Here is a 57,671-nt window from a genome sequence, read left to right as displayed (position 1 = left end):
AGGGCTACGCCGGCCGCCCCTGGACGGTGCACGAGCTGGCCCTGGTGCGCAGCAACCTGCCCGAGCCGGGGCAGGTGGGGCAGCCGACGCAGCCGGGCGAGCCGGGAGAGTCCGGGGAGCCGCCCCGGTACGAGACGGTCGCCCGCGAGCCGCTCGGGGCCGCCGGTTAGGCTCCCGGGGTGGACCCGAAAACCCGGAACCGGATCATGGCCGGTGCGCTTGTGCTGTTGTTCGTCCTGGTCGCGATGGCGGCGGCAGTCGGAAAGTAGCCGCCCCGCCGCCAACGCGCCCGTCCCGTAAGGGAGTTACCAGGCGAAGGCCTCCGGGGACGGTCCGCTCCCCGGGAAGATTTCCTCCAGGCCGGCCAGTACCTCCTCCGACAGCTCCAGCTCGACGGCCCGCAGCGCGGACGCCAGCTGTTCCCCGGTGCGCGGGCCGACGATGGGCCCGGTCACTCCCGGCCGGGTGAGCAGCCAGGCCAGCGCGGCTTCACCGGGCTCGACGCCGTGCTTCTCCAGCAGGTCCTCGTACGACTGGATCTGCGCGCGTACGGCGGTGTCCTTGAGCGAGTCGGCGGCCCGGCCGGAGGCCCGGCGACCGCCCTCGACCTGCTTCTTGATGACCCCGCCGAGCAGCCCGCCGTGGAGCGGGGACCAGGGGATCACCCCGAGCCCGTACTCCCGCGCGGCCGGGATGACCTCCATCTCGGCGCGGCGCTCGGCGAGGTTGTAGAGGCACTGCTCGCTGACGAGTCCGATGGTGCCACCGCGTCTCGCGGCGGTCTCGTTGGCCTGGGCGATCTTGTAGCCGGGGAAGTTGGAGGACCCGACGTAGAGGATCTTGCCCTGCTGTACGAGGGTGTCGACGGCCTGCCAGATCTCATCGAAGGAGGTGGCGCGGTCGATGTGGTGGAACTGGTAGAGGTCGATGTGGTCGGTCCGCAGGCGCTTGAGGCTGGCGTCCACGGCGCGGCGGATGTTGAGCGCGGAGAGCTTGTCGTGGTTGGGCCACGCGTCGCCCTCGGCGGCCATGTTCGCGTAGACCTTGGTCGCGAGGACGACCTTGTCGCGGCGCTCGCCGCCCTTCGCGAACCAGTTGCCGATGATCTCCTCGGTACGGCCCTTGTTCTCGCCCCAGCCGTACACGTTCGCGGTGTCGAAGAGGTTGATGCCCGCGTCCAGCGCCGCGTCCATGATCGCGTGGCTGTCCGCCTCGTCGGTCTGCGGGCCGAAGTTCATCGTGCCGAGGACGAGTCGGCCTACCTTGAGTCCCGTGCGTCCGAGCTGCGTGTACTTCATGGTCCCCAAGCCAACGGCTTGGAGTGCGCTCGACGCAAGAGGAGGCGGATTCAGTCGCGGGGGAAGGCGGCGGTGGCGAGGGTGAGCCCGAGGGCGGTGGCGGTCAGGTCGACGTCGTTTCCGTAGTCGACGCGCAACTCGCACTGATAGGCACTGTCCTTGGGTTCGGTGTACACCGTGCACCTGGCCAGATAGGGGTCGGCGACGAGATACACGGGAACCTCGGCGGTGGCATAGGCGGTCTTCTTGGGACCGTAGTCGTTGGGCGCGGTCCCTTTCGAGATGACCTCGGCGACGAACTCGATGTCTTCGTACCGCCAGCGCCCCTCCTCGTTCTTGGCCGCGCCGTCGCGGAACTTGGCCACGTCCGGACAGAAGCCGTTCTGATGACCGGGGAAGTCGATTCTGACGTCGGAGAGAACTCGGGCGCGCCTCCCGAAGGTGTCCTCAAGAGCCCACAGGATCTGACGGATGGTCTCCCAGTGAATGTCCCGCTGCGGAGTCATGTAGACGTAGCCCCCGACGATCTCGGCCTTGTATCCCTCGGGGACGGGCATCCGCTCCAGCCGCTCGAACCACTCGTCCAGGCGCTGCGTGTTGGCGTCGGCCATCGCGATCCTGTCTTCAAGGACGGTCATCGTTGGCGCTCCTCCCCGGCTGCCTTCGCACGAGTGCAGCCGCGCGGTACAACGATACGCACGGTGACAACGTCACGCGTTGACTGCTACCGCCCTCACCTGCGTCGGCGTCCGCCCCGCCCGCCGGAGAAGCCGTCCGGGGAGGGGAGGGCGTACACGTCGGTGCCGGTCCCGTCGTCGGCGTCGTACGTCCCGCCCAGCCCCCACGCCTGGTGCATCGCCGCCGCGAACGCCCCCGCGATCTTGTGCTCGCCGGCGCCGTTCGGGTGGGTGCCGTCGTACGTGTCGCGGTGGACGTCGTACGACTCCGGGAGGGAGGCGAGCAGGAGAGGGGAGCGCGGGTCGTCGAGGTCGGCGACCGCCTTGGCGAGGAGTTCGTTGAAGTGGGTGACCTCGGCGCCGAAGGCCGCGTCGGTGAGGGCGCGGACGTTCGGGATCACCGGCAGGATCACCATCCGTACGGAGGGTCCGGCGGCGCGGGCCTCGGCGACGAAGGCGCGGACGTTCTCCGCGGTCTGCCGGGCGTTGGTGTAGAAACCGAGGTCGATCAGGCCGAGCGAGACGAGCAGCACGTCCGCGCGGCAGCCGCGCACCGCCTCGCCGATCAGCGGCGTCATGTGCAGCCAGCCCTCGCCCCAGCCCGCCAGATGGAAATGCGGGAAGCCGGGGTCGGCGTACTCGTACGACGTAGGCGTGTCCGTCGCCTTGTCGTACAGCGTCTCGCGCGGACCGACGACGGCGAACGGCCCGCCGTGGGTCGCGCGCAGGTGCTGCCACATCCGGTAACGCCACGTGTGTTCGCCCGCGCTCCCGATCGTCATGGAGTCACCGACGGGCATGAACCTGAGCATCCGCTCATGATGGACGATCAGCGGGGCGGCCGGGGTGTGAGGCCCGCCACGCCCGGCACGGGCGGGGATGGCAGGCTGGGGCCATGCGTCGCTTCCTCGCGTTCCTCGGGGCCGGCTTTCTCGTCGGCGCCCTCGTCCTGCCCGCCGCCGCCGCCGTCGCCGTCGCCGCCGACGGAGGGGGCACGGGCGACCAGGGGTTCACGATCAAGGACCCCCGGATCACCGAGTCCAGCGGCCTCGCCGCCTCGCGGCTGCACCCCGGCATCTACTGGACGCACAACGACAGCGGCGCCGGCGCGTACCTCTACGCCGTCGACAGCGCCACCGGCAAGACCGTCGCCACGGTCACCTTCACGGGGGTCGGCACCCCGCGGGACGTCGAGGCGGTCTCCATCGGTCCCGGCAACGAGATCTACCTCGGCGACATCGGCGACAACCTCGACGGCACCTGGCCCTACGTGTGGATCTACAAGCTGCCCGAGCCGAAAATCCTCAAGGACCAGACGATCAGGGCGACCCAGTACGTCGTGAAGTACTCCGACGGCGCGCGCAACGCCGAGTCGCTGATGGTCCACCCCAAGACGGGACGCGTCTACATCATCGACAAGAAGGAGGACGGCGGCCACCTCTTCGAGGGCCCGGCCCACCTCTCCACCTCCGGCGCGAACATCTTCCGGCCGATCGCCCCCGTCGACCTCTGGGCCACCGACGCGGCCTTCTCCCCCAACGGCCGACAACTCGCCGTACGCGGCTACTTCGGGGGCATCTACTACGACTGGAACGGCGGGAAGATCAAACGCGGGGGCCGGCTGGACGTGCCCTTGCAGGGGCAGGGGGAGTCGGTCTCGTACTCGGTGGACGGTACGAAGCTGCTGTACGGCAGCGAGGGGGCGGACAGCCCGGTGCAGGCGAAGGGCGCGCCCGCCGGGTCCGGCTCCGCGAAGTCGCCCACTGGGGGCGGGAGTTCGGCCAGCGGTGCGGGCGCCGGTGCCGGCGGCGGGGGCGTCAGCTCGGGGACCCTCAAGGTGGGCGCTCTCGCCGTGCTGATCGTGTGCGGGGCGGTATTCGGAGCACGCAAACTGACCCGAAAGAGCTGACCCCGGGTCCCGGCCCCGGCCTTCGGCTTCGGCCCCGGTCCCGGTCCCGGCCCTCGGTCCTGGCCCTCGGTCCTGGCCCCCGGCCCCGGCCTTCGGCTTCGGCCCCGGCCTTCGGCTTCGGCCCTGGCCCTGGCCCCGGTCCCGGTCCTCGGCCCCGGTCCCCGGCCCTCGGCCCCCGGCGTCGGCCCCGGCCCTCGGCCCCCGGTCCCGGGACCGGTCCCGGGCATCGGGCTGCGGGCTGCGGTCGGTCCGGGCCGCCGAGCCTGCGTCCGGTCCCGGAGTCCTGGTCCGGGCACCGGGCTGCGAGCCCCGGTCGGGCGCCGAGTCCCAGTCCGATCGGGAACTCCTGGTGTGGACACATGGTCGCGGACCCGGCTCCGATCGACCGCCGAGCCTGCATCCGGCTCTGAATCCCCGGTCCCCGCACCGCAGACCCCTGCCTATCCCTTGACGAGGGCATGACCTATCGGTTTGCTGGACGGTGCGTGAGGTGGTGGGAGCGCTCCCATCCGTTCCGGGCCCGCGCCTTTCCGAGAGGAACGAGCCGCATGTTCCGTACGCTCCACTCGATCCGCAGACTGCGAACGGCGATGTGTGTCGCCGTGGCAGCCCTGCTGTTGCCGCTGGCCGGAACCGTTCAGCCGGCCCAGGCCACCGTCGCGCCGAGCGCTGTCCCCGGCGCCGGTTACTGGCACACCAGCGGCCGTCAGATCCTGGACGCGGCCGGCCAGCCGGTCCGTATCGCCGGGATCAACTGGTTCGGCTTCGAAACCGCCAACTACGTGGTCCACGGCCTCTGGTCGCGCGACTACAAGAGCATGATCGACCAGATGAAGTCGCTCGGCTACAACACGATCCGGCTGCCTTACAGCGACGACATCTTCAAGAGCACGGCCGTCCCCAACAGCATCGACTTCTCCGGCGGCAAGAACACCGACCTCCAGGGCCTGAACTCCCTCCAGATCATGGACAAGATCGTGGCCTACGCCGGTCAGGACGGCCTGAAGGTCATCCTCGACCGGCACCGCCCGGACGCCTCCGGGCAGTCGGCGCTCTGGTACACGTCGGCGGTGCCCGAGTCGACGTGGATCGCCGACCTCAAGTCCCTGGCGACCCGTTACGCCGGCCAGTCCACTGTCATCGGCATCGACCTCCACAACGAACCGCACGATCCGGCCTGTTGGGGTTGTGGGGACACCTCGGTCGACTGGCGGCTGGCGGCCCAGCGCGCGGGCGACGCGGTACTGTCCGTCAACCCCGACCTGCTGGTCTTCGTCGAGGGCGTGCAGACGTACAGCGGCGTCTCGGGCTGGTGGGGCGGCAACCTGATGGGCGCCGGCCAGTACCCGGTCCAACTGACCGTGGCCAACCGGGTGGTGTACTCCGCCCACGACTACGCGACGAGCGTGGCCCAGCAGAGCTGGTTCAGCGACCCCACGTTTCCCGCCAACATGCCCGGCGTCTGGGACAAGTACTGGGGCTACCTCTTCAAGCAGAACATCGCGCCGGTGTGGGTCGGCGAGTTCGGGACGACTCTCCAGTCCACGGTCGACCAGAAGTGGCTGGCGGCCCTGGTGACCTACCTCCGTCCGACGGGCACGTACGGCGCCGACAGCTTCTCCTGGACCTTCTGGGCGTGGAATCCCAACTCCGGTGACACGGGCGGCATTCTGAAGGACGACTGGGCGACCGTGGACTCGGTGAAGGACGGTTACCTGGCGAGCATCAAGGCGCCGGGCTTCCCCGCGACGGGCACGGGCGGCGGCGGTGGTGGCGGTGGTGGCGGAAGCACCGTCGCCTGTTCGGCCACCTACACCGTCAGCAGTGACTGGGGCAGCGGCTTCAACGCAGCCGTGACGGTGACCAACACCGGTACGTCGGCCATCAGTTCCTGGAAGGTGGCGTGGACCTGGTCCGGCTCGCAGCGGATCACGAACATGTGGAACGCGACGTACACCCAGAGCGGCCAGAGCGTCACCGCCGTGAACGCGGACCACAACGGCGGCCTCGCTGCCGGGAGTTCGGCGAGCTTCGGCTTCGGGGGCGCTCCTGGCGGCGGGAGCGTCCCGAGTCCGACCTGTACGGCGGGGTGACGACGGACCGGTCGGCTCAACTGCACAGCTCGAAAGGGCAGTTCGGGCCGCGCCCGGTTCAGGTAACAGGTCACCAGGGCCACGGAGAGATGTGAGGGCCGTACGAGACAGCAGCCGAGCGCCGCGTTCCCGTCCGACCGGAGCCGCTCGACGGCGGAACCGGTCGGACCGGCATCGCACCGCGCCCCGCCCGATAACCGCGGCGCGTACACCGTCAGTTGCTCACGCGAAGGCAGGTCGACGGCGGGGGCTCCGCGGAGCCCGAGTACGTTTTCGTCGGTGATGTGGGCGCGGCGCTCATGATGGTCGACTCGCGGCTCAGGAGTGTGCACGGTGGCGAGACCGCGCCCGACTCCGAACAGCAGGAGCTGACGGACCGGTTCACCGCGTCACTGGGGCCGGACGGGCTCGACGGGCTGCTGGACGGCACGTGCCCCTCATCTACATGTTCATGACGTGGCATGATCACTCAGGCGCTGACCAGGTCGGGCGAGGGGTGAGAGCGCGCGGGAGCGTACGCGCTCATGGTTTCCCGTGATGTCGGCGCGGCTGGGTCCCGCCGTCCGGCCGTTCTGATGGCCCGGGGGGTGGACCCTTCCCGCAAAAAAGCGTGACACTTCTCGTGGAAGTGTCACGCTTTTTCAACTACACCCACCTACCCCCCACCCCCGCCGCCGGGCTCGGCCGGCGGGGAAGACGGCTAAAGCTTCTCGATCACGTAGTCGACGCAGCGCGTCAGCGCCTCGACGTCCGCCGGGTCGATCGCCGGGAACATGGCCACGCGGAGCTGGTTGCGGCCGAGCTTGCGGTAGGGCTCGGTGTCGACGATGCCGTTGGCACGGAGGACCTTGGCGACGGCCGCCGCGTCGATCTCGTCGGCGAAGTCGATGGTGCCGATGACCTGGGAGCGCTGCGCGGCGTCCGTGACGAACGGCGTCGCGTGCTTCGACTCCTCCGCCCAGGTGTAGAGACGCGTCGAGGAGTCCTTCGTGCGCGCCGTCGACCAAGCGAGGCCGCCCTGGCCGTTGATCCACTTCAGCTGCTCGTTGAGGAGGAACAGAGTGGCCAGCGCCGGGGTGTTGTACGTCTGGTTCTTGCGGGAGTTGTCGATCGCGGTCGGGAGCGAGAAGAACTCCGGGACATGGCGGCCGGAGGCGTGGATCCGCTCGGCACGCTCGATCGCGGCCGGGGAGAAGAGGCCGATCCACAGGCCGCCGTCGGAGGCGAAGGACTTCTGCGGGGCGAAGTAGTAGACGTCCGTCTCGGAGACGTCCACCGGGAGACCGCCCGCGCCGGACGTGGCGTCCACCAGGACCAGCGCGCCCTCGTCGGCACCCGCGACCCGCTTGATCGGCGCAGCGACGCCCGTGGACGTCTCGTTGTGCGTGAACGCGTACACGTCCACGCCCTGCTCGGCGGCCGGCTCCGGGTGCGTGCCCGGGTCGGAGGAGACGACGGTCGGCTCGGCCAGCCAGGGCGCGAGCTTCGCGGCCTTGGCGAACTTGGAGCTGAACTCGCCGAAGGTCAGGTGCTGCGACTTGTTCTCGATCAGCCCGTGGGTCGCCACGTCCCAGAACGCGGTGGAGCCGCCGTTGCCGAGGACGACCTCGTACCCCTCGGGCAGCGAGAACAGCTCGGCGACGCCCGCGCGGACCTCACCGACCAGGTTCTTGACCGGGGCCTGGCGGTGGGACGTGCCCAGCAGAGACGTACCGGTGGCGGCCAGCGCGTCCAGCGCCTCAGTCCGCACCTTGGAGGGGCCAGCGCCGAATCGTCCGTCGGCGGGCTTGATGTCAGCGGGGATCTGGATATCAGCCACGAGCCGGAGGGTATCTCTTCGGAGAAACCGGACGGAAACGTGTCCGTTCGATGAGACGGGATCTCCGGCCCGTGGGCCTGTGGGATCAGCCGAGCGGGGTGAGCCGCACCGGCAGCTCGAACAGGTCGTTCTGGGTCACCACCGGCTTGTGGCGGAGTTCGCTCGCCGGCACAGCCAGGTCGAGGTCCGGGAAACGGCCGTACAGGGCCGGCAGTGCCACCCCCGCCTCCAGGCGGGAGAGGGCGGCGCCCGGACAGACGTGCGGGCCGTGGCCGAAGGAGATGTGCCGGTTCTCGCTGGTCCGGGTGGCGTCGAAGGCGTCGGCCGTCGGGCCGTGCGCCTGCTCGTCGCGGCCGATCGCCGCGTACGACACGATCAGCGCGTCCCCCGCGGGCAGCACCTTCTCGCCGACCTGGACGTCCTCCGTGGCGAACCGGATCAGCACGTGCGAGGTGGGGGTCGAGTGGCGCAGGGTCTCCTCGATCACCGATGCCCAGTCGGTCTCGCCGGCCAGTACCAGGGCGCGTTGGTCGGGGTGGGCCGACAGGTTGACGACCGCGTTGACGATGAGCGAGATCGTCGTCTCGTGACCGGCCGCCACCATCAGCTGGAGGGTGGAGACGATCTCCTCGTCGGTGAGGTGGTCGCCGTCCTCGGAGGCCAGGATCAGCGCGGACGTCAGATCGTCGCCGGGCTCGGCGCGCTTGGCGGCGACCGTCTCGGCCATGATGCCCGCGAGCTCCGTCAGCGTGGCGATGACCTCCGCCGGCGGGGTCTGCGTCGAGAAGAACTTCTCGAACAGCACCTTGAGGCGCGGGAGTCGGGCTTCCGCCATGCCCATCAGGTCGGCGATGACGTACATGGGGAGCGGATACGCGAACGTCGCCTTCAGATCGACGACTTCACCCTCAAGAGTGTCGAGCAACTCCTCCGTGAGCTTGGTGATCCGCTCCCGCATCTGCTCCACCCGCCGCGGAGTGAGCGCCTGCGCGACGAGCGTGCGCATCCGGCGGTGGTCGGCGCCGTCCACGGTGAGCATCGAGCGGCCCGGGTTGACGAGCCCGATCAGCGGCCAGTCCGGCGGGATCTCGCCGCGCTGCCAGGCGCCCCAGACGTTGATGTCCTTCACCAGCCGTGGGTCGGTGAGGAGTTGCTTGGCCTCCGCGTGGCGCGTGACCGCCCACACGGCCACCCCGCCGGGCAGCTCCACGGCGGCCAGCGGTCCCGCCTCGCGCAGTCGGGCGCTCTCCCCGTCCAGGTCGCCGACTAAGGGATCGAGGACGATACGGGGCTCTTGACGGTCAATGGCGCTGGTCATGCGGAAGTGCCTCCTGGGGCAGGGGGGTGCGTCGGACCGGCGGGGCGGGTGATCAGATCTTGGGAACGGGCGTGAAACGTACGGGCAGTTGGGCCAGTCCGCCCAGCCATGGCGAGGGGCGCCGGACCAGGGTGTCCGCCGGGACGGCCAGGTCGATGTCCGGGAGACGGTCCAGGACGACCTCGATGCCGGTCCGCGCGATCACCTCGGCGACCTCCTGCGCGGGGAACGGGCAGCGGTGCTCGCCATGCCCGAACGAGAAGTGCGCGTTGTTGCCGCCGGTGAGGGCGGAGCCGTCGGTGCGCACCTGGGGATCGGAGTTGGCGCCCTGGAGACCGAGGAGGAGCAGGTCGCCAGCGCGGATACGGCGCCCGCCGAGCTGGGTGTCGCGGGACGCCCAGCGGCCGGCCACGGTCTGGCTCGGGGTGTCCTCCCACAGGACCTCGTTCATCGCCTCGGCGACACTGTTGCGGCCACCGAACAGGGAGGCCGCGAACCGCGAGTCGGTCAGCATCAGCCGCAGCGAGTTGCCGATCCAGTCGGCGGTCGGCTGGTGGCCCGCCGCCATCATCACCATCAGGTCCTGCGCGATCTCCTCGTCGTCGAAGCCGCTCTTGTCGGCGAGCATCCGCGACACCACGTCGTCGGCCGGCTCGGCCTTCCGGTCGGCCAGCAACTGCGCCATGGACGTGCCCAGATGGGTCTGGCCGGCGATCGCCCGTTCCCGACCGTCGATCATGTCGTTGAGCGCGGTCACCAGGCCCGGACCCTGCTCGTCCGGGAAGCCGTAGAGACGGGCCAGGACCCGCACCGGCAGCAGCATCGCGTAGTCGGCGATGAGGTCGGCCGTGCCCTCGGCGCAGACCGCGTCGAGCAGCTCGTCGGCGAACTTCTCGGCGTAGGAGCGGAGTTCGGACGGGTCCACGGCCTCCAGCGCGTCGCTGATCATCCCGGCGCGCTGACGGTGGCGTTCGCCGACGGTGTAGAGGATCGACGGCTGCTTGCGGCCGATCATCGGCAGCAGCGGCCAGTCGTCGGGGATGCGGTCCCACTGGTTCCACAGGTCGGAGTCCCGACTGAACAGCACTGGATCGCCGGTGACTTGGTGCAGTTCGCGGTAGCCGAGCACCAGCCACGCCGGCACTTCGCCGTCCAGCGTCACCGGCGTCACGGCACCGTGCTCGCGCCGCATCTCCCGGTACAGCCGGGCCGGTTCGGTCTGGAACCTGGGTCCGTTGAGCGGTACGGGGGCGGTCACAGCGCCAACTCCTTTGTCTCGGGTTTCTCAAGTACGGCTTGGGAGGCGTGTCGGCGCTGGACATGCTCGACCAGCGTGATCAGGACCTGCTTGGCGGAGGCCCGGGAGCGCGCGTCGCAGTCGACGAGCGGCACGTCCGGGTCGAGGTCGAGCGCCTCGCGGATCTGCTGCGGAGCGTAGGCCGTGCCGCCGAAGTCGTTGCACGCCACGATGAACGGCGTTCCGTGGTGTTCCAGCCGGTCGATCGCGTACCAGGAGTCGTCGATACGGCGGGTGTCGACGAGGACGACCGCGCCGAGCGTCCCGGAGAAGAGCCGGTCCCACAGGAACCAGAACCGTTCCTGCCCGGGTGCGCCGAAGAGGTACAGCACATTGCGCTCGTCGAGCGAGATACGGCCGAAGTCGAAGGCGACGGTGGTCGACGTCTTGCCGCGCACCTCGCTGATGTCGTCGACGGCCTCGCCGGCCCGGGTCATCGTCTCCTCGGTGTTGAGGGGACGTATCTCGCTGACCGAACGGACCAGCGTTGTCTTGCCGACGCCGAAGCCGCCGACGACCACGATCTTGAGGCCGTTGTCGGCGGAGGCACCCAGTGGGGTGCGCGCGTCAGAGGTTGCGGAGTCCAACGAGCACCTGTTCCAGGACGTCGGGATCGGGAAGGCCGGAGGTGATGGCCCTGCGGGGATGGCGGGCGCTGACCCGGCCCGCCGCGAGGAGATCGGACAGCAGGATCTTCGTGATGCTCACCGGCAGCCGCAGCTCGGCGGCCAACTCCACCACAGCGGTGGGGAGTTCGCTGAGCCGCAGGATGGCGGCGTGCTCCGACTGCATGCCGGGCACCGGATCGCACTCGGCGACCACCAGGGTCACCAGGTCGAAGGGGCTGTCGGGCCCGGAACTGGTGCGGCCACCGGTGAGGGTGTACAGGCGGTCGGGTGAGTCGTCCCTGCCGGGGCGGCTCATGACGTACGCGGTTCCGCGCGCAGGTGCTCGCCGAGCTGTTCCACGAGTTCGCTCATGTTGTGGCCGATGAGACCCGCGTCGGCGTCCTCGGCGGTGACGACGGCGAGATGCGCGCCCTCACCCGCCTCGACGATGAAGAGCACCCCGCCGTAGAACTCGGTCATCGCGGACCGTACGCCGCCGCTGCCGTCCCCGAACTCGACGGAGGCGCCGTGCGAGAGCGACTGGATGCCGGCGGCGATCGCGGCGAGCTGGTCCGCCTGGTCGACGGAGAGTTCCGGCGTCCTGCAGAGCTTCAGGCCGTCCCGCGACAGCACGAGCGCGTGCCGCGCCCCCGGGGTGCGCTCCAGGAGACCCTCGATGAGCCAGGTGAGCTTGTCGTCGGCGGTGGTCGTGCCGGTCATGAGGTGGGGTTGCCTTCCGGGTGCGGGTGGGAGGGGGCGGTCGGTTCGGAAGCGGAGGGTACGGAGTGGGCGGCGCTCCCCTGGTCGGATGGCGGGGCCGGGGTCTCCCGGATGTCGGTCTGGTCCGGGGCCGTACCGCGTACCGCCTGGCGGAAGGTGCTGAAGCGGGCGGTACGGGCCATGGTGTCGTCGGCGGAGGGGGCCGGACGCGCCGCGGGAGCGGGCGACTCGGCGCGCGCGCGGGCCCGTTCCCGCTCGGCCTCGGCGAGGGCGCGGCCCCGGCGCCGCTTGGGCAGGCCGTCCGGGAACGCGTCACCGGAGGACTCGTGGGAGGGCGGCTCGGGGGAGGAGGAGTCCCGGGCCGGCGGCTCGTGGGCGGGGGACTCGTGGGTGGGGACCGGGTCCGGGTCCAGCTCGGCGAGGTCGCGGGCGGCGGCGTACGACACCTGCCGTTCCTCGGCGGCGGGCTCCGGCCAGGTGGTGGCGGGCGCCTGCCCGATGGTCTGCGGTCCGGCGGGGGCGGAAGCCGCCGGGTCGACCAGGGTGATGGTCAGCGGGCCCTGCGGCCGGGGCGCGTCCGGGGGGACCAGGATGTCCTGCGGAACGAGCATCAGGACGCCGGTGCCACCGCGCGCGGACGGCCGGTAGGACACCTTCAGGCCGTACTTGACGGCCAGCCGGCCGACGACCGCGAGGCCGAGCCGGGTGCCGGTGAGGCCGCCCAGTTCGGTGCCGTCCCCGGAGACGGCCCGCTCGGCGCGGCGCAGCTGCACGTCGCCCATGACGAGGCCGCTGTCCTCCACGGAGACGATGACACCGGCGGGCACCTCCTCGACGTAGACATGCACCTCGGCGGTGGGCGGCGAGAAGTTGGCCGCGTTGTCGAGGAGTTCGGCGAGCGCGTGCATGACGCCCTCGGCCGCGTGTCCGGCGATGGCGGCATCGCTGGCGGAGTGCACGCGGACCCGCTGGTAGCCGCTGATCCGGCCCATCGCGCCGCGCAGGATCGACTCCATGGCGATGGGGCGGGCCCAACGGCGGCCGGAACGGGCGCCCGAGAGGACGGCCACGGAGTCGGCGAGGCGGCCCGCCTGCGCGGTGCGGTGGTCGAGGTGGAGCAGGTCGGCGAGGACCTCCTCGTCGGCGTGCCGGTCCTCCATGGAGCGCAGGTCGGCGAGCATGCCGGTGGCCAGGGCCTGCATCCGGCCGGCCGCGTTGGCGGTCGCGGAGAGCGCGGCGGCCCGCTCGTGGGAGGCCCGGCGGGCCTGCTCGGTGAGGCGGGCGTTCGCCGCGGTGAGGCGGGCGCGCTCCTCGTCGATCTCCGCGGTGAGGCGGGCGCGTTCCTCGGTGAAGGACGTGGTGAGCCGGGCCCGTTCCTGAGCGAAGTCGGAGGTGAGGCGGGCCCGTTCCTGGGACAGCTCCGTGGTCAGCCGGGCCCGCTCGTGCGTGAGTTCTTCGGTGAGGCGTACGCGCTCGTGGTCGAACCCGGCCGAGAGCCGGGTCCGTTCCTGGAGCAGCCGGGCGGCGTCCAGGGTGATCGTTTCGAGCCGGCGGCGGGTCAGCCGGGCGCTCAGCAGGGCGTGCGCGGCCACGGCGACGGCCAGGCACAGCAGCACGGCGCCCACGGCGGCGCCGCAGGCGAGCGGGGTGCGCGTGGAGGCGGGCGCCGACGCGACGGCGGCTCCGACCGCGAGCGCGGCCAGCACGGCGGTGATCAGCGGGGCGGGCAGCACGGCACGGAGAGTGGGGCGGTCACCGGGAAGGGAGGGGGCGGTCATGAGTGGGGTCCTCGGTCGGGTCCTCGGGCGTCGTTGGTCAGGGTCCTGAAGTCGTCCTCGGTCGTGTCCTCGGGAGGTGCTCATCGGGTTCCTGGTCGAGAAGCGACACCGGGTGCTCAACTGAGGGTCACTATATGAGAGTTCGTGATCGAATTGGGGAGGTTCCGGCAGCGGTCCGGAATGGGCCGGTGCTCCGACGCGGTGCACTCAGACCGACGAGGTGTCACTGTCAGTGGTCGGGTGCATGCTGGGGGCATGAACGATCTGGCGGGGGAACTGCGCGGCGCCGTACGGGGTGAGGTCGCGTTCGACGTCACCTCCAGGGCACTGACCACGATGGACGCGTCGAACTACCGGCGAGTGCCGCTGGGCGTCGTGGCGCCGCGCGACGCCGACGACGTGGCGGCCGTACTGGCGGTCTGCCGTGAGCGGAGAGTGCCGGTCGTGGCGCGCGGCGGGGGCACGTCGATCGCGGGCCAGGCGACGGGCGCCGGGGTGGTGCTGGACTTCACCCGCCACATGAACCGTCTCGTCGCGCTCGACCCGGCGGCCCGTACGGCCGTGGTCCAGCCGGGGCTGGTCCTGGACCGCCTCCAGGAGGCCGCCGCTCCGCACGGACTGCGCTTCGGCCCCGACCCCTCCACCCACAGCCGCTGCACGCTCGGCGGCATGATCGGCAACAACTCCTGCGGTTCCCACTCGGTCGCCTGGGGCACCACGGCCGACAGCGTGGCCGAGCTCTCCGTGCTCACCATGCGCGGCGACCGGCTGCGCCCCGGCCGCGACTGGGCGGGCGCCCCGGAGGGTCTACGTGCGCTGGTGGAAGGCGAGTTGAGCCTCCTCCGCACCCGTTTCACGGATCTCCCCCGGCGGATCTCCGGCTATGCCCTGGACGCCCTCCTCCCCGAGAGGGGCGCCGACGTGGCCCGTTCCTTCTGCGGCAGCGAGGGCACGTTGGGCATCCTCACGGAGGCGGTCGTACGACTCGTCGAGGCACCCCGCGCGCGTGCCCTGGCCGTGCTGGGCTACGCCGACGAGAGCGCGGCGGCAGACGCGGCGGCCGGACTGCTTCCCCTGCGGCCGCTCACCGTCGAGGGGATGGCCGCCGACCTGGTGCGCTCCACGGCCGGACTGCCCCGGGGCGGGGCCTGGCTCTTCGTGGAGACGGGCGGCGACACGGAGGCGGAGGCACGCGCGCGTGCGGAGGCGATCGTCCGCGCGGCCGACGTCGTCGACGCCCTGGTGGTCACCGACCCGGCCGGCCAACGCGCCCTGTGGCGGGTCCGCGAGGACGCGAGCGGTACGGCGACCCGGCTGCCGGACGGCTCCGAGGCCTGGCCCGGCTGGGAGGACTGCGCGGTACCGCCGGCCCGACTCGGCGCTTATCTGCGGGAGTTCAGGGGCCTGCTCGCCGCCCACGGCCTGCGGGGCGCGCCGTACGGGCACTTCGGGGACGGCTGCGTCCACGTCCGCATCGACTTCGACCTGCTGACCGAGGCGGGCATCGGCCGCTTCCGGCACTTCTCGCGCGAACTCGCCGAACTCGTGGTGGCGCACGGCGGCTCCCTCTCCGGGGAGCACGGCGACGGACAGGCCCGCGCGGAACTGCTGCCCACGATGTACGGCCCCGAGGCCGTCGCCCTCTTCGAGCGGACGAAGGGCGTCTGGGACCCCGACGATCTGCTCAACCCGGGGATGCTGGTGCGCCCCGCCCCCCTCGACAGCAACCTCCGCTTCGCCGTCCTGCCCCGCCGCCCGGTCGACGTGACGTTCGGGTATCCGTCCGACGGCGGCGACTTCTCGGCGGCGGTCCGGCGCTGCGTGGGCGTCGCCAAGTGCCGTACGGCGGAGGTGTCCGGGACGGCCGTGATGTGCCCGTCGTTCCGGGCGACCGGCGAGGAGGCGCACTCCACGCGCGGACGGGCCCGGCTGCTGCACGAGATGCTCGCCGGTGAGGTGGTCACCGACGGCTGGCGGTCGACGGAGGTGCGGGACGCGCTGGACCTCTGCCTGTCCTGCAAGGGCTGCCGTTCGGACTGCCCCGTCGAGGTCGACATGGCCACGTACAAGGCGGAGTTCCTGCACCACCACTACGCGGGCCGGCGACGGCCGGCGTCCCACTACACGATGGGCCGGCTGCCGCGCTGGCTGCGGCTGGTGTCCCGCACGCGTACGGCCGGACTCGTCAACCACCTCGCCGCGATCGGCCCGTTGGCGGCGCTGGCCAAGCGGCTCGGCGGCATCGCGCCGGAGCGGCGGATCCCGCGGGTGGCGGGGGAGACGTTCAGCCGGTGGTGGCGGCGCCGGGCGCGGGCGGCGGCCCGGCGGGGCGATGGGGCGGGCGCGGCGTACGGGGAGCGTCCCGCTGGTGGTCCGTCCGCGCGGGTGCTGCTGTGGCCGGACACCTTCACCGAGCACCTCTCGCCCTCCGTCGGAAAGGCGGCCCTACGGGTCCTGGAGACGGCCGGACTGGAAGTGCTCCCGGTCCCGGCCACGGACGGCGGAGCAAGCGTCTGCTGCGGACTCACCTATGTGTCGACCGGCCAACTCGACCGGGCGAAGAGGGAGTTGCGCCGCACACTCGACACCCTGGGTCCGCTCGTGGACCCCGCGCCCGGCGAGGGGACGCCGTCCATCGTCGTCCTCGAACCGAGCTGTGCGGCGGCGCTCCGCACCGACCTGCCCGAGCTGCTCCACGACGACCCGCGGGCCGCCCGTCTCGCCGCCTCGGTCCTCACCTTCGCCGAGGCGCTGGAGCGGCTGGCCCCCGACTGGACGCCGCCCCGCGTCGACCGTCCGGCCGTCGGCCAGACCCACTGCCACCAGCACGCGGTCCTCGGCGACACCGCGGACCGCCGCCTCCGCGCCCGAGCCGGCCTCACCGGCGAACTCAGCGGCGGCTGCTGCGGACTGGCGGGCAACTTCGGCTTCGAGAAGGGCCACTACGAGGTGTCGGCGACCTGCGCGGAGGACCAACTCCTGCCGGCGGTGCGCGAGGCCCCGCCCGGCGCGGAGATCCTCGCCGACGGCTACTCCTGCCGCACCCAGCTGGACCAGCTGGCGGGGACCCGGGCCCGACACCTGGCGGAGGTCCTGGCCGAAGCCCTGGAGAGCGAGAGCGGGAGCGGGAGCGGGAGCGGAAGTGGGACCGAGGCGGCCGGGAGCGGGAGCGGGAGCGAGACGTGAGCGGGAGGGGGAGCGAGGCCTGGAGCGGGAGCCGGCGCGGGGTCTCGCCCGGCCGGGGCCGGCGCGGCCGAGGGTGGCGCGTGGCGCCCGGCCCCAGCCGACGCGGCTCCTAGGCTGACGGGTGATCACCCCGTCCCCCGAAGGAGTCCCCCGTATGCCGAACCTCAGCCTCCGCCCCATCGGACGGGACGAGCACCTCGCGTTCGTCGCGGGCCGTCCCTCCGTCAGCCATATGCAGGTGCCGTCCTGGGGGGACGTGAAGCCCGACTGGCGGGCGGAGAGCCTGGGGTGGTTCGAGGAGGGCGGGCGGCTGGTCGGAGTGGGGCTGGTGCTGTACCGGCCGGTGCCCAGGCTGAGGAAGTACCTCGCGTATCTGCCCGAGGGCCCGGTGATCGACTGGGGTGCCGCGGACCTCGATGACTGGCTCGACCCGATGCTCGCGTACCTCAAGAGCCAGGGCGCCTTCTCGGTCAAGATGGGGCCGCCCGTCGTCGTACGCCGCTGGAGCCCCGACGCCGTGAAGGCGGCGATCGCCGATCCGGCGGTACGACGGCTGCGGGACGCGGAGGCGACGTCGTACGAACCGCGGGCCTTCGACGTCGCCGACCGGCTGCGCCGCGCGGGCTGGCGGCAGACCGAACCCGGCGGGGAGGACGGCTTCGCCGCCGGACAACCCCGCTACGTGTGCCAAGTCCCTTTCGAGGGACGCACGTTGGACGACATCCACCGCGGCCTCAACCAGCAGTGGCGGCGCAACGTCAAGAAGGCCGAGAAGGCCGGGGTGAAGGTGGTCAGGGGCGGCTACGACGATCTGCCGGTCTTCTACGGGCTCTACGCCGAGACAGCCGAGCGCGACCGTTTCATCCCCCGCCCGCTGCCCTACTTCCAGCGTATGTGGACCGCCCTCACCACCGAACACCCCGACCGTATGCGGCTCTACCTCGCCCACCACGACGGTGACGTCCTCGCCGCCGCGACCATGCTGACCGTCGGCACGCACGTCTGGTACTCCTACGGCGCCTCCACCGCCCGCAGCCGCGAGGTGCAGCCCAACAACGCCATGCAGTGGCGCATGATGGCCGACGCCCACCAACTGGGCGCCGCCGTATACGACTTCAGGGGAATCACGGACACCCTGGAGGAGTCCGACCAGCTGCTGGGGCTGCTGCGCTTCAAGGTGGGCGCGGGCGGCGAGGCCGTCGAGTACCTGGGGGAGTGGGACTTCCCGCTCAGCCGGCTGCTGCACAAGGCGCTCGACCTCTACATGACCCACCGCTGAGGACACTTCCGGGGCACTTCCTTGAGGGCGGACGCACAGCCACGTAAAGGCTGCTCTCAGCTTTATCAGAGAACTCTCAGGTTCGCCGCCCTCACTCAGGTTTCACCCAGGTATTCACAGCACCTGCCTGCCCTTCGCTCGCCGACTTTGCCGCTCCGTGGGCTCATGGACGTGTAAGTTCATCCGTGTCGGGAATTCCCCGGGCGGTAAAACGCCCGACTTTCACGTACTGAACACGCACACCAATAGGAGTTCGGAATGAGCCTCAAGAAGCTTGCCCCGCTGCCCCCCAAGCCCAAGTCGAAGCAGCTTCCGCCGCCGCCCCCGAAGCCGAAGAAGAAGCACAAGCCCGCCCCGCCGGCGCCCAAGCCGATCCCCGGCCAGGACCGCTGACCCGCTGGTAGGAGGAGGGCCGACCCGCGCGCAGTCGGCCCTCTCAGCGTTCCTGAGTCCAACGCGGGCAACGCGTTACGGGGACTTCGGCGAATTTCGAGGAACTCCACTGAATTCGAAGAGTTCTGCCGAGTTCCGGCGAGCCCGTCGCATTCCGGCGACAATCCGTCGTGCTCTCGGTCATAGAGGCAGTGGCAGGGGTAGTCGTAAGGCAGGTTGAGGGCAGCCATGAGGCGGCCGAGGGGACCGGTGAAGCGGATATGGACGAGGAAGACCTCGAATACGAGGAAGACGAAACTCCCGCCATTCCCGCCCGAACGGCTTTCCGCCGTTTCTGGCCGCTGACCCGCGGTCTCAGAGGCTGGCTGGTCCTCGTCTGGATCTGCACGGTGCTCGCCGCGCTCGCCGAGACCGAGGCCATCCTCCTCTTCAGCGACCTCACCGACCGCGCCCTGGCGAAGGGTTCGCTGAGCGCGTTCTGGACCCCCGCCGTCCAGTGGCTGGGCGTCGCCGTCGTCGGCGCCGTCGTGGCGTACGCGGGCAACTCGCTGGCCGCCTGGGCCACCGAGCGCTTCGTGATGCGCCTGCGCGAGCATGTCTTCGACCACGTACAGCAGTTGCCCCCGCACTTCTTCCAACAGCACCGCCAGGGCGACCTGTTGTCCCGGCTGACGGGCGATGTCGAGGCGATCGAGACGCTCGTCGTGTCCGGCGTGGTCGGCACCGCCTCCGCCGTCTTCTCCGCGCTCTTCTACGCCGCCGCCGCGTTCTGGCTGCGCTGGGACCTGGCCGCGGCCACCTTCGTCCTGGCCCCCCTCTTCTGGCTGGCGGCCCGCCGTTTCTCCGGTTCCATCAAGGACGTCTCCCGGCAGGGCCGGGTCGCCGACGGCGCGATCACCTCCGTGGTCGAGGAGTCCCTCGGCAACATCGTGCTCACCCAGGCGTACGACCGCCGGGACGCCGAACGCCGGCGGCTGAACGAGGAGGCGGGCGCCTGGTTCCGCGCCTCCGTCCGCTCGACCCGGCTCAACGAGGCGTACGAGCAGCTCGTTACCGTCATCGAGACGGTCTGCGTGCTCGCCGTGATCGGCATCGGGGCCTGGGAGATCTCCACCGGCCGGATGACGCTCGGCCAGCTCCTCGCCTTCTCGGCCTTCCTCGGCTACCTCTACCCGCCCGTCCGCGGCCTGGCCCAGCTCGGCCTGACCGTCACCGCCGCCACCGCGGGTGCCGAGCGGCTGATCGAGATCCTCGACGTACGCCCGTCGGTCGCCGACCCCCGCCACCCCTCGGACACCGGCCGCCCCGACGGCACGGTCGACGTGCGGAACGTCTCCTTCGGCTACCCGGGCGCCGACACCGCCGTGCTCCAGGACCTCTCCTTCACCGTCGCCCCCGGCGAACTCGTGATCGTCACCGGCCCGAGCGGCGCCGGCAAGTCCACCGTCTCCAAGCTGCTGCTCCGCTTCTACGACCCCGACGCGGGCGCGATCCTCCTCGACGGCGTACCGCTGCGCGACCTCCCGCTCGCCCGGCTGCGCGAGTACGTGACCCTGCTCCCGCAGGAGACGCTGGTCCTGCACGACACCGTCCGCGCCAACATCGCCTGCGGCCGTTCCGGCGCGAGCGAGCAGGCCATCGTCGAGGCGGCGAAGGCGGCGGACGCGCACGAGTTCGTCCTGCGCCTGCCGGAGGGCTACGACACGAGGGTCGACCCCAACTCGGCCCGGCTCTCCGGCGGTCAGCTCCAGCGCCTGGCGATCGCCCGCGCGATCCTGCGCGACGCCCCGGTCCTGGTCCTCGACGAACCGACGACCGGACTGGACGCGATGGCAGCCCGGCGCGTGGTCAAACCGCTCCGCCGGCTGATGGCCGGCCGAACGACGATCATGATCACCCACGACCTCAACCTCGCCCCCGACGCCGACCGCATCCTCGTCGTGGACCGGGGCCGGATCGTGGAGACCGGCCGCCACGAGGAGCTGCTGGCACGGGGCGGCGCTTACGCGCGCCTCCACCGCTCGCAGAACAACTCGGTGATGGACACGGGCGAGCTGCGCATGCCGCTCTTCGCCGAGGAGAGCACCGGCCGCCCGCCACAGCCGTACCTCCCGCCCGCGTACGTCCCGCCCGCGTACGTCCCTTCGTCGTACGACCCCTCGTCGTACGAGCCCGCGTACTACGGGTTCCAGGGGTTCCAGGGGTCCCAGGGGTCGTACGACTCGTACGGGACCCCCGACCCCGATCCCCTCTTCGGCCCCCTGCCCGACAGCCGCCCGCTGTTCCGGGACGAGGTGCCCTGGAGCGGCGGCTGAGTCGCCGGTCGCCTCCCCGTGCGGGACAGTCGCATAAAGGGTTCACACGCCTGACTGAGTCCATTACTCTGGACTGAGTAGTGCATCGTGATGAACGAATGCATGATGAGGGAACGGACGGACTCCGACCGACTCCGTCCCCTCTCGTCCTGTCCCGTGGAAGGCCCCGTGAGTACCCCCAGCGCCGACGCAGCCTCGTCCGCCCCCGTCACGGCGGCGACCGTCACCGACGCGCCCGCCCCGGCCGGCGCGGTGCGGCGCCGCTTCGGCGTGCCCGGTCCGCGTGGTCCGCGTGGTCCGCGCGGGCCGCGGGGTTCGCTCGGCCCGGTGGGCCTGCTGCTGGCCGGCGGGGTCTCGGTCCAGTTCGGCGGCGCGCTGGCCGTGACGCTGATGCCGAGGGCCGGGGCGCTGGGGGTGGTGACGCTCCGGCTGTTCGCGGCGGCCGTGGTCCTCGCTCTGGTCTGCCGCCCGAGCCTGCGCGGCCACTCCCGCGCGGACTGGGGCACGGTCGTCGTCTTCGGCCTCACGATGGCCGCGATGAACGGTCTCTTCTATCAGTCGGTCGCCCGGATCCCGCTGGGCCTCGCGGTCACCCTGGAGGTCCTGGGGCCGCTCACGCTCTCGGTGCTGGCCTCCCGCCGGGCGGTCAACCTGGTCTGGGCTGGACTGGCCCTCGCCGGTGTCGTCCTGCTCGGCGGCGGAGGGTTCAGCAGTCTGGACCCCGCGGGTGTGGCTTTCGCCCTGGCCGCCGGTGCCATGTGGGCGGCCTACATCATCTTCAGCGCCCGCACGGGCCGCCGCTTCCCCCAGGCCGACGGGCTGGCGCTGGCGATGGTGGTCGCGGCGGTGGCGTTCCTTCCGCTGGGGATCGCGGAGGCGGGCACGAAACTCCTGAACCCCACCACGGTCGCGCTCGGCTCGGCGGTGGCGATCCTGTCCTCGGTCCTCCCGTACACCCTGGAACTGCTGGCCCTGCGCCGCCTCCCCGCCTCCACCTTCGCGGTGCTCATGAGTCTGGAGCCGGCCATCGCCGCGACCGCGGGCTTCCTCGTCCTCGGCCAGGCCATGAGCGCCCTCCAAGCCCTGGCCATCGCCCTCGTCGTCGCGGCGAGCATGGGCGCGGTACGCACCCAGACGGGCCCCGGCACGGCGAAGCCCGCGGAACCGGTCGCCTGACGCCCGCACCCCGGCCCCGCGCGCCCCCCGCCCGCCGCCCGCCGCCCGCCCCGGCGCCTGCCCACCCCTCTTCCACCCCCCCGTCCACCCCTCATCAATCATGCAAGCACGCTTGATTGTTTCTCACCCCCCTGCCATGCTCCCCCCATGTCAGATCCGACGCGCGTCTTCGATGATCTGCGTGAGGAGAGCGAGGAACTCGACCGCCTCGTGGGCGGGTTGAGGCCGGAGCAGTGGGCGCTCGCCACTCCCGCCCCTCGCTGGACCATCGCTCACCAGATCGCCCATCTGGCCTGGACCGACCACTCGGCGCTGCTGGCCGTGACGGACGCGAGCGCGTTCCACGGCCTGGTCGAGGAGGCGCTCGCCGCCCCGGAGACGTTCGTGGACGACGGGGCCGAACAGGGGGCCGCCAAGGCGCCCGGACAGCTCCTCGCCGACTGGCGGGCCGGCCGGCGCGCCCTCGCGGACGCCGTCCGCGCCGCACCGGCGGGCGCCCGCTTCCCCTGGTACGGGCCGCCGATGTCGGCCGCCTCCATGGCCACGGGCCGCCTCATGGAGACCTGGGCCCACGGCCAGGACATCGCGGACGCGGTCGGCGTGGTGCGGGCGCCCACGGACCGGCTCCGGCACGTGGTCCGCATCGGCGTGCGGGCCCGGGACTTCGCCTTCGGGGTCCGGGGGCTCACCCCGCCCGGCGCGGAGTTCCGCGTCGAACTCCGTTCCCCCACAGGCGAGTTGTGGACCCATGGCCCCGAGGACGCCGCGCAGCGCGTCACCGGCCCCGCCCACGACTTCTGTCTCCTGGTCACCCACCGCGCCCACCGCGACGACCTCGCCGTCCGGGCGGAGGGCCCCGACGCGGACCGCTGGCTGGACATCGCGCAGGCCTTCGCCGGGCCGCCCGGTGCCGGCCGCCCACCGAAAGAGGGGCCGCCCAGTGCCGGCCGTCCGCCGAAAGAGGGGCCACCCCGCGCCGGCCGCTCACCGAATGAGGAGGCCACCCCTTGACCGTCGCCCCCCTCCGCATAGGCAACTCCTCCGGCTTCTACGGCGACCGCTTCGACGCCATGCGCGAGATGCTCACCGGCGGCGAACTGGACGTCCTCACCGGCGACTACCTCGCCGAGCTGACCATGCTCATCCTCGGCCGCGACCGGCTGAAGGACCCGTCCGCCGGATACGCCCGTACCTTCCTGCGCCAGCTGGAGGAGTGCCTCGGGCTCGCCCACGAGCAGGGCGTACGGATCGTGGCCAACGCGGGCGGCCTGAACCCGGCCGGACTGGCGGACGCCGTACGGCGGTTGGCGGACCGGCTCGGCATCCCCGCGCGGGTCGCGCACGTCGAGGGCGACGACCTGACCGCGCGCCACCCGGACAGCCTCGCCGCCCACGCCTACCTCGGCGGCTTCGGCATCGCGGCCTGTCTGCGCGAGGGCGCGGACATCGTGGTCACCGGGCGGGTCACCGACGCGGCCCTGGTCACCGGCCCGGCGGCGGCCCACTTCGGCTGGGGCCCGGACGCCCACGACCGGCTCGCGGGGGCGGTGGTCGCCGGCCATGTGCTGGAGTGCGGGGCCCAGGCGACCGGCGGCAACTACGCCTTCTTCGCCGACCACGCCCCGGAGCTCCTGCGCCACCCCGGCTTCCCGCTCGCCGAGATCCACCCGGACGGCACGTGCGTGATCACCAAACACCCCGGCACCGGCGGCCTCGTCGACGTCGGCACGGTCACCGCGCAACTCCTCTACGAGACCTCCGGCGCCCGGTACGCGGGCCCCGACGTCACCGCCCGCCTCGACACCGTCCGCCTCACCCAGGACGGCCCCGACCGGGTCCGTATCGACGGCGTACGCGGGGAGGCGCCGCCGCCGACCCTCAAAGTCGGCCTCAACCGACTCGGCGGCTTCCGCAACGAGGTCACCTTCGTGCTCACCGGGCTCGCCATCGAGCGCAAGGCGGCCCTGGTCAAGGACCAGTTGGAGGCCGCGCTCTGGGAGGCCAAGTCCCGCCCGGCGGAGGTCCGTTGGGAGCTGGCGCGCACCGACCACCCGGACGCCGGCACCGAGGAGACGGCGAGCGCCCTGCTCCGTCTCGTCGTACGGGACGGGGACCCGACGGCCGTCGGCCGGGCCCTGAGCGGCGCCGCCGTCGAGCTCGCGCTCGCCAGCTACCCCGGCTTCCACGTCCTGGCGCCGCCCGGGAAAGGCGCCCCCTACGGGGTCTTCGAGGAGGCGTACGTCCCGCACGGCGACGCCGCCCACGCGGTCGTCCTGCACGACGGGCGCCGGGTCCCGGTGCCCCCGGCGCACGACACCCGCGTACTGGAGGACGTACCGGCCCCGGTCCTCCCGGAGCCACTGCCGGCGGGGCCGGTGCGCCGCGCGCCCCTCGGCCTCGTCGCCGGTGCGCGCAGCGGGGACAAGGGCGGCAACGCCAACGTCGGCGTCTGGGTCCGCACGGACGACGCCTGGCGGTGGCTCGCGCACGAGCTGACCGTCGCCCGGTTCCGCCAACTCATACCCGAGAGCGCGGAGTTGACGGTCGTCCGGCACATGCTGCCCGGTCTGCGCGCCGTCAACTTCGTCGTCGAGGGACTGCTCGGCGAGGGCGTCGCCGCCCAGCACCGCTTCGATCCGCAGGCCAAGGCCCTGGGCGAGTGGCTGCGCTCCCGTCGTCTGGACATCCCGGAGGCCCTGCTGTGACCGTCCTCGCGTCCGCCCTGGACACCAACGGCCCCGACTACCGGGCCCATCGCGAGGCGATGCTCGCCAAGCTCGCCGGTCTCGACGCCGAGCACGCGAAGGCGCTGGCGGGCGGCGGCGAGAAGTACGTCGAGCGGCACCGGCGGCGCGGCAAGCTGCTCGCCCGGGAGCGGATCGAGCTGCTCCTCGACCCGGACACCCCGTTCCTCGAACTGTCGCCGCTGGCCGCCTGGGGCAGCGAGTACCCGGTCGGCGCCTCGCTGGTCACCGGGATCGGCGTCGTGGCGGGCGTCGAGTGCCTGATCACCGCGAACGACCCCACTGTGCGGGGCGGCGCCAGCAACCCGTGGAGCCTGAAGAAGGCGCTGCGGGCCAACGACATCGCGCTCGCCAACCGGCTGCCCTGCGTCAGCCTCGTCGAGTCCGGGGGCGCCGATCTGCCGTCCCAGAAGGAGATCTTCATCCCGGGCGGTGCGATCTTCCGCGACCTGACGCGGCTCTCCGCCGCCGGAATCCCCACCGTGGCCGTCGTGTTCGGCAACTCGACGGCCGGCGGCGCGTACATCCCCGGCCTCTCCGACCACGTGATCATGGTCAAGGAGCGGGCGAAGGTGTTCCTCGGCGGGCCGCCGCTGGTGAAGATGGCGACCGGTGAGGAGAGCGACGACGAGTCGCTCGGCGGCGCTGAGATGCACGCGCGCGTGTCGGGCCTCGCGGACTACCTCGCCGTCGACGAGAGGGACGCCCTGCGCCAGGCGCGCCGGGTCGTCGCCCGCCTCAACCACCGCAAGGCGTACGGCGATCCGGGCCCCGCCGAGCCGCCCACGTACGACCCCGAGGAACTCCTCGGTGTCGTACCGGACGATCTGAAGACCCCCTTCGACCCGCGCGAGGTGATCGCCCGGCTCGTCGACGCCTCCGACTTCGACGAGTTCAAGCCCCTCTACGGCGCCAGCCTGACGACCGGCTGGGCCCGCCTGCACGGCTACCCGGTCGGCATCCTCGCCAACGCCCAGGGCGTGCTGTTCAGCGCGGAGTCGCAGAAGGCCGCCCAGTTCATCCAGCTCGCCAACCAGCGCTCCATCCCGCTCCTCTTCCTGCACAACACCACCGGCTACATGGTCGGCAGGGAGTACGAGCAGGGCGGCATCATCAAACACGGCGCGATGATGATCAACGCGGTCAGCAACAGCCGCGTGCCCCACCTCTCCGTCCTCATGGGTGCCTCGTACGGCGCCGGGCACTACGGCATGTGCGGTCGCGCCTACGACCCCCGCTTCCTCTTCGCCTGGCCCAGCGCCAAGTCCGCCGTCATGGGCCCCCAGCAGCTCGCCGGTGTCCTGTCGATCGTCGCCCGGCAGTCCGCCGCCGCGAAGGGGCAGCCCTACGACGACGACGCGGACGCCGCGCTGCGCGCCATGGTCGAGCAGCAGATCGAGTCCGAGTCCCTGCCGATGTTCCTGTCGGGGCGGCTCTACGACGACGGCGTCATCGACCCGCGCGACACCCGTACCGTCCTCGGCCTGTGCCTGTCGGCCGTCCACACCGCGCCCTACGAGGGCGCGCGCGGTGGCTTCGGCGTCTTCCGGATGTGAGGTCCCAGTGATCAGTTCCGTCCTAGTGGCGAACCGGGGCGAGATCGCCTGCCGGGTCTTCCGCACCTGCCGTGAGCTGGGCATCCGGACGGTGGCCGTGCACTCGGACGCCGACGCGAACGCCCTCCACGCGCGCGTCGCCGACGCGGCGGTACGGCTGCCGGGGGCGACGCCCGCCGAGACGTACCTGCGCGGCGACCTGATCGTGCGGGCGGCCGTCGCGGCGGGCGCGGACGCCGTGCACCCCGGGTACGGCTTCCTCTCCGAGAACGCCGGCTTCGCACGGGCCGTCCTCGACGCCGGTCTCGTCTGGATCGGCCCGCCCCCGGCGGCGATCGAGGCGATGGCGTCCAAGACGCGCGCCAAGAAGCTGATGGGCCTCGAACCGCTGGCGGCGGTCACCGCCGACGACCTGCCCGTGCTGGTCAAGGCGGCGGCGGGCGGCGGCGGCCGGGGCATGCGCGTCGTCCGCGAACTCGACTCCTTGGAAGCCGAGTTGACGGCCGCACGGGCCGAGGCGCTGAGCGCCTTCGGGGACGCCGAGGTCTTCGTCGAGCCCTATGTGGAGGGCGGCCGCCACGTGGAGGTGCAGATCCTGGCCGACACCCACGGCACGGTGTGGGCGCTCGGTACCCGCGACTGCTCCCTCCAGCGCCGCCACCAGAAGGTGATCGAGGAGGCCCCCGCCCCCGGCCTCTCCGCCGAACTCACCGAGCGCCTCACGGAGACGGCCGTACGGGCCGCCCGCGCCGTCGACTACCGGGGCGCGGGCACGGTCGAGTTCCTCGTCTCCGCCGACGGCCGCGCCCACTTCCTGGAGATGAACACCCGCCTCCAGGTCGAACACCCCGTCACCGAGGCCGTGTTCGGCATCGACCTGGTCGCCCTCCAGATCCGGGTCGCCGAGGGCACGCCCCTCGACGCCGAGCCGCCCCGCGCGGGCGGCCACGCCGTCGAGGCCCGCCTCTACGCCGAGGACCCGGCGCACGACTGGACCCCGCAGACCGGCACCCTGCACCGCCTCGCCGTACCCGACGGCGTCCGGCTGGACACCGGCTGCGCCGACGGCGACGAGATCGGCGTCCACTACGACCCGATGCTCGCCAAGGCCGTCGCCCACGCCCCCACCCGCGCGGAAGCCCTGCGCAAACTCGCCGGCGCCCTGGAACGTTCGGTGATCCACGGCCCGCGCACCAACCGGGACCTGCTCGTACGCTCCCTGCGCCACGAGGAGTTCACCGCCGCCCGCATGGACACCGGCTTCTACGACCGGCACCTCACCGGACTCACCGCCCCCGCCGCGGACCCGCACGCCCCGCTCGCCGCCGCCCTCGCCGCAGCCCACGGCCGCTCCCGCTTCGGGGGCTGGCGCAACCTCCCCTCCCAGCCGCAGACCCGGCGCTACGCCGTGGCGGGCGCGGAGGTCGAGGTCCACTACCGGCACACCAGGCAGGGCCCGAGCGCGGACGGGGTCCACGTCGTGCACGCCGACGCGGATCTCGTCGTACTCGAAGTGGCGGGCGTACGGCGGAGGTTCGAGGTCGCGCGGTACGGCGGCCAGGTCTTCGTGAACGACACCGCCCTGACCGAACTGCCCCGCTTCCCCGACCCGGCCGCCCAGCTCGCCCCCGGCTCCCTGCTCGCGCCGATGCCCGGCACGGTGGTGCGGATCGCGGCGGGGGTGGCCGCGGGAGCCGCCGTGACGGCCGGGCAGCCGCTGCTCTGGCTGGAGGCGATGAAGATGGAACACCGGATCACGGCGCCGGTCACCGGCACGGTCACGGCCCTCCATGTGACACCGGGCCGGCAGGTCGAGGTCGGCATGTTGCTCGCGGTAGTACAGCGCGCCCCGCAGGCGGGTGCGGGAACGGCGTGAACACCCCCGACGAAGGAGCCGCTTTGACCACCATCGAGACCGACGAGCACAAGGCCCTGCGGTCCGCCGTGTCCGCCCTCGGCAAGCGCCACGGCCGCGACTACGACCGGCAGGCGCTCTGGTCGGAGGCGGGCAAGCTCGGCTATCTGGGCGTCAACCTGCCGGAGGAGTACGGCGGCGGAGGCGGCGGCATCACCGAACTCTCCATCGTGCTGGAGGAGTTGGGCGCGGCCGGCTGCCCGCTGCTGATGCTGGTCGTCTCGCCCGCCATCTGCGGCACGGTGATCGCCCGCTTCGGCACCGAGGAGCAGAAGCGGACGTGGCTGCCGGGATTCACCGACGGCAGCCGGACCATGGCCTTCGGCATCACCGAACCCGACGCCGGTTCCAACAGCCACCGCATCACCACGACGGCCCGCAGGGACGGCGCCGACTGGCTGCTGACCGGCCGCAAGGTCTTCATCTCCGGGGTGGACATAGCCGACGCCACCCTCATCGTCGGCCGCACCGAGGACGCCCGCACCGGCCGCCTCAAGCCCTGCCTGTTCATCGTCCCGCGCGACACGGACGGCTTCGACCGGCGCCCCATCGACATGGAACTGCACGCCGCCGAGAAGCAGTTCGAGCTCACTCTGGACGACGTACGGCTGCCCGCGGAGGCGCTCGTCGGCGAGGAGGACGCGGGCCTGCTGCAACTCTTCGCGGGCCTCAACCCCGAGCGCGTCATGACGGCCGCCTTCGCGATCGGCATGGGCCGCTACGCGCTCTCCCGCGCCGTCGAGTACGCCCGCGAACGCACCGTCTGGCAGGCCCCCATCGGCTCCCACCAGGCCATCGCGCACCCGCTCGCCCAGGCCCACATCGACCTCGAACTCGCCCGCCTGATGATGCAGAAGGCGGCCGGACTCTACGACGCCGGGGACGACATGGGCGCGGGCGAGGCGGCCAACATGGCCAAGTACGCGGCGGGGGAGGCGTGCGTACGCGCCGTCGACCAGTCCGTGCACACCCTCGGCGGCAACGGGCTCACCCGCGAGTTCGGGCTCGCCTCGCTGATCACCGCCGCCCGCGTGGCCCGTATCGCCCCCGTCAGCAGGGAGATGATCCTCAACTACGTCTCCCACCAGACCCTGGGCCTGCCCAAGTCGTACTGACACCGCACCGGCACCACCCGCAACCGCCCGCACGCGCGCGAGGAGGAACCGTGTTCCGCAGCGAGTTCGCAGACGTCCCGCCCGTCGAACTGCCCATCCACGAGGCGGTGCTGGGCGGGGCCGCCGGGTTCGGTGACGCTCCGGCGCTGATCGACGGCGCGGACGGCACCACCCTGACCTACGCCCAACTGGACCGATTCCACCGGCGGGTGGCGGCCGGGCTGGCGGAGGCGGGGGTGCGCAAGGGCGACGTGCTCGCCCTGCACAGCCCGAACACGATCGCCTTCCCCACCGCGTTCTACGCCGCCACGCGCGCGGGTGCGGCCGTCACCACCGTGCACCCGCTGGCCACGCCCGAGGAGTTCGCCAAGCAACTGCGGGACTCCGCCGCCCGCTGGATCGTCACCGTCTCACCGCTGCTGGAGACCGCCCGCCGGGCCGCCGAACTCGCGGGCGGAGTACAGGAGATATTCGTCTGCGACGACGCGCCGGGGCACCGTTCGCTGCTCTCCATGCTCGCCTCCACGGCCCCCGAACCGCGGGTCGCCATCGATCCGGCCCAGGACGTGGCCGCCCTCCCGTACTCGTCCGGCACGACGGGCGTCCCCAAGGGCGTGATGCTCACCCACCGCCAGATCGCCACCAACCTCGCCCAGCTCCGGCCGGCGGTCCCCGGCGGACCGGGCGACCGCATCCTGGCCGTCCTGCCGTTCTTCCACATCTACGGGCTGACCGCCCTCATGAACGCGCCCCTGCGCAGCGGCGTCACCGTCGTCGTCCTCGCCCGCTTCGAGCTGGAGACCTTCCTCGCGGCGATCGAGACCCACCGCATCACCGGCCTCTACGTCGCCCCGCCCATCGTCCTCGCCCTCGCCAAGCACCCGGCGGTCGCGCGGTACGACCTGTCGTCGCTGGAGTACGTCATCTGTTCCGCCGCACCCCTCGACGCCGGCCTGGCCGCCGCCTGTTCGCAGCGGCTGGGACTGCCCCCGGTCGGCCAGGCCTACGGCATGACGGAACTCTCGCCCGGCAGCCATGTCGTCCCGCTGGCCGCCATGCGTGACGCGCCGCCCGGAACCGTCGGCAAGCTCATCGCCGGCACCGAGATGCGCATCGTCTCCCTCGACGGCGGCGACGGCGGCGACGGCGACGGTGACCGCGGCGACGGCGACGGCGAGGGTGGAGGCGGCGGCAAGGACCTGGGCGTCGGGGAGCCCGGCGAGATCCTCATCCGAGGACCCCAGGTCATGAAGGGCTATCTGGGGCGGCCCGGTGACACCGCCGCGATGATCGACGAGGACGGCTGGCTGCACACCGGGGACGTCGGCCAAGTGGACGCCGAGGGCTGGCTGTTCATCGTCGACCGGGTCAAGGAACTCATCAAGTACAAGGGGTTCCAGGTGGCCCCCGCCGAACTGGAGGCACTCCTGCTCACCCACCCCGGTGTCGCCGACGCCGCCGTCATCGGCGAGTACGACGACGACCACAACGAGATCCCGCACGCCTACGTGGTCCGTCAGCAGGCCGCGCCCGGCCTCTCCGGGAGCGAGGTCATGGCGTACGTCGCCGGACGGGTCGCGCCGTACAAAAGGGTCCGGCGCGTCACCTTCGTCGACGGGGTGCCGCGCGCCGCCTCCGGCAAGATCCTGCGCCGCGAGCTGAGGGAGCGGTCATGACGTCGGTCGGACGGGCCCGCGCGCGGGGCATCGAGACACTCAGCCTCGACTCGCCGGAGAACCGCAACGCGCTGTCGGCCGCGCTCGTCGGCGAGCTGACGGAGGCGCTCACCGCCTGCGCCGGGGACGACGGCGTACGGGCGGTCGTCCTCACGCACACCGGCAACACCTTCTGCGCGGGCGCCGACCTACGCGACCCGCCGCACCCCGACCGACTGGTCGCGCTGCTGCGGCTGTTGGTCGAGATGCCCAAGCCGGTCGTCGCGCGGGTGACCGGGCACGTACGGGCCGGCGGGCTCGGGCTCCTCGGGGCCTGCGACATCGCGGTCGCCGCCGCCCCCGCCACCTTCGCGTTCAGCGAGGTCCGCATCGGCGTCGCCCCGGCCGTGATCACCCTGACGCTGCTGCCCCGCACCGACCCGCGCGCCCTCGCCCGCTACTACCTCACCGGCGAACGCTTCGACGCGGCCGAGGCGGCCCGCATCGGCCTGGTGACGGCGGCGGCCGGGGACGACGGGGACGACGGGAACGGTGTGAACGGCGGGGACGGTGGGCAGGGCGGGCCCGGCGGGGACCTCGCGGGCGTCGACGCCGTACTCGCACCCGTCCTGGACGGACTGCGCCGGGCCGCCCCGGAGGCCCTGGCCGAGACGAAGCGACTGCTCACGGCTAGGGTGCTGGAAGCCTTCGACCAGGAGGCGGCCGGCCTCACCGCGCTCTCGGCGCGGCTCTTCTCCTCCGCGCCGGCCCGGGAGGGGATGACGGCCTTCCTCGAACGACGGGACCCCGCATGGGTGGTGTGAACACGGCGGACAGCGACCGGATGCCCAAGCAGGACCGCAGCCGGGCCACCCGGCAGCGGCTCCTGGCCGCCGCGGTCTCCTGTCTCGCCGAGCGCGGCTGGGCGGGCTCCACGGTCTCCGTCGTCGCCGAACGCGCCGGGGTCTCCCGGGGCGCCGCCCAGCACCACTTCCCGACCCGCGAGGACCTCTTCACGGCGGCCGTCGAGTACGTCGCCGAGGAGCGCTCGACGGCGCTCCGCGCCCTGTTCCCGGACGGCGCCGCCGACCGAGCCGCCGTCGTCACCGCTCTCGTCGACCTCTACACCGGCCCGCTCTTCCGCGCCGCCCTCCACCTCTGGGTCGCCGCCTCCAACGAGGAGCAACTACGCCCGCAGGTAACCGAGTTGGAGGCCCGCGTGGGCCGCGAGACGCACCGGATAGCCGTGGAGCTGCTGGGCGCGGACGAGTCGAGGGCGGGCGTACGCGAGACCGTGCAGGGTTTCCTGGACCTGGCGCGCGGCCTGGGCCTGGCCAACCTGCTCACCGACGACCGGGGGCGGCGGGAGCGGGTGGTGGCGCAGTGGGCCGTCCTGCTGGAGGAGACGCTGGGCTGAGGCCGCCGGGAGCGCGGGGCCGCGTCGGACCCGCGACCGCCCGCGCTCCCTCGGCCCGCCTCAGCCGGTGACGTGGGTGATGTCGGAAAATCCCTCGACCTCCCGCGGTCCCCGCGACGCCGGACCCACATAGCGGGCGGAGGGCCGCACCAGCCGCCCCGTCCGCTTCTGCTCAAGGATGTGCGCCGACCATCCGGCGGTCCGCGCACAGGTGAACATCGACGTGAACATGTGGGCCGGCACCTCCGCGAAGTCGAGGACGATCGCCGCCCAGAACTCGACGTTGGTCGCGAGCACCCGGTCGGGCCGGCGGGCGTGCAACTCGGCGAGGGCCGCCTTCTCCAGCGCCTCCGCGATCTCGAACCGCGGCGCCCCCAACTCCCGCGCGGTGCGCCGCAGTACCCGCGCCCGCGGGTCCTCGGCCCGGTACACCCGGTGCCCGAACCCCATCAGCCGTTCGCCCTTGTCCAGCGCCTGCCGGACGTACGCCTCGGCGTCCCCGGTGCGCTCGATCTCCTCGATCATGCCGAGCACCCGGGAGGGGGCGCCGCCGTGCAGCGGGCCGGACATGGCACCCACCGCGCCGGAGAGCGCGGCGGCGACGTCCGCGCCGGTGGAGGCGATGACCCGGGCGGTGAAGGTGGAGGCGTTCATGCCGTGCTCGGCGGCGGAGGTCCAGTAGGCGTCCACGGCGGCGACATGCTTGGGGTCGGGCTCGCCGCGCCAGCGGATCATGAACCGCTCGACGACGGAGTGCGCCTTGTCGATCTCGCTCTGCGGCACCATCGCCCGCCCCTGTCCGCGCGCCGACTGGGCGACGTAGGAGAGGGCCATGACGGCGGCGCGGGCGAGGTCGTCGCGGGCCCGCTCCTCGTCGATGTCGAGCAGCGGCTTCAGGCCCCACACCGGGGCGAGCATGGCCAGCGCGGACTGGACGTCGACCCGGATGTCACCGGAGTGCACCGGGATCGGGAACGGCTCGGCGGGCGGCAGGCCCGGGTTGAAGGCGCCGTCGACGAGCAGCCCCCAGACGTTGCCGAACGAGACGTGGCCGACCAGATCCTCGATGTCGACGCCCCGGTACCGCAGCGCGCCGCCCTCCTTGTCCGGTTCGGCGATCTCCGTCTCGAACGCGACGACTCCTTCGAGTCCGGGTACGAAGTCGGACATCAGGCGGCTCCTCATGAGGTGTGCGGGACGACGGGTGCGGGACGAGAGGTGCGGGACGGCGTACGGGACGAGACGTGCGGGCGGATGCCGAGAACGGGTACGGGGACCTGTGCGGCATCCGCGGTCGCTCCGCGGGACTCGCGGTCCGGACGGGTACCCCGGTCATGCCCCGCCCTACCGGCGCTCGTCCGACCGGAAGGACATCAGCACCATAGCGCCGAGTGTCACCTTTGGGGAGTGCGTGCGGCACTCAGTGCCATGTGACGTCTCCCGTGCGGCGGCGGGTACGCGGACACGTACGGCAGGATGACGGCGTGACCGACCGTGACCCGCAGTTCGACCCCGCCGCGATGCGCGAGCGCTACCGCTCCGAGGGCCTCGACGAGAGCGACCTGGCCGCCCACCCCATGGACCAGTTCGGCCGCTGGTTCGCCCAGGCCGTCGTACAGGACGTGATCCACGAGGCGAACGCGATGGTCGTCTCCACCGCTGACTCCGACGGCCGCCCCAGCTCCCGCACGGTCCTGATGAAGGGCTACGACGAGCAGGGCTTCGTCTTCTACACCAACTACGACTCCCGCAAGGCCCGCGAACTCGGCGCCAGCCCCTACGTCTCGCTGCTCTTCCCCTGGCACCCGATGGCCCGGCAGGTCATCGTCACCGGCACCGCCCGGCGCACCGGCCGCGAGGAGACCGCCGCCTACTTCCGCACCCGCCCGCACGGCTCCCGGCTCGGAGCCTGGGCCAGCGCCCAGTCCTCCGTCATCCCCTCACGGGCCCGACTGGAGTCGTCCTACGAGGAGTTGGCCGCCCGTTACGCCGAGGGGGAGGAGGTCCCGGTGCCGCCGAACTGGGGCGGCTTCCGGATCGCCCCGCGGACGGTCGAGTTCTGGCAGGGCCGCGAGAACCGGCTGCACGACCGCCTCCGCTACACCGCGGAACCGGACGGCGGCTGGCGCACGGAGCGCCTCAGCCCCTGACCCGGGGCAGCACGCAGACGACCCGCGAGCTCGGGTCCTCCGCCGGTGGCGGAGAGCCGGCCGGACGTACCGGCGAGCTCGCGGGTCGGGTGACTGCCTGGGATTGGGCCGGCTGCACGCAGCTGTCACGTACTGGTCCGGCACCGCACTCTGGATGTGGTGACGGGCCGCTAGCCCGCAGCCACCTCACGCGTCCGGTTCTGATACATCTGCCGAACCACCTCCCTTCTCGTGTGCCTCACACATTAAGAAGCCCTCGCCGCCGGATCAACCGTTTTTTTTCGGAGCGGTGCCGGACCGGGGGAGGACGAGGGGAACGGCGTCATCGGCCGCCGGGGCGGGCGGACCGCCTCGGATCGCGTCGCCACTGATCTGGAGACGCGCTTGCTGTCGTGGGACGATTGCTTCAATCTTGAGGGAACTCGGTGTGCGCTGCGTCACGTTCGAGTTGAATGAAGGCCAGTGAGCGAACCGTCGCGCCGTAACCGCGGACGCAGCCTGCAGGGGGTCCAGGTGAGTGCTTCACGGCGTAGTGGTACCACCGACGAAGTGGGACCGGACGAGCCGGACGGGTCGGGCGGCTCCGATCTGCTCGCCGCGCTGCTCGACGGGATGGACGCGGCGCTGTGCGCCTTCGACGCCGACGCGGTCGTGACGCACTGGAACCGCGAGGCCGAGCGCATCCTCGGCTGGACCGCCGCCGAGGCCGTGGGGCGGCACGGGCTGGCCGGGTGGGCGGTGCGGAGCGCGGACGCCGAGGACGTCGAGGGGCGGCTGATGTCCGCCATGCAGGCGCCCGGACGCCAGGTGCACGAGTTCGCCCTGCTGACCAAGGAGGGCGGACGCGTCCTGGTGCGGGTCCAGTCCGCCGCCGTACGCGGACCCGACGGAAAGCCCGCCGGGGTCTACTGCGCCTTCAGCGAAGTGCACACGCAGATCGACCTGGAGCGGTCCATCGCCCTCAGCGAGGCCCTGTTCCAGGACGCCTCCTGGGGTGTCGTGCTCGTCGACGCCGACCTGCGCCCCGCCGTCGTCAACGCGCACGCCGCGCGGGCGCTCGGCACCGGCCGCACCTCCCTGCTCGGACGGCCCCTCGGGGAACTGCTCGCCCAGGGCGTCGAGGAACTGGAGAGCGCCCTCACCCACGTGCTCTCCGAAGGCGCCCCGCCCGCCCCCGCCGAGATCTGGGTGAGCCTGCGCACGGCCGAGGGCGATCAGCGGCGCTGCTGGCGCAGCGGCTTCCTGCGGCTCGCCTCACCGCTCGCTGAGGAACCCGTGCCGCTCGGCGTCGGCTGGCTCTTCCAGGACGTCACCGAGGCCAAGCAGACCGAGCAGGAGGCCGCCCTCCTGCGCTTCCGCGCCAACCAGCTGCACCGCGCCGCCCGCGCCGCCGCCGAGTGCGAGAACCCAAGGGACGCGGCCACCGTCCACCTGGACTTCGCGCTCGCCGGCTTCGCCGACCACGCGCTCGTCGACCGGGTGCTGGGCGGGCCGCCCGCCGAGGGCGACGAACCGGGCGCGGAGGTGCGCCTCGTACGGATCGCCGCCACGCCCGCGGGAGCGCCGGGGCCGAGCCTGCTCACCGGGGCCGCCGGACTGCCCGTGCGGTACGGGCCCGCGCACCCCGCCCTCCAGTGCGTGGACCGGTCCGGTTCGGTGCGGGCCAGCATCGGCACCGTGCCGGCCGAGCAGGCCCGCGAGTGGGCCAGGGCCCGGCAGTGGCCGCTCGACGCCGTGCACTCGCTCTGCGCGGTGCTGCGCAGCCGGGGGCGCACGCTGGGCGTCGTGACGTTCCTGCGGGGCGGCGGACGGAGCCAGTTCGAACGGTCCGACGCGATGTACGCGGAGGACGTGGCGGTACGGATCGCCGCCGCGCTGGACCTCGCGGGACAGCTGCCCCGGCAGGGGCTGCCCGGACTCCCCGGCCCGTCGGAGGAGCGGCCCGGCGACCGGTAGGCCCCCGACCCCGGGCGCCGCGGCGACTCGGTCCGGGGGCGACTCGGTGCGGGCGGCCGGGCGCCGGTGGCCCGGTGCCGCAGCCGCCGCGCCGGCGGCTCAGTGCCCGTAGAAGATCCGGTCCCCGTACTCCGTCATCACCCGGCCGTTCCACTCGTGGCCGCCGTCCACGTTCCCCGAGCGCAGCAGCGGGGGTTCGACGCCCCGGTCGGCCAGGGTCGCCGCCGCCGTCGCCATGACCGCCTGGAGCAGGGCGGTGGTGACGACCGTGGAGGCGGGGGCGAAGGGGGCGGGGATGGTGTCGAGGGTGAGTTCCGCGTCGCCGATCGCGATCTTCGAGTCGAGGACGATGTCGCAGTGGTCCTTGAGATACGTCCCGGAGACATGCCGTGACGTCGTCTCCGAGGCGTACGCCACCGACGTCACGCCGATGACCCGGATACCGAGGGCGCGCGCGTTCATCGCCATCTCGACGGGCAGGGCGTTGCGGCCGGAGAGGGAGACGATCACGAGCGCGTCGCCGGAGCGGAGCGGCGAGGTGTCCAGGACGGCGCTCGCGAGACCGTCGACGCGCTCCAGGGCGGAGCCCAGCGTGGCCGGCCGGACGTCGACGCCGACGACCCCGGGGACGGTCAGCAGGTTCATCAGGGCGAGGCCGCCCGCGCGGTACACGAGGTCCTGCGCGGCGAGCGAGGAGTGCCCGGCACCGAAGGCGAAGAGCCTGCCGCCCGCCACGACGGTGTCCGCGAGGAGCGCGCCGGCCGCCCGGACGGGCTCGGCCTCTTCGTCGCGGACCCGCTGGAGCAGGGTGATCGCGGCGTCGAAGAACTGGCCGGCAGGCGTACGGTCGCTCATGCGGAAGCCCCCTGGGTGCGATTGCGTCGCGGATCACCGTGCGGTCTGGACCAGCGCGCTGTCAATACGGCGGCCACCGTGAACGAAGGGGCCCGGGAGGGGCCTTCGGGAAGCCCCGCGGGGCGTTCGTGACCGCGTGGTTCCCACGGCGCGGCACGGTTGTCAGTGGGATGCGCAAGAATTGAGTCCAGGGCCAGCGCACGCGCCGCGGAGCCACCGAGCTTCGGGCAGAGGTAATCGAGGGGCACGTATGTCCGGACTGATCGACACCACGGAGATGTATCTCCGCACCATCCTCGAGCTGGAGGAGGAAGGTGTGGTCCCCATGCGCGCCCGCATCGCCGAGCGGCTCGACCAGAGCGGGCCGACGGTGAGCCAGACCGTGGCCCGCATGGAGCGGGACGGCCTGGTGGCCGTGGCCAGCGACCGCCACCTGGAGCTGACGGACGAGGGCCGCCGTCTCGCCACGCGCGTGATGCGCAAGCACCGGCTCGCCGAGTGTCTGCTCGTCGACGTGATCGGCCTGGAGTGGGAGCAGGTCCACGCGGAGGCGTGCCGCTGGGAGCACGTGATGAGCGAGGCGGTGGAGCGGCGCGTCCTTGAGCTGCTGCGCCACCCCACCGAGTCGCCGTACGGCAATCCCATCCCCGGGCTGGAGGAGCTGGGCGAGAAGGACGGCGCGGACCCGTTCCTCGACGAGGGCATGGTGTCCCTGGCCGAACTGGACCCGGGCCTGGACGGCAAGACGGTCGTGGTGCGCCGGATCGGTGAGCCGATCCAGACCGACGCCCAGCTGATGTACACGCTGCGCCGGGCGGGTGTGCAGCCCGGTTCGGTGGTGAGCGTGACCGAGTCGGCGGGCGGGGTGCTGGTGGGCAGCGGCGGCGAGGCGGCGGAGTTGCAGGCGGCCACCGCTTCGCACGTGTTCGTCGCCAAGCGCTGACCGCGCGTCCGTTCTCCGTTCTCCGATCCGCTTATGCAACTGGTGGGGCAGGAGGGGCAGTTGTGGCGTTCCGTCGAAGCCGTCCGTTCCAAGATTCAGTGCGCCGAATCGCAGCGCTCCGCCGGTTCGCGTGCAAGGCTGTCGCGTGAGGCATATGACCTGGAGGGGGCCGGAGGATGTGCCGCAGAAACGTGGAGGGCCCCGGCGCCTCGCGGCGCCGGGGCCTGTCCTCCCCTGTGCTGACCCGGAGCCCCGAGCTCCCAGGGTCATTCCCGTCGGACCGTTTTCCCCGAGCGGTCCGCCTCCCGCTGAAGATCTCCCCTCGACAGCGACGATCATTCCTTGAGCGGGGTCACTCGAACGAGGGGTGTTATCGGCCGACACGGCATTTTCGAATTCATATTCGATAATCCGCGATGGTGAGACACACGGAATGTGAGCGGTAGAGAAGAGCCCGCGGAAGCAGAAGAGCGACAGAACAGCGGTACTACGGCAGGGGGGTGCCAGGACCTATGGCGCGGCGCATCGAGGTGACCGGAGCGGGCGGGATACACCTTGCCGCCTGGGAGTTCGCGGACCAGCCCAAGGCGGGGGAGCGTGAGAACGCTCCGGGGGTGCTGTTACTGCACGGGCTGATGGGCCGCGCCTCGCACTGGGCCGCCACCGCCCGCTGGCTCTCCGAGCGGCACCGCGCGGTCGCCCTCGACCAGCGCGGCCACGGCCGGAGCGACAAGCCGCCGCGGGCGGCCTTCACCCGCGAGGCCTACGTCGAGGACGCCGAGGCCGCGATCGAGCAACTCGGCCTCGCCCCGGTCGTCCTCATCGGCCACGCGATGGGCGCGCTGACCGCCTGGCAGCTCGCCGCGAAACGGCCCGACCTGGTGTGCGGGCTGATCATCTGTGACATGCGGGCGTCGCCGCTGGGCGCCGCCTCCCAGCGGGAGTGGGCGGACTGGTTCGCGTCCTGGCCCGTCCCCTTCGCGACCCTCGCCGATGTGCGGAAGTGGTTCGGCGAGGACGATCCGTGGGTGGAGCGGCCCAACCCGTCCCGGGGGGAGTTCTACGCCGAGGTGATGCGGGAGTCCGCCGACGGATGGCGGCCGGTCTTCGAGCCCGAGCAGATGCTGAAGTCCCGGGAGACCTGGGTGTACGACGCGCACTGGGAGGAGCTGGCCCAGGTGCGGTGCCCGGCGCTGGTCGTGCGCGGGCTGGACGGGGAGCTGGGCCGGGCGGAGGCGCAGGAGATGGTGCGGGTGCTGCCTCTCGGGGAGTACGCGGAGGTGGCCGAGGCCGGGCACCTGGTCCACTACGACCGGCCGGAGGCGTGGCGGGCGGCGGTCGAACCGTTCCTGGACGGTGCCTTCTCGTCCGCGTGACCGCTCCGCGCCGCCGTCGACCCAGCCGCCCCCTGAGCCGGTGGCTCCGGCCGTCAGCCGATCGTCCCGGCCGGAAGCCGATGGCTCCGGCCGTCGACCGTCAGCCCCTGCTCACCGCCGTAAGGATCTCCGGGAGCCGTCGCGCCGTCCGTGGCGCCGCCAGTCGTAGGCCCGCGTAGGTGAGGGCGCCCCCGTACGCCGCCCCCAGCGGCAGCAGCAGCGGGCTCCAGCCGTCGCCGTCCGCGCTCACATGGCACCAGATCGACAGGGCGATGACGGGGGCGCACAGGAGCGCCGCGGCGATCATGCCGCCGAAGATCGCGATCCAGGCGAGGCCCGCCTGCCCGGGGGCCACGTTCTTGTGGCCCTCCTGGGGGATGGAGTACGGGAAGCGGGCCGAGGTCCACGCGCCCGTCGACAGCATCGCCCCCAGCAGGGCGAAGGAGAGGCCGAGCACCTCCGGCAGCCGGGGCCAGTCACCGAGCAGCGCGGTCGTCACCACGGTCACGAGTGTCGCGTACGGCAGGGTGATCACCAGCAACGCCAGGGCGCGAGCGCGGAGTTCGACGTAGGCGTCGCGGGTGGAGGAGATCGTCATGGCGACCATCCAGAACGCGGAGGTGTCCTGGCCGAACTGGTTGTACATCTGGATGCCGAGCATGCCGGCGGCGAAGCAGGCGAAGTAGACCGAGCCGGTGCCCTGGACCGCGTTGAGCACCGGGACGAGCAGGCCGATCGCCAGTGAGGTCACCCAGGCCGCCTTGGTCTTGGGGTCGCGCCAGACGTAGCGCAGGCTGCGCTCCATCACCGTGCCGGTGCGGCCCGCGGGCAGCAGCCGCGAGGGCCGCCCGGAGGCGCGGTCCCGGGCGGCCGGTTCGGCGGCCTGGAGGGTGGAGCCGTCGGGTGCGGTCATCAGCCGGGTCAGGGTGCGCGACCAGAGCCGCAGCAGGGCCGCCAACGCGGCAGCGGAGAGCGCGAGTTGGACGACGGCGCGGCCGTAGGCGCCGTCGCTCACCGAGGCCACCGCGCCGATCGCCGACGCGGGCGGCACCCAGCGCACCACCTCGGCCGCCGGGTCGAGCTGGGCGAGACCCGACGAACCCAGTTGCCGCACACCGAAGTTGACGACCTGGATGCCGACCGCGATCACCAGCCCGCTGAGCACCGCCAGGTCGCGGCCCCGGCGGCTGGTCAGCAGCCGGATGTTGGCGGCGGCGACGGCCCGCGCCAGGGCCACGCAGACCAGCAGCGCCAGCGCCAGCGCGACGACACCGGTGACGTAGGCGGCCGGGCCGTGCGCCACGGCGAGTACGGACCCCAGGAGCAGCAGGAGGGTGAAGAGCGGGCCGATGCCGATCAGCGAGGCCGCCAGCAGCGCCCGGACCAGCGGGCGGGGCCGCAGCGGCAGCATCACCAGCCGGGTCGGGTCGAGGGTCTCGTCGCCGGTGGGGAAGAACACCGGCATCACCGCCCAGCCCAGCGCCACCACCGCCACCAGCAGGACGACCACGGAGACGGCGTGCGGGTGCCCGTGCAGGGCGATCAGCCCGGCCAGTTGGAGCGCCCCGAGGAGCAGCGCGACGACCGCCGACAGGACGTACGCGGCCCGCCGTCCGCCGGACAGCCGCAGCCCGTTGCGGAGCAGCGACAGCTTCAGCCGTACGACGACCGCGGTGACCGACCCGGCCGGACCGGCCGCGGTGCCGCTCACCGGGCCCCGCCGCCCAGCCAGTCGAGGTCGGCACCGTGGTCCCGGCCGCCCGCGCCGACGAGCTGGAGGAACGCCTGCTGGAGCGTGGGCGCCTCGCCGCGCACCTCGGCGAGGGGGCCGTGGGCGCGGATGCGGCCGGCCGCCATGACGGCCACCCAGTCGCACAGCGACTCCACCAGCTCCATGACGTGGGAGGAGAAGACGACGGTGGCGCCGGAGGCGGTGTACCGCTCCAGGACACCCCGGATGGTCTGTGCGGAGACGGGGTCGACGCCCTCGAACGGCTCGTCCAGGAAGAGGACTTCGGGGTTGTGGAGGAGAGCGGCGGCGAGCCCGATCTTCTTGCGCATGCCGGTCGAGTAGTCGACGACGAGCTTGTGCTGGGCGCCTGCCAGGTCCAGTACGTCGAGGAGCTGGGCGGCCCGTTTGTCGACCTCGGCGCCGGGCAGTCCGCGCAACCGCCCTGTGTAGCCGAGCAGTTCGCGTCCCGACAGCCGCTCGAAGAGGCGCAGCCCCTCGGGCAGTACGCCGATCCGGGCCTTGACGGCCACCGGGTCGCGCCACACGTCGTGCCCGACGACCTCGACGCTGCCCTGATCGGGCCGGAGCAGTCCGGTCACCATCGACAGGGTGGTGGTCTTCCCGGCCCCGTTGGGCCCGACGAGCCCGATGAACTTGCCCGCCGGCAGCTCCAGATCGATTCCGGCGACCGCGATCTGCTGCCCGAACCTCTTCCAGAGCCCCCGCACCCGTACCGCGCTGGAATCCACCCCTGCTCCCTCCGTCACCCGGCAACCCTACGGGGGAAGAGGCGTCCCGGAGGGGCGGGGCGGGGTATCGGCGCGCGGTCGCGTGCCCTGGTGCGAGCGGCCGGGAACGCCCGGGGACGGCGGGACCTACCGGTCCCTTCCGCACGCGTAGGCGAGCGGGGGGATCAGTTCCTCCGCGTCCGGCAGCCACCGGTTGGCGGGCGTGGGCCGGCGGGCCCACTGGACGGCGCCGCGCGAGGCGTACCGGGTCGGCGGGGCGGCCACGTACGCGCCCTCGCCGAGCACGGTCAGATCGAGCGAGGCGCGCGACCAGCCGATCCTGCGCACCAGGCCGGGCACCTTAGCGGCGGCGCCGGGCAGCACCAGGAACCGCATCCACCGGTCCGGGGTGAGCAGCACCGGACCGAGCGTCAACTCCATGCGCTCCATGCGCGCCAGCGCGAGGAAGCCCGCCGACTCGGGCACGCAGAGCGCGTCGAAGGTGCGCCCCGTCGGGAGCAGGATCGAGGCCGTGGGCCGCGTCGTCCACATCTCCCGGACGGCCGCCGAGTTGCCCGTCGCCTGGGCCGGCCAGTCCTCGCGCGCCGGGTGCGCGCCGGGAGAGGCGCACGCGGGGGCGGCGCAGGAGCACCGCTGCACCCCGTGGACGGCATCGAGCCAGGTGCCGGGGAAGACGTCCCAGTGGCGCTCTTCGACGTAGCGTACGGCTGTCTCCAGCAGCGATTCCCCGCGCTGCTTCGGAATCTGAGCGGCTTCGGTGCCCGCGGTCGTCTCTTCCACGGTGAACACAACTCCCGCACCCACCTGGAGTTACGGGCGTGGCGCGCGCCGGGGCGGGGCATCGATTCGGCGACCGGGGCGCATGGATGCATGTGCGGGGGCGCGCGGGAGGACCGAGGGCGGGCGATGGGTAGCCAGGTGTGGGGGCGGCAGCGGCCTTCACTCCGGCATTCCTCACATGCCTCGCATTTTCGCCGTATTGGCGGGGCATTGATCTTCACGGCCGGATCTTTTCGCTGGACGTGACTCGGTTCGGTCCGGAAGACACCTCAACCCGGTGCGTGGGCAGGCACCGCAGCCACAGGGGGTACGCCATGGCCGCAAGGCCACTCGTCGCGCGGCAGCCGAACGAACGGTTGCAGGCGCTCATCCAGGAGGCGGGGTGCTCGAACGCCGGGCTGGCCCGCCGGGTCAACATGTGCGGCGCCGAGCACGGCCTCGACCTGCGCTACGACAAGACGTCCGTGGCGCGCTGGCTGCGCGGACAGCAGCCGCGGGGACGCGCGCCGGCGATCATCGCCGAGGCGCTGGGCCGCAAGCTGGGGCGGACGGTCACGATCGACGAGATCGGCATGGCCAACGGCAAGAACCTCGCGTCGGGCGTGGGGTTGCAGTTCTCGCCGACCGTCCTCGGGGCCATCGAGCAGGTCTGTGAGCTGTGGCGCAGCGACGTGGGCCGCCGGGACTTCCTCTCCGGCTCGTCCGTCGCCGCGTCCGCGCTGGTCGAGCCGAGCCGCGACTGGCTGATCTCCTCCCCGGACTCGCAGGTGGCGCGCTCGGCGGGACCGCGGGTGGGCCAGTCCGACGTGACGGCCGTGCGGGCGATGACGCAGGCCCTCGTCGACCTGGACCACCAGTACGGCAGCGGTCATGTGCGGCCGGTCGTCGTGCACTACCTCAACAGCGTCGTCTCGGGGCTGCTGGCCGGCTCCTACCGGGAGGCCGTGGGACGTGAACTCTTCGCAGCGGTCGCCCGGTTGACGGAGCTCGCCGGATACATGGCGGTCGACACCGGTCAGCCGGGACTGGCCCAGCGCTACTACATCCAGGCGCTACGGCTGGCCCAGGCGGCCGGCGACCGCGGCTACGGCGGCTACGTACTGGCCGCGTCCATGAGCCACCTGGCCGCGCAGCTCGGAAACCCGCGTGAGATCGCCCAGTTGGCGCGCGCGGCGCAGGAAGGGGCACGGGGGCGGGTGACCCCGCGCGCGGAGGCGATGTTCTGTGCGGCGGAGGCGCGCGGGCACGCCCTGCTGGGGGACGCGCGCTCCGCCCAACTGGCGTCCTCGCGCGCGATGCAGGCGCTGGATGCCGCCGACGCGGCGTCGGGTGACGATCCGTCATGGATCGCGCACTTCGACGAGGCCTATCTCGCCGACGAGTTGGCGCACTGCCACCGTGACCTCGGCCAGGCCGAACCGGCGGCGCGCTGCGCACAGGAGTCCCTGGACGGGCATCCGGAGTCACGGGCGCGCCGCCGGGCCATCGGGTTCGTGCTGCTCGCCAGCGCGCAGGTGCAGCAGCGCGAGGTCGAACAGGCCTGCCACACCGGGCTGAAGGCCGTCGAACTGCTCGGCACCCTGCGCTCCAACCGGGGCGCCGAGTACCTGGAGGACCTGCAACAGCGGCTGGAGCCGTACCGGGAGGAGTCGGTGGTAAGGGAGTTCGGGGCGCGACTGGAGTTGCAGGCGGCGGCCTGAGGGGCGAGGGGGACCTGGATCTGTTACCGGAGTCACAGGGGACGGGGTCCGGCCCGGTGCTGCGTGGCACCGGGCTCGGGGTACCCGGTAGCGTGACCCGACGATCCCGCAGGTCCCCCATTCGTAGGAGTCCCGGTGACGCAGAGTGGACAGGGCGAGGAGCCCTCGCGACAAGCGCGCGAAGGCATCGTGCTGCCCTCCGACGGAGGCGAACCGCTGCTTCCGGGCATGACGGGCGGACGCTCCGGCCCGCGGCACTCCGGCGGCCCCGCCGGTCCGCAGCCGGGCGGGCAGCCCGGTCAACAGCCGCCCACCGCGGCCCCGATGGGCGGTCAGACCTGGGGTGACCCGTGGGGCCCCGACCAGCACCGGACCCCGCCCCCGCAGCCCGGCCAGGGCTGGGGAGCACCCCAGGCGCCCCAGTCACCCCACGAGCCCCACCAGGCCCATCAGGACCAGCAGGCCCACCAGGACCAGCAGGCCCACCAGGACCAGCAGTGGGCGGCCTCCGCGCAGCACGGGCCGGGGCAGTGGGGCGCGCCCGAGCCGACCGGGACCATGCCGTCCGAGGGCGCGCACTCCACGGGGTACGGCACGGACGGCTACGGCGCGCACTCCTCGGCGTACGGTGCTCAACCCCCGTACGCCGGCGAGTCGTTGCAGGCCGGGATACCGCGGGGCGGTACCGACGGGTACGGCCGGCGGCCGGCCGACGTGAACGGTTTCCCCAGCGCTCCGCTGCCCGAGGCCGGCGAGGGCGCCACCCAGTACATACCGCCGATCACCGACGCCTCCGAGGCGCCGGCCACGCATCCCGCGGACGAGGGCGCCACCCAGTTCCTGCCGCCGGTCCCGGCCGCCGCGGACGAGGGCGCGACGCAGTTCCTGCCGCCGGTGGTGCCGGGGGCGCTGCCGCCCGAAGTGTCGGCGCAGCCGCCGCACTACCCGAGGCAGAGCCCGCAGGGCGGCGCCGGTCCACTGCCGCCGGTCTCCCCTTCCGACGCGGAGCCCACCCAGTACATTCCGCCGGTCCCCGCCCAGGGCGGCCCCGGCCAGTACGACCTGCGGCAGGGCGAGCCCGGGGAGCGGCAGCCGCCCTCCGAGTTCGACAACCTCTTCCGCAGCGGCCCGGGCGCCGATCCGCAGGCGGGTTCGACCCAGCAGATGCCGCGCGTCCCGCCGCCCTCGCAGCCGGCCGGGCACGGCGCCGACCCGGCGTACGCGCAGCCGTCGTACGCCCCGCCGGGGCCGGGCGGCGGGCGGCGCGGCGGTTCGGACGGCGACGGCGGCCGGGGCGGACGGCGCGGGAACTCCCGGGTGCCGTTGATCGCCGGGGTCGGGATCGCCATCGTCGTCGTGGGCATCGGGGCCGGTGCCCTGCTCAGCGGCGGCGGGGACAGCGGCGACGGCGGCAAGACGGTCGCCGCCACGGCCTCCGCCTCCGGTGGTTCCGCCTCCTCGGGCGGGAACACGGCGAAGGACCAGGCCGTGGCGCTGGACAAGCTGCTGGCCGACAGCGGCAGCAGCCGGGCCTCGGTGATCCGGGCCGTGGGCAACGTGAAGGCCTGCAACGACCTCGACGGCTCGGCCTCGGACCTGCGGGACGCCGCCAAGCAGCGGGCCCAGCTGGTCACCCGGCTCTCCCAGCTCTCCGTGGACAAGCTCGCGGACAGCGCGGCCCTGACCACCGCCCTCAACAGCGCGTGGAAGGCGTCCGCGGCGGCCGACAACCACTACGCGGCCTGGGCCGACCAGGCGGCCGGCAAGCGGGGCTGCCGGAAGGGCCAGGCCCGCACCACCGGCCAGACCGCGGCCGGCAACCGGGAGAGCGGCACCGCCAGCACCCAGAAGTCCAAGGCCGCCGCGCTGTGGAACACGATCGCCGGGAAGTACGGCCTGACCCAGCGCCAGCCCACCCAGCTGTGACGCCGCGCGGGCCGGGCGCTCCGCCCGGCCCGCGCGGGACCTCAGCCCAGGTCCGCGTTCTCCAGCGGTTTCGTCATGTCGAGGAAGCCCTCGCGGGCCGAGACCAGTACGCCGTCCCGGACGACCTGGAGCGTCACCGAGGCGTTGACCAGGCGGGCCAGGCCGACCGAGGCGAGCGTGTCGTCCTTCTGCCGCCACTGGAGCGTCGGGGTGAGCCCGCCGGTGTCGACCCTGAGCCCGCCGTCGAGGGCCCGCCGCACCGTGTCGGCGCTCACCTCGCCGCTCCCGAGCGAGTCGACGACGGCCTTGAAGGCGGTGTACGCGATCCAGGTGGTCTGCGCTCCGGCGTCGGCGGGGTCGATGCGGTTGTCGCCGAACGCCTCCTCGTTGACGACCTTCTTCATCGCGTCCCAGCGCGGGTCGCTCGCCACCGGGTACCAGCCGGTGATGTACGACCCCTCGTACGGTCCGGACCGGCCGCCCGTGGAGTTGATCTCGGTCTGGTCGACGCTGCCGAGCACGGTCGCGGTGCGGACCGCCGGATAGCCGGTGCGGTCGCGGCGGAAGGAGTCCATGAAGGTGTCGGTGCGGTCGCCGAGCGAGGGCACCACGCACCCCTTCCTCGCCGGGTCCGAGGTCGCGCTCTTCAGCGCCCGCTCCGACCGGTCCGCGTACTCGGTGGCGTCGTCGGCCGCCAACTGGTCGCTGGCAGGCGCGTGTCGGCCCGCCTTGAGGCCCGCGTCGAGCAGCGCGGGCAGCGCGTCGCCCGCGATGGTGTCCGGCCGTACGAGGGCCACCGGGCCGCAGAGCGGGGCGAGTTCCCTGCCGAGGCCGGCCAGGAGGGTGGGCTGGCCGCCGTTGACCGGGTAGGACAGGGCGCGGGTGAACTCCTCGTTGGTGACGCCGTAGCCGCCGATGTAGGGGATGCCGGCGCTCTCCAGCGGGGCGAAGAAGGAGTCGCTGTGCTCGCTGTAGGAGCCGACGACCGCGACGACGTTCTCGTCCACGGCCCGGCGCGCGCACTTCGCGGCGGCCACGCCGCTGTTGTGGTCGTTGCAGGTCAGCACGGTCAGTTTGCGGCCCTTGAGGCCGCCGTGCGCGTTGATCCAGCGGGCGTACGCCTTCGCCATCGCGGGCATGCCGGGCTCGTTGGTCGCGTTGGTCTGTTCCGGCGCCCAGGTCATCACGGTGATCGTGTCGTTCCCGGAACCGCCCGTGACGCCGTCCACGGCCCCGCAGCCCGCGACGAGCGAAGCACAGGCGGCCAGCGCCCCCGCCGAGCGGACCGCGGCTCCGACGGGCCGGGTGCGGGTGCGGAGGGGGAAGGGGCTGCGGTTGCGTCGCCTGCCGGTCATGGACCCACACGCTTCCCTCACCTCACCAACCCGGGAGTTACTCCGGGTCAAGGAGCGGTGACGTTGCGGTGAAATGCGGGGGGTGGTGCGACGGGCGCGGCGGGGAACGTACGATCGATGACCGTGCAAGGTTCGGAGAACTCTTCCCGTCGCGGCGGTCGCTCATCCACCATGGGCGGCATGCCCCTCAACGACATGCCGTGGTGGCGCTGGCGCAGCAACGTGCGTTCCGCGCTGCACATGCTCTCCGATCCGCACTTCCAGCGGGACGTCTGGCTGGCCGGCGTCGACGGCTACGGGGACGTCACCGACGCCGTGTACCGGCTGGTCGAGGACACCTGGCTGGACAACTGGTCCGCCGAGAAGTACGTCGGCACGATCTTCCGCGACTCGCAGGAGGCGGCGCTCGTCGACACCGCGGTGCTGCGCGTCCTGCGCATCATGCACCAGGTCGGCCCGGACGCCCAGGTCTCCGCCTACCTCGAACACGAGGCGTGGCCGGAGGCGGTGCGGGCGGCGCGCGACGCGCATGTGCGGATGGCGGTGAGCGACGGCGAGGAGCCGGACGCGCCGCCGCGCACGCTCGAAGTGCTGAGGATCGTCACCAGGTCCGCGTAGCGGACGCCGCTCCGGGGGTCCGGGCGGATATGGGACCCTGTCCCGCATGAGCGAGCAGTCCACCCGCACCGCGGCCCGCGCCGACCAGTACGTCCTCACCCTGTCCTGCCCCGACAAGCAGGGCATCGTGCACGCCGTGTCGAGCTACCTGTTCATGACCGGCTGCAACATCGAGGACAGTCAGCAGTTCGGCGACCACGACACGGGACTGTTCTTCATGCGCGTCCACTTCTCGGCGGAGCCGCCGGTGACGGTGGACAAGCTGCGCGCCAGTTTCGCCGCGATCGGTGACTCCTTCCACATGGACTGGCAGATCAACCGGGCCGACGAGAAGATGCGCGTCGTCCTCATGGTCAGCAGGTTCGGCCACTGCCTCAACGACCTGCTCTTCAGGGCGTCGAGCGGGGCGCTGCCGGTGGAGATCGCGGCCGTGGTCTCCAACCACACCGACTTCGCCGAGCTGGTGGGCTCCTACGGCGTCCCCTTCCACCACATCCCGGTGACGAAGGAGACCAAGGCGCAGGCCGAGGCGCGGGTGCTCGACCTGGTGCGCGAGGAGAACGTCGAACTGGTCGTCCTCGCCCGCTACATGCAGGTGCTCTCCGACGACCTGTGCAAGCAGCTCAACGGGCGGATCATCAACATCCACCACTCGTTCCTGCCGAGCTTCAAGGGCGCGAAGCCGTACCACCAGGCGCATGCCCGGGGCGTGAAACTGATCGGGGCGACCGCGCACTACGTGACCGCCGACCTCGACGAGGGGCCGATCATCGAGCAGGAGGTCGAGCGGGTGGGGCACGGTGTGACGCCGGACCAACTGGTCGCCATCGGGCGGGACGTGGAGTGCCAGGCGCTGGCGCGGGCCGTGAAGTGGCACGCCGAGCGCCGGATCCTGCTCAACGGACGACGGACGGTCGTCTTCCCCTGACCGCCCTGACCGCCCTGACCGCCCTGACCGCCCTGACCGCCCTGACCGCCCTGACCGCCCTGACCGGACTCGGGCCGCCTCCGCCCCGAGTCCGGTCACCGTCTCAACGACCCTCAGCCGAGGGTGAGTTGAGCCCGCCTACAGCCGGCTCAGCGCCGCCGCCGCGAACAGCACGTCCCTGATCGCCCCGCGGTCCCCCGACTGTCCCGCCGCCGCCTCCGCGGGCGCCACATGGCCCGCGGCGAGGCGGCAGAACTCCACGCCGTCCAGGGCGACATGTGCCACCTCGTGGTCGGCGGAGCCGGCCGCCGCGGGGGAGTCCAGCGGGATCAGCCACTCGCCGCCGCCCGAACCCTCGATCTCCAGCCGCAGGCTGCGCCCGGGACGCCCCGCCGGGACCAGGTGACGCCCCTCGCCGGGCGCGGCCTGCCCCGCCTGCCGACGGGCGGCGAGCACCAGGGGGAGCATCCGGGCCGCGAGGTCGATCATGCGGTTGAGGTGGGGCGGGGCCGGCGGCGGGTAGGGGTAGTCGACCGCCTCCGCGATGTCCTCCGCGTGCACCCAGCACTCGAAGGCCCGGTCGAGCATCGCGTCCCGCAGCGGCAGCTCGAAGTCGCCGTACGACACCGGACGCCGCCCGGCTTCGCCGCCGGTGAAGGCCACCGTGCGCACCAGGTCGTGACTCTGCTCGCGCCACGGCCCCCGGACCGAGCGCGTCGGCGGGAAGGGCGACGCCCGCCAGTACGCCTCGGTGCGCGACGCCGGGCCGGCCGCCCCGCCGGACCCGTCGGCCAGCGGGTCGTCCAGCCCCAGGGCGACCGCGACCAGGCCGTCGACCGACAGCAGATGCGCGATGACCCCGGCCACGGTCGTACGACGGCTGGTCGGGCTGTCGCCCTCGAACCAGCGCAGCCGCACCGGCGCGTGCCACTCGGCGTCCCCTATGTCCTGCAACAGGGCGTCCAGCCGCGCGCTCTCCGCGTCGTAGGGCGCGGCCCACCGCGGGAGCGGGATGCGCGGCGGGCGCCGGTCCAGGCAGCTGTCCAGGACCCGGGTGCGCAGCGCCGGGTCGAGGTCGAGGCTCTCGGGGCGGTGCAGCAGTCCGACCGCCTCGCGCAGCCGCAGCGCCTCGTCCGCGCAGGGACCGCACTCGCCGAGGTGCTCCTCGACGCCGGTCGTCTCCTCCGCCGAGCAGGCGGCCAGCGCCCAGGCGCCGAGGAGCGCCTTCAGCACCGGGTGATCGAGGGCCGGCGGCACCGGCCGGGCGGCGAACGCGTCCAGTGCGGGCAGCGGCCGTCCGGTGTCCTCCACCGAGGAACGCGGCACCGGTACACGCGGCGGCCCGGCCCCGTCCAGGGACCCGCCGGACGGCCCTACGCCCTCGTCGCCGCCCTCCGCGCTCTTGCCGCTCCCGGCGCTCTCTGCGTTCTTCTCCTTCTCCTCCTCGGGATCCCCGTCGTCGTGGGCCCCGAGGCCGTCCGTCCCGCTCACACCGCGCCCCTGTCGCCGGGCGGGGTGCCGATGTCGTGGGCGGTGGCGAGCAGTTGGAGGCCGAGGCGGAGCCGACGGCGGGCCTCGTCCTCGGTGACGCCGAGGTCGGCGGCGGTCTGCCGGTAGTCGCGGCGCTGGAAGTAGGCCAGATCGAGGGCGGCGCGCAGCGGGGCGGGCATGGAGGTGACGATGTAGTCGGCGCGGGCGGCGACCGAGGCGCGGCGCACCCTGTGCTCCAGTTCCTCGGCGGAGCCGCAGGTGCTTCGGGCGAGCGCGGCGGTCTCGGTGGCGCGCAGCCGCTGCACGGCGAGCCGGTGGGCCAGGGTGGCGACCCAGGAGCGCAGCGGGCCCTGTCCGGGGTCGTAGGCGTCGGGGTGCTCCCAGACGTGGGCGAAGACGTCGCGGGTGACGGCGTCGGCGGCGTGCTCGTCGCCGAGGACCCGGTGGGCGAGACCGTGCACGAGGGAGGCGAACCGGTCGTACAGCTCACCGAGGGCCGCCGCTTCGCCGCGGGCGAGTCGCTGCTGCATCTTGCGGTCCCAGCGGGGCGGCAGGTCCCTCGCCGTCATACGACTCCCTCCCCCCAATCCTGCTGCCTGTGCTGTCCGTGTGAACCGCGCTGTCCGTGCCGTTCTCGGTGGTGGTGCTCTCCGGGGCCCGGTCCAGCCTGCGCCCCTCGTCCCCCCGAATGTAGTCGGCACCCAGGAGAGCGCACGCCCCTTTGTGCCAACGTGCGCCCTCGAAGGACCGCAGGTGATAGTGGGCCTTCGGCTACTCCGTCCACATCTGATCGAACAGGATCGAAGGCGGCCGGAACAAGTTTTTCCTGACCGGTTTCCGTTTCCCGCCCCGCGTGCCGGGAACGGCCGGTGTTTCAGGAAAGGTCCGTTGGGCAGCCGCGCTGGAAGGAAGCGCGGCAAACGCTTCCGCTTCCGGCGAGCGAGAGGCGTGGTCGTGGCGTTCGAAGTGACCGACGGCGGGCGCGGCGACTGGTCCGTGCTCCTCGTCTCCGGCGAACTGGACCTGATGACCTCGCCGGTCCTGCGCCGGCGGGTCCACGATGTGGTGGCCGACGGTCAGCACAGTCTCGTCCTGGACCTCTCCGAAGTTCTGTTCTGCGACTCCACCGGCGTCGGCGTCCTCATCGGGTCCCGCCAGTTGATCCGGTCCTGCCGTGGCCGGCTCCGGCTGATCCTGCCGGCCCGGGGCGCGGTGGAGGGTTCGCACGTCAACCGGGTGCTCGGGGCGCTGGGGGTGCGCCGCCTCTTCGAGGTGTTCCCCGACGTGATGGCGGCGACCGACGAGCGGGCCGAGCCCCTCGCCGTGTGACGCCGTTGTTTCGGATTTCCCCCGGCCTTGGCACAACCGACGTTTTCCCGCTTCTCGCCCGCTCCGGCGTCGTACGCTCCGTGCGAGGACACCCCACCGGACGTAAGGCGGCCCGAAGAACATGGTCAGCAGCGAGTACGAGCGCAGGATCGCCGCCCGCTTCGCCGTCTTCGACCAGGACGGCAACGGCTTCATCGACCGCGAGGACTTCAGCGGGGCGGCCAAGGCGCTGCTCGCGGAGTTCGGCACGGCGGCCCGCTCCGACAAGGGGCAGGCGCTCTACATCGGCGCCGAGGCGTTCTGGCAGGGCCTGGCGGGGATCGCGGACCGGGACGGCGACCAGCTCATCTCCCGCGAGGAGTTCGTGAACGGCGCGGTCAAGCGGCTGCGGGACAACCCCGAGCGGTTCGCCGAGATCGGCCGCCCCTTCCTGCACGCGACCCTCGACGTGGCGGACCCCGACGGCGACGGTTCGGCCACCGTCGAGGACACCGTGCGGGTGCTCGGCGCGCTGGGCGTGCCGCACGAGGTCGCCGTGACGGCCGCCTCGACCCTCGACACGGACGGCGACGGCAAGGTCGGCGAGGCGGAGATCGTCTCCGCGTTCGCCCGCTACTTCACCGTGCCGGAGTAGTCCCCGTACTCTCCGCCGGTCCCGAATAGCGCTCCCGCAGCCGGTACTTGAGCACCTTGCGCAGGGTGTCGTTGCGCGGCAGGGCGTCCACCACCTCGAGCCGCTCCGGCAGCTTGTGCACGGACAGTCCTGCCGCGCGCAGGTACGACGTCACCGCCGCCAGGGTCAACACCGGTTCCGCGGGCGCCTGTTCGGCCGCCTCTACGACGGCGCAGACGAGTTCCCCGCGCTCGGCGTCCGGCAGGCCGACGACGGCCACGTCCGCGACCGCCGGGTGCCGGTGCAGCAACTCCTCTATCTCCTTCGCCGAGATGTTCTCCCCCTTGCGGATGATCACGTCCTTGAGCCGGCCGGTGAGGACCAGATGGCCGCTCGCGGTGACGTCGCCCAGGTCACCGGTGCGCAGGAACCCCTCCGCGTCGAACGCCTCCGCCGTCTGCGCCGGATCCAGGTACCCCTGGCACACGGCCTCCCCGCGCAGCCGTACCTCCCCGTCGACGATCCGTATCTCCATGCCCTCCGGCGGCCGTCCCTCGGTCGTCGCGAGGTTCTCGGCCGTGTCGTCCGGCGCACCCATGGTGATCATCGGCACCTCGGTCATGCCGTAGCCGTGGGTGAGCTGTACGCCCATCTCCCGTACGACGCTGTGGTAGAGGTCGGGCGGCTTGGGCGCCCCGCCGCCGGCGAGCAGCCGGAGCGTCGGGATCACCTTCTCGCCGGGCCGCCGGCGCTGTTCGGCGAGGAACATCGAGTAGAAGGCGGTGGAGCCGCCGGCCACCGTCACGCCGTGCCTGCGGTAGCCCTCCAGGGCGTCGGGGAGCGCGAAGTGCTCGAACAGCACGGCGGGGAAGCCGTAGAGCAGCAGCATCACCGTGTAGTCGGGGCCGGCGATGTGCGCGTAGGGGAAGGCCATCGAGCCCACGTCGGCCGCGGTGAGCCGCAGTGCGTGGGCGAGGCAGGAGCCGCCCGCGATCAGCGAACGGTCCGTGTGCAGGACGCCCTTGGGGTCGGAGGTGGTGCCGGAGGTCCAGTAGATCCAGCGCACCGAGGTGCCTTCGGCGGGCGGCGCGGGCAGTACGGCCGGGTCGCCGTCGGGGAGGCCCTCGTCGTCGTAGACCTCGAAGACGCCCTTGGCGCCGAGCCGTTGGGCCATCGCCGGGTGGTCGAAGCCGCGCCAGGTGCCCGGGACGGCGAAGTACTCGGCCTTGGACTCCCGTAGCGCGAAGCCGACTTCGCGGTCCCGGTAGAAGGGGATGACCGGTGTCTGTACGGCGCCCAGGCGGGCCAGCGCGAAGGAGAGCAGGGCGGTCTCGATCCGGGTGGGCAGCTGCCAGGCGACGACCGTGCCGGGGCGTACGCCCATGCCGTACAGGCCGGCCGCGACGCGTTCGGCACGGTCGCGCAACTGCCCGAAGGTCAGCACCCGTTCGTCCTGGAGGAGGACCGGGCGGTCGGGGGTGCGGGCGGCCCGGCGGGCGGCCAGCTCCCAGAGGGTGCGGGACGCGCTCAGTGCGTGGGCGGTGTCGTTCACGGCGGCTGCCCCCAGCTCTCCCGGCAACCAGCTGACGGTACGTCAGATGGTGGGCAGAGCGTAGGGCTCGGCGCCTTGTCGGTCCATAGGCGCGGGACTAGCCTGCTTACGGGCTCGTATCTGACGGGCCATCAGATAACGTGCCACCGGGTGCGTACGCCGGACGGAGCGGAACATGACCGAACTGCCCCGCATCATCAGCGTCGACGACCATGTCATCGAACCCGCGCACCTCTTCGAGACCTGGCTGCCGAAGAAGTACCGCGACCGCGGCCCGCAGGCACTGACCGCCGGCATCGGCGAACTCGCCTACGTCGGCGGCAAGTACCAGATCACCATGGACCCGGACGGGCCGCCCACCGACTGGTGGATCTACGAGGACCTCAAGTTCCCGTACAAGCGCAACATCGCCGCCGTCGGCTTCGACCGCGACGAGATGACCCTGGAGGGCATCACCCGCGAGCAGATGCGTCCCGGCTGCTGGGACCCGGCCGAGCGGCTCAGGGACATGGACCTCAACCACGTCGAGGGCTCGCTCTGCTTCCCGACCTTCCCGCGCTTCTGCGGGCAGACCTTCGCCGAGGCGCACGACAAGGAGGTCGCGCTCGCCTGTGTGCGCGCCTACAACGACTGGATGGTCGAGGAGTGGTGCGGGGACAGCGGCGGCCGTCTCATCCCGCTCTGCCTGATCCCGCTGTGGGACGTGCGGCTCGCGGTCGCCGAGATCCGGCGGAACGCGGCGCGCGGGGTGCGGGCCGTCACCTTCTCCGAGATCCCCACCCATCTCGGGCTGCCCTCCATCCACTCCGGGCACTGGGACCCGTTCTTCGCGGTCTGCCAGGAGACCGGGACGGTCGTCAACATGCACATCGGCAGCAGCTCCCAGATGCCGGCCGCCTCCCCCGACGCCCCGCCCGCCGTCCAGGCCTCGCTCTCCTTCAACAACGCGATGGCCTCGATGATGGACTTCCTGTTCAGCGGAGTCCTGGTGAAGTTCCCCCGGCTCAAACTGGCCTACTCCGAGGGGCAGATGGGCTGGATCCCGTACGCCCTGGAGCGCGCCGACGACGTCTGGGAGGAGCACCGCGCCTGGGGCGGGGTGCGCGACCTGGTCCCGGAGCCGCCCTCGACGTACTACTACCGGCAGATGTTCTGCTGCTTCTTCCGAGACCGGCACGGCGTCGCCTCCCTCGACGCCGTCGGCCGCGACAACGCCACCTTCGAGACCGACTACCCGCACGTCGACTCGACCTTCCCGCACACGAAGGAAGTCGCCCTCGACCATGTGAAGGGCCTCGACGACGAGACCGTCTACAAGCTGATGCGCGGCAACGCGATCCGCATGCTGGGCCTGGACCTCGACCGCTGATGGACCTCTCGTACACGCCCGAGGAGGAGGAGTACCGCGCCCGGCTCGGCGAGTGGCTGGCCAAGACGCTCCCCGCGCTGCCCGCGCGACCCTCCCCCGACGACTGGCCCGCCCGGCGCGCGTACGACCTCGGCTGGCAGCGGCTGCTCCACGACGCCGGATACGCCGACGTCCACTGGGACGCCTCGCCGACCGTCCGGCTGATCTTCCTGGAGGAGACCGAGAAGGCCGGCGCCCCCTACGTGGGCGCCAACTTCGTCGGGCTGCTGCACGCCGGGCCGACGATCGCCGCCGAGGGGACGCCCGAGCAGCGGGCCCGCTGGCTGCCGCCGGTGCTGCGCGGCGACGAGGTGTGGTGCCAGGGCTTCAGCGAACCCGACGCGGGCTCCGACCTCGCGGCGCTGCGCACCCGCGCGCGGCGCGACGGCGACGACTACGTGGTGAGCGGCTCCAAGATCTGGACCTCGCACGCCGAAGTCGCCGACTGGTGCGAGCTGTTGGTCCGCACCGACCCCGAGGCGCCCAAGCACCGCGGCATCAGCTGGCTGGCCATGCCGATGGACGCGCCGGGCATCACCGTACGGCCGCTGCGGACGCTCGCCGGGTCGGCCGAGTTCGCCGAGGTCTTCCTCGACGAGGTGCGGGTGCCGGCCGCCAACCGGGTCGGGGAGGAGAACGACGGCTGGCGCGTCACCATGGTCACCCTCTCCTTCGAGCGCGGCACCGCCTTCGTCGGCGAGGTCGTCGCCTGCCGTCGCGTCCTGCGCGAAGTGGCCGCCGAGGCACGGCGGAACGGCCGCTGGGACGACCCTGCCCTGCGCCGTCGGCTCGGCAGGCTCGACGCCGGGTTCCGCGCGCTGTGGCGGCTCACCCAGTGGAACGTGAGCGCCGCCGAGAGGGACGGCGGGGTGCCGGGGGTGGGCGGTTCGGTCTTCAAACTGGCCTACTCGCACGCCCGTCAGGAGCTGTACGACACCGCGGCCGACGTCCTGGGCCCCGACTCCCTGGACCTGGACCGCCCTTGGGTGCTGGAGCGCCTCTCCTCCCTCTCCTACACCATCGCCGCCGGCACCTCGCAGATTCAGCGGAACATCGTGGCCGAGCGCGTCCTCGGCCTGCCGAAAGGGCGGTGACCCCTCGTATGCGATTCCAACTCACGGGCGACCAGCGGGCGTTGCGCGACGGCGTACGAGAGGTGCTGGGCCGGCACTTCGACGCCGGGGCGCTGCGGGCGGCGGTGGACCGGCCCGGCCTCGACCGGACGCTCTGGCGGGAGCTGGGGCGGGCCGGGTTCTTCGCGCTACGGCTGCCGGAGGCGGCGGGCGGGGTCGGACTCGGGCTGCCCGAGGCGGTGTTGGCGTTCGAGGAGGCGGGCCGGGTGCTGCTGCCCGGCCCGCTCGTGGCCACCCACCTCGCGGCGGGCACCGTGCCGGGAGCGGCCGAGGGCGAGACGGTGGTGGCGGCCGTCGACGGCGTCCTCGTGGAGTGGCTGGCGGCGGCCGACGTCGTCCTCGGCGAGCCTGCGGACGCCGTGGCGCTGCGCTCGGCGGACCCGCTGACCCCCCTGCACCGGGTGTCCCGGGCGGCCCCGGCCGACCCGGTGACCGTGCTGCTGACCGCCGCGGAACAGCTCGGCACCGCCGGGCGGAACTGCGAGCTGGCCGTGCAACACGCCCGGACGCGCGAGCAGTTCGGCCGCCCGATCGGGGCCTTCCAGGCCGTCAAGCATCTGTGCGCGCAGCTCCTGGTGCGGACCGAGGTGGCGCGCGTCGCCGTGTACGCGGCGGCCGTCACCGCGGACCCGGCGGACATCGCGGCGGCCCGGCTGCTCGCCGACGAGGCCGCCGTCCAGGGCGCCCGCGACTGTCTCCAGGTGCACGGCGGCATGGGTTTCACCTGGGAGTCCGAGGTCCACCTGCACCTCAAACGGGCCTGGACCCGGGCCCGGCGCGGCGGCGGCGGAACGGACGCCGAGGAGCTG

General features: G+C 72.6%; 49 protein-coding genes (2 of these 49 running past the window's edge). 30 read left to right on the top strand and 19 right to left on the bottom strand.

The features are described 5' to 3' along the window. A protein-coding gene (gene thpR, locus ABZT12_RS13700; protein WP_356382297.1) for an RNA 2',3'-cyclic phosphodiesterase crosses the window boundary here: on the top strand, positions 1-170 show its 3' portion. The gene continues 439 nt to the left of window position 1, outside the view; the window shows 170 of its 609 coding nt (coding positions 440-609); its start codon lies beyond the left edge, outside the window; it ends in the stop codon at positions 168-170. A 135-nt stretch (positions 171-305) separates the two neighbouring features. Here thpR and ABZT12_RS13695 read toward each other — a convergent pair whose 3' ends face one another. The 3 genes from ABZT12_RS13695 to ABZT12_RS13685 all read right to left on the bottom strand — a co-directional run bounded on the left by ABZT12_RS13695 (position 306) and on the right by ABZT12_RS13685 (position 2,787). After that, positions 306-1,298 (bottom strand): aldo/keto reductase, encoded by a 993-nt coding sequence (locus tag ABZT12_RS13695; RefSeq protein WP_356382294.1) that lies wholly within the window; start codon positions 1,296-1,298, stop codon positions 306-308. Between the two features lie 50 nt (positions 1,299-1,348). Beyond that, positions 1,349-1,936 carry a Uma2 family endonuclease gene (locus tag ABZT12_RS13690; protein WP_356382291.1) on the bottom strand — a complete coding sequence of 196 codons (588 nt, stop codon included), beginning with the start codon at positions 1,934-1,936 and terminating at the stop codon, positions 1,349-1,351. 95 nt (positions 1,937-2,031) lie between these two features. Next, on the bottom strand, positions 2,032-2,787 hold the full coding sequence (locus ABZT12_RS13685) for a GDSL-type esterase/lipase family protein (protein WP_356382288.1): 756 nt from the start codon (positions 2,785-2,787) through the stop codon (positions 2,032-2,034). Between the two features lie 83 nt (positions 2,788-2,870). Between ABZT12_RS13685 and ABZT12_RS13680 the strand changes: the two genes are divergently transcribed. The 3 genes from ABZT12_RS13680 (at position 2,871) to ABZT12_RS13670 (ending at position 6,432) form a co-directional block, all read left to right on the top strand. Beyond that, positions 2,871-3,884 carry a WD40 repeat domain-containing protein gene (locus tag ABZT12_RS13680; RefSeq protein WP_356382285.1) on the top strand — a complete coding sequence of 338 codons (1,014 nt, stop codon included), beginning with the start codon at positions 2,871-2,873 and terminating at the stop codon, positions 3,882-3,884. A gap of 548 nt (positions 3,885-4,432) precedes the next feature. Further along, positions 4,433-5,977, top strand: a complete 1,545-nt coding sequence (locus ABZT12_RS13675; RefSeq protein ID WP_356382282.1) for a cellulase family glycosylhydrolase — start codon at positions 4,433-4,435, stop codon at positions 5,975-5,977. Positions 5,978-6,261: 284 nt separating this feature from the next. Continuing rightward, on the top strand, positions 6,262-6,432 hold the full coding sequence (locus ABZT12_RS13670; RefSeq protein ID WP_356382279.1) for a hypothetical protein: 171 nt from the start codon (positions 6,262-6,264) through the stop codon (positions 6,430-6,432). Positions 6,433-6,677: 245 nt separating this feature from the next. Here the strand turns inward: ABZT12_RS13670 and serC are convergent, their stop codons facing one another. From serC to ABZT12_RS13635, 7 genes are all read right to left on the bottom strand, one after another. Beyond that, complete coding sequence (gene serC, locus ABZT12_RS13665) at positions 6,678-7,796, bottom strand: phosphoserine transaminase (protein ID WP_356382276.1); 1,119 nt, start codon at positions 7,794-7,796, stop codon at positions 6,678-6,680. 85 nt (positions 7,797-7,881) lie between these two features. Next, positions 7,882-9,114 (bottom strand): cytochrome P450, encoded by a 1,233-nt coding sequence (locus ABZT12_RS13660; RefSeq protein ID WP_356382273.1) that lies wholly within the window; start codon positions 9,112-9,114, stop codon positions 7,882-7,884. Between the two features lie 52 nt (positions 9,115-9,166). Further along, on the bottom strand, positions 9,167-10,372 hold the full coding sequence (locus ABZT12_RS13655; protein WP_356382269.1) for a cytochrome P450: 1,206 nt from the start codon (positions 10,370-10,372) through the stop codon (positions 9,167-9,169). After that, positions 10,369-10,998, bottom strand: a complete 630-nt coding sequence (locus tag ABZT12_RS13650) for an ATP/GTP-binding protein (protein WP_356382266.1) — start codon at positions 10,996-10,998, stop codon at positions 10,369-10,371. The genes ABZT12_RS13655 and ABZT12_RS13650 overlap by 4 nt, the downstream gene beginning before the upstream one ends. After that, positions 10,979-11,335, bottom strand: coding sequence for a DUF742 domain-containing protein (locus ABZT12_RS13645; RefSeq protein ID WP_356382263.1), 357 nt, complete (start codon positions 11,333-11,335; stop codon positions 10,979-10,981). Before ABZT12_RS13645 ends, ABZT12_RS13650 begins: the two co-directional genes overlap by 20 nt. Beyond that, complete coding sequence (locus ABZT12_RS13640; protein WP_356382260.1) at positions 11,332-11,739, bottom strand: roadblock/LC7 domain-containing protein; 408 nt, start codon at positions 11,737-11,739, stop codon at positions 11,332-11,334. Before ABZT12_RS13640 ends, ABZT12_RS13645 begins: the two co-directional genes overlap by 4 nt. Further along, positions 11,736-13,517 (bottom strand): ATP-binding protein, encoded by a 1,782-nt coding sequence (locus ABZT12_RS13635; RefSeq protein ID WP_356382257.1) that lies wholly within the window; start codon positions 13,515-13,517, stop codon positions 11,736-11,738. The genes ABZT12_RS13640 and ABZT12_RS13635 overlap by 4 nt, the downstream gene beginning before the upstream one ends. A gap of 255 nt (positions 13,518-13,772) precedes the next feature. Between ABZT12_RS13635 and ABZT12_RS13630 the strand changes: the two genes are divergently transcribed. From ABZT12_RS13630 to ABZT12_RS13570, 13 genes are all read left to right on the top strand, one after another. Next, the gene (locus tag ABZT12_RS13630; RefSeq protein WP_356382254.1) at positions 13,773-16,703 is read left to right on the top strand and encodes an FAD-binding and (Fe-S)-binding domain-containing protein; all 2,931 of its coding nucleotides are present in this window, start codon (positions 13,773-13,775) and stop codon (positions 16,701-16,703) included. 154 nt (positions 16,704-16,857) lie between these two features. Then, a complete protein-coding gene (locus ABZT12_RS13625) occupies positions 16,858-17,982 on the top strand; it encodes a peptidoglycan bridge formation glycyltransferase FemA/FemB family protein (RefSeq protein ID WP_356382251.1) in 1,125 nt (374 codons plus the stop codon). A 258-nt stretch (positions 17,983-18,240) separates the two neighbouring features. Beyond that, complete coding sequence (locus tag ABZT12_RS13620; protein WP_356382248.1) at positions 18,241-18,375, top strand: hypothetical protein; 135 nt, start codon at positions 18,241-18,243, stop codon at positions 18,373-18,375. Positions 18,376-18,635: 260 nt separating this feature from the next. After that, positions 18,636-20,690, top strand: coding sequence for an ABC transporter ATP-binding protein (locus tag ABZT12_RS13615; RefSeq protein WP_356382245.1), 2,055 nt, complete (start codon positions 18,636-18,638; stop codon positions 20,688-20,690). A 252-nt stretch (positions 20,691-20,942) separates the two neighbouring features. Further along, on the top strand, positions 20,943-21,866 hold the full coding sequence (locus ABZT12_RS13610) for an EamA family transporter (RefSeq protein ID WP_356382376.1): 924 nt from the start codon (positions 20,943-20,945) through the stop codon (positions 21,864-21,866). Positions 21,867-22,013: 147 nt separating this feature from the next. Next, positions 22,014-22,877 (top strand): TIGR03084 family metal-binding protein, encoded by an 864-nt coding sequence (locus ABZT12_RS13605; protein ID WP_356382242.1) that lies wholly within the window; start codon positions 22,014-22,016, stop codon positions 22,875-22,877. After that, positions 22,874-24,571, top strand: a complete 1,698-nt coding sequence (locus ABZT12_RS13600) for an acyclic terpene utilization AtuA family protein (RefSeq protein ID WP_356382239.1) — start codon at positions 22,874-22,876, stop codon at positions 24,569-24,571. Before ABZT12_RS13605 ends, ABZT12_RS13600 begins: the two co-directional genes overlap by 4 nt. Beyond that, positions 24,568-26,166, top strand: a complete 1,599-nt coding sequence (locus tag ABZT12_RS13595) for a carboxyl transferase domain-containing protein (protein ID WP_356382236.1) — start codon at positions 24,568-24,570, stop codon at positions 26,164-26,166. Before ABZT12_RS13600 ends, ABZT12_RS13595 begins: the two co-directional genes overlap by 4 nt. Positions 26,167-26,173: 7 nt before the next feature. Continuing rightward, a complete protein-coding gene (locus ABZT12_RS13590) occupies positions 26,174-28,042 on the top strand; it encodes a biotin carboxylase N-terminal domain-containing protein (protein ID WP_356382233.1) in 1,869 nt (622 codons plus the stop codon). A 23-nt stretch (positions 28,043-28,065) separates the two neighbouring features. Next, positions 28,066-29,196 carry an acyl-CoA dehydrogenase family protein gene (locus ABZT12_RS13585; RefSeq protein ID WP_356382230.1) on the top strand — a complete coding sequence of 377 codons (1,131 nt, stop codon included), beginning with the start codon at positions 28,066-28,068 and terminating at the stop codon, positions 29,194-29,196. Positions 29,197-29,246: 50 nt separating this feature from the next. Beyond that, on the top strand, positions 29,247-30,872 hold the full coding sequence (locus ABZT12_RS13580) for a 4-coumarate--CoA ligase family protein (RefSeq protein ID WP_356382227.1): 1,626 nt from the start codon (positions 29,247-29,249) through the stop codon (positions 30,870-30,872). Further along, entirely contained in the window at positions 30,869-31,675 is an 807-nt protein-coding gene (locus ABZT12_RS13575; protein WP_356382224.1) for an enoyl-CoA hydratase family protein, read from the top strand. Before ABZT12_RS13580 ends, ABZT12_RS13575 begins: the two co-directional genes overlap by 4 nt. Beyond that, entirely contained in the window at positions 31,663-32,268 is a 606-nt protein-coding gene (locus ABZT12_RS13570; protein ID WP_356382221.1) for a TetR/AcrR family transcriptional regulator, read from the top strand. Before ABZT12_RS13575 ends, ABZT12_RS13570 begins: the two co-directional genes overlap by 13 nt. A gap of 60 nt (positions 32,269-32,328) precedes the next feature. On the opposite strand, the gene ABZT12_RS13565 is transcribed toward ABZT12_RS13570, so the two are convergent. Next, positions 32,329-33,438: a citrate synthase 2 gene (locus ABZT12_RS13565; RefSeq protein WP_356382219.1), complete on the bottom strand. Its 1,110-nt coding sequence runs from the start codon at positions 33,436-33,438 to the stop codon at positions 32,329-32,331. A gap of 350 nt (positions 33,439-33,788) precedes the next feature. Between ABZT12_RS13565 and pdxH the strand changes: the two genes are divergently transcribed. Then, positions 33,789-34,418, top strand: coding sequence for a pyridoxamine 5'-phosphate oxidase (pdxH, locus tag ABZT12_RS13560; protein WP_356382372.1), 630 nt, complete (start codon positions 33,789-33,791; stop codon positions 34,416-34,418). 513 nt (positions 34,419-34,931) lie between these two features. Continuing rightward, positions 34,932-36,374 carry a PAS domain-containing protein gene (locus ABZT12_RS13555; protein WP_356382216.1) on the top strand — a complete coding sequence of 481 codons (1,443 nt, stop codon included), beginning with the start codon at positions 34,932-34,934 and terminating at the stop codon, positions 36,372-36,374. A gap of 99 nt (positions 36,375-36,473) precedes the next feature. Here the strand turns inward: ABZT12_RS13555 and ABZT12_RS13550 are convergent, their stop codons facing one another. Then, positions 36,474-37,229, bottom strand: a complete 756-nt coding sequence (locus ABZT12_RS13550; protein ID WP_356382213.1) for an SIS domain-containing protein — start codon at positions 37,227-37,229, stop codon at positions 36,474-36,476. Between the two features lie 250 nt (positions 37,230-37,479). On the opposite strand from ABZT12_RS13550, the gene ABZT12_RS13545 reads away from it, so the two are divergent. Then, positions 37,480-38,172: a metal-dependent transcriptional regulator gene (locus tag ABZT12_RS13545; RefSeq protein ID WP_356382210.1), complete on the top strand. Its 693-nt coding sequence runs from the start codon at positions 37,480-37,482 to the stop codon at positions 38,170-38,172. A 512-nt stretch (positions 38,173-38,684) separates the two neighbouring features. Continuing rightward, positions 38,685-39,548 (top strand): alpha/beta hydrolase, encoded by an 864-nt coding sequence (locus ABZT12_RS13540; RefSeq protein ID WP_356382207.1) that lies wholly within the window; start codon positions 38,685-38,687, stop codon positions 39,546-39,548. A gap of 100 nt (positions 39,549-39,648) precedes the next feature. On the opposite strand, the gene ABZT12_RS13535 is transcribed toward ABZT12_RS13540, so the two are convergent. The 3 genes from ABZT12_RS13535 to ABZT12_RS13525 form a co-directional block, all read right to left on the bottom strand. After that, on the bottom strand, positions 39,649-41,259 hold the full coding sequence (locus tag ABZT12_RS13535; RefSeq protein ID WP_356382205.1) for a transporter: 1,611 nt from the start codon (positions 41,257-41,259) through the stop codon (positions 39,649-39,651). Continuing rightward, entirely contained in the window at positions 41,256-42,047 is a 792-nt protein-coding gene (locus ABZT12_RS13530) for an ABC transporter ATP-binding protein (protein ID WP_356382203.1), read from the bottom strand. The genes ABZT12_RS13535 and ABZT12_RS13530 overlap by 4 nt, the downstream gene beginning before the upstream one ends. 108 nt (positions 42,048-42,155) lie before the next feature. Continuing rightward, positions 42,156-42,818, bottom strand: coding sequence for a bifunctional DNA primase/polymerase (locus tag ABZT12_RS13525; RefSeq protein WP_356382200.1), 663 nt, complete (start codon positions 42,816-42,818; stop codon positions 42,156-42,158). A gap of 305 nt (positions 42,819-43,123) precedes the next feature. On the opposite strand from ABZT12_RS13525, the gene ABZT12_RS13520 reads away from it, so the two are divergent. Next, positions 43,124-44,509, top strand: coding sequence for a transcriptional regulator (locus tag ABZT12_RS13520; protein WP_356382197.1), 1,386 nt, complete (start codon positions 43,124-43,126; stop codon positions 44,507-44,509). Positions 44,510-44,644: 135 nt separating this feature from the next. Further along, a complete protein-coding gene (locus ABZT12_RS13515) occupies positions 44,645-46,435 on the top strand; it encodes a hypothetical protein (RefSeq protein WP_356382194.1) in 1,791 nt (596 codons plus the stop codon). A gap of 41 nt (positions 46,436-46,476) precedes the next feature. On the opposite strand, the gene ABZT12_RS13510 is transcribed toward ABZT12_RS13515, so the two are convergent. Next, entirely contained in the window at positions 46,477-47,790 is a 1,314-nt protein-coding gene (locus tag ABZT12_RS13510) for an ABC transporter substrate-binding protein (RefSeq protein WP_356382192.1), read from the bottom strand. Between the two features lie 117 nt (positions 47,791-47,907). Between ABZT12_RS13510 and ABZT12_RS13505 the strand changes: the two genes are divergently transcribed. Beyond that, positions 47,908-48,408, top strand: a complete 501-nt coding sequence (locus ABZT12_RS13505; protein ID WP_356382189.1) for a hypothetical protein — start codon at positions 47,908-47,910, stop codon at positions 48,406-48,408. A gap of 46 nt (positions 48,409-48,454) precedes the next feature. Continuing rightward, positions 48,455-49,336, top strand: a complete 882-nt coding sequence (gene purU / locus ABZT12_RS13500) for a formyltetrahydrofolate deformylase (RefSeq protein ID WP_356382186.1) — start codon at positions 48,455-48,457, stop codon at positions 49,334-49,336. Positions 49,337-49,474: 138 nt separating this feature from the next. Here the strand turns inward: purU and ABZT12_RS13495 are convergent, their stop codons facing one another. Together ABZT12_RS13495 and ABZT12_RS13490 are read right to left on the bottom strand one after the other, a co-directional pair. Then, the gene (locus ABZT12_RS13495) at positions 49,475-50,827 is read right to left on the bottom strand and encodes a maleylpyruvate isomerase N-terminal domain-containing protein (protein WP_356382183.1); all 1,353 of its coding nucleotides are present in this window, start codon (positions 50,825-50,827) and stop codon (positions 49,475-49,477) included. Further along, complete coding sequence (locus ABZT12_RS13490; protein WP_356382180.1) at positions 50,824-51,396, bottom strand: sigma-70 family RNA polymerase sigma factor; 573 nt, start codon at positions 51,394-51,396, stop codon at positions 50,824-50,826. Before ABZT12_RS13490 ends, ABZT12_RS13495 begins: the two co-directional genes overlap by 4 nt. Positions 51,397-51,775: 379 nt before the next feature. Here ABZT12_RS13490 and ABZT12_RS13485 point away from each other — a divergent pair, with 379 nt between their 5' ends. Continuing rightward, positions 51,776-52,156: an STAS domain-containing protein gene (locus tag ABZT12_RS13485; RefSeq protein WP_356382177.1), complete on the top strand. Its 381-nt coding sequence runs from the start codon at positions 51,776-51,778 to the stop codon at positions 52,154-52,156. A gap of 121 nt (positions 52,157-52,277) precedes the next feature. Further along, positions 52,278-52,790 carry an EF-hand domain-containing protein gene (locus ABZT12_RS13480; RefSeq protein WP_356382173.1) on the top strand — a complete coding sequence of 171 codons (513 nt, stop codon included), beginning with the start codon at positions 52,278-52,280 and terminating at the stop codon, positions 52,788-52,790. Here ABZT12_RS13480 and ABZT12_RS13475 read toward each other — a convergent pair. Beyond that, entirely contained in the window at positions 52,774-54,321 is a 1,548-nt protein-coding gene (locus ABZT12_RS13475; RefSeq protein WP_356382369.1) for an AMP-binding protein, read from the bottom strand. The genes ABZT12_RS13480 and ABZT12_RS13475 overlap by 17 nt on opposite strands. Before the next feature lie 175 nt (positions 54,322-54,496). On the opposite strand from ABZT12_RS13475, the gene ABZT12_RS13470 reads away from it, so the two are divergent. The 3 genes in view from ABZT12_RS13470 to ABZT12_RS13460 are tightly spaced (at most 8 nt apart) and all read left to right on the top strand, a layout consistent with a single transcriptional unit that may run on beyond the window. Beyond that, positions 54,497-55,690, top strand: a complete 1,194-nt coding sequence (locus ABZT12_RS13470; RefSeq protein WP_356382170.1) for an amidohydrolase family protein — start codon at positions 54,497-54,499, stop codon at positions 55,688-55,690. Then, complete coding sequence (locus ABZT12_RS13465) at positions 55,690-56,823, top strand: acyl-CoA dehydrogenase family protein (protein WP_356382167.1); 1,134 nt, start codon at positions 55,690-55,692, stop codon at positions 56,821-56,823. Before ABZT12_RS13470 ends, ABZT12_RS13465 begins: the two co-directional genes overlap by 1 nt. 8 nt (positions 56,824-56,831) lie before the next feature. Next, positions 56,832-57,671 carry the 5' portion of an acyl-CoA dehydrogenase family protein gene (locus ABZT12_RS13460; RefSeq protein ID WP_356382164.1) on the top strand. The gene runs 33 nt beyond the window's last position, so 840 of the gene's 873 nt are visible here — the first part of the coding sequence; its start codon is at positions 56,832-56,834; its stop codon lies off the right edge, out of view.

Source organism: Streptomyces sp. NPDC005423 (genome assembly GCF_040606415.1).
Lineage (GTDB): Bacteria > Actinomycetota > Actinomycetes > Streptomycetales > Streptomycetaceae > Streptomyces.
Note: the sequence above shows the minus strand (reverse complement) of the source record. Positions and strands in the feature narration are given on the sequence as shown.

Excerpts from the sequence above, each read along its gene's own strand:
- ABZT12_RS13680 (WP_356382285.1), top strand. The coding sequence starts at position 2,871 with ATGCGTCGCTTCCTCGCGTTCCTCGGGGCCGGCTTTCTCGTCGGCGCC.
- ABZT12_RS13510 (WP_356382192.1), bottom strand. The coding sequence starts at position 47,790 with ATGACCGGCAGGCGACGCAACCGCAGCCCCTTCCCCCTCCGCACCCGC.
- ABZT12_RS13615 (WP_356382245.1), top strand. The coding sequence starts at position 18,636 with ATGGACGAGGAAGACCTCGAATACGAGGAAGACGAAACTCCCGCCATT.
- ABZT12_RS13465 (WP_356382167.1), top strand. The coding sequence starts at position 55,690 with ATGGACCTCTCGTACACGCCCGAGGAGGAGGAGTACCGCGCCCGGCTC.
- ABZT12_RS13545 (WP_356382210.1), top strand. The coding sequence starts at position 37,480 with ATGTCCGGACTGATCGACACCACGGAGATGTATCTCCGCACCATCCTC.
- purU (WP_356382186.1), top strand. The coding sequence starts at position 48,455 with ATGAGCGAGCAGTCCACCCGCACCGCGGCCCGCGCCGACCAGTACGTC.
- ABZT12_RS13480 (WP_356382173.1), top strand. The coding sequence starts at position 52,278 with ATGGTCAGCAGCGAGTACGAGCGCAGGATCGCCGCCCGCTTCGCCGTC.
- ABZT12_RS13520 (WP_356382197.1), top strand. The coding sequence starts at position 43,124 with ATGGCCGCAAGGCCACTCGTCGCGCGGCAGCCGAACGAACGGTTGCAG.
- ABZT12_RS13565 (WP_356382219.1), bottom strand. The coding sequence starts at position 33,438 with ATGTCCGACTTCGTACCCGGACTCGAAGGAGTCGTCGCGTTCGAGACG.
- pdxH (WP_356382372.1), top strand. The coding sequence starts at position 33,789 with ATGCGCGAGCGCTACCGCTCCGAGGGCCTCGACGAGAGCGACCTGGCC.
- ABZT12_RS13570 (WP_356382221.1), top strand. The coding sequence starts at position 31,663 with ATGGGTGGTGTGAACACGGCGGACAGCGACCGGATGCCCAAGCAGGAC.
- ABZT12_RS13675 (WP_356382282.1), top strand. The coding sequence starts at position 4,433 with ATGTTCCGTACGCTCCACTCGATCCGCAGACTGCGAACGGCGATGTGT.
- ABZT12_RS13660 (WP_356382273.1), bottom strand. The coding sequence starts at position 9,114 with ATGACCAGCGCCATTGACCGTCAAGAGCCCCGTATCGTCCTCGATCCC.
- ABZT12_RS13540 (WP_356382207.1), top strand. The coding sequence starts at position 38,685 with ATGGCGCGGCGCATCGAGGTGACCGGAGCGGGCGGGATACACCTTGCC.
- ABZT12_RS13490 (WP_356382180.1), bottom strand. The coding sequence starts at position 51,396 with ATGACGGCGAGGGACCTGCCGCCCCGCTGGGACCGCAAGATGCAGCAG.
- ABZT12_RS13625 (WP_356382251.1), top strand. The coding sequence starts at position 16,858 with ATGCCGAACCTCAGCCTCCGCCCCATCGGACGGGACGAGCACCTCGCG.
- ABZT12_RS13695 (WP_356382294.1), bottom strand. The coding sequence starts at position 1,298 with ATGAAGTACACGCAGCTCGGACGCACGGGACTCAAGGTAGGCCGACTC.
- ABZT12_RS13470 (WP_356382170.1), top strand. The coding sequence starts at position 54,497 with ATGACCGAACTGCCCCGCATCATCAGCGTCGACGACCATGTCATCGAA.
- ABZT12_RS13505 (WP_356382189.1), top strand. The coding sequence starts at position 47,908 with ATGACCGTGCAAGGTTCGGAGAACTCTTCCCGTCGCGGCGGTCGCTCA.
- ABZT12_RS13640 (WP_356382260.1), bottom strand. The coding sequence starts at position 11,739 with ATGACCGGCACGACCACCGCCGACGACAAGCTCACCTGGCTCATCGAG.
- ABZT12_RS13620 (WP_356382248.1), top strand. The coding sequence starts at position 18,241 with ATGAGCCTCAAGAAGCTTGCCCCGCTGCCCCCCAAGCCCAAGTCGAAG.
- ABZT12_RS13635 (WP_356382257.1), bottom strand. The coding sequence starts at position 13,517 with ATGACCGCCCCCTCCCTTCCCGGTGACCGCCCCACTCTCCGTGCCGTG.
- ABZT12_RS13575 (WP_356382224.1), top strand. The coding sequence starts at position 30,869 with ATGACGTCGGTCGGACGGGCCCGCGCGCGGGGCATCGAGACACTCAGC.
- ABZT12_RS13645 (WP_356382263.1), bottom strand. The coding sequence starts at position 11,335 with ATGAGCCGCCCCGGCAGGGACGACTCACCCGACCGCCTGTACACCCTC.
- ABZT12_RS13685 (WP_356382288.1), bottom strand. The coding sequence starts at position 2,787 with ATGCTCAGGTTCATGCCCGTCGGTGACTCCATGACGATCGGGAGCGCG.
- ABZT12_RS13605 (WP_356382242.1), top strand. The coding sequence starts at position 22,014 with ATGTCAGATCCGACGCGCGTCTTCGATGATCTGCGTGAGGAGAGCGAG.
- ABZT12_RS13550 (WP_356382213.1), bottom strand. The coding sequence starts at position 37,229 with ATGAGCGACCGTACGCCTGCCGGCCAGTTCTTCGACGCCGCGATCACC.
- ABZT12_RS13690 (WP_356382291.1), bottom strand. The coding sequence starts at position 1,936 with ATGACCGTCCTTGAAGACAGGATCGCGATGGCCGACGCCAACACGCAG.
- ABZT12_RS13630 (WP_356382254.1), top strand. The coding sequence starts at position 13,773 with ATGAACGATCTGGCGGGGGAACTGCGCGGCGCCGTACGGGGTGAGGTC.